This is a genomic window from Nocardioides lijunqiniae (genome assembly GCF_015024225.1).
Lineage (GTDB): Bacteria > Actinomycetota > Actinomycetes > Propionibacteriales > Nocardioidaceae > Nocardioides > Nocardioides lijunqiniae.
On the sequence record NZ_JACJGM010000009.1, the window covers coordinates 1 to 55,108 of the forward strand.

Here is a 55,108-nt window from a genome sequence, read left to right on the forward strand (position 1 = left end):
CGCCACCCGGACCACCGAGCGTGGCGGGACGGCGGACGAGCGCCGCAGCGGCCTCGGCGCCGATCCGGCGCGCACCATCACGTCGTCCTCCGGAGCGGGGGGCGGCAGCGGCGGCGGCGCGGCGGGCGGTGACTGCACGGCGCCGATGTCGCAGCCCGCGCCGGTGTCGCGCACCGCGCCGACCGCGTCCCGGTCGAGCAGGTCCCCCCACGTGACCCAGCGCTCCAGCAGCTGGCCGGACGGCAGCGGCGTGGGAAGCGCGGCGAGGCACGAGCCGCTCGGGATGCGGCCGCGCACGGGGCTGCCGTCGTACGGCGTGAGGACGAATCCCAGCGGGTCGTCCTCGAGCCGCGCGAGCATCGGGCTCGCTCCGCGGACGTCGGTGACGGACTCGAGGCCGCAGCTGTCGTCGGTGACGAAGTTGTGGCCGAGCGAGACGCCGTCGTAGACCCGGCAGCTGCGCCGGGTGGGGATGGTGTCGCCGGTGACCCCCTCGTACGCCGGCGGCCCGATGATCGACCCGAAGCTGCGCAGGGTCCCGGCGGCCGAGACGTCGCCCCCGACCGAGGCGATGTTGCGGGTGAGCGTGGAGGAGATGATCGTCGTGCGGCCGGCCGAGAGGACCCCGCCACCGGCGCCCTCGGAGTAGTTGTCGGTGACCGTGGCGTTGACCAGCGCCACGCTGCCGCGGGCCCAGATCCCGCCGCCGCCGTGGGCCACGGCGAGGTTGCGGGCGACGGTCGAGTTGACCACGAGGACGTCGGCCTCGCCGGCGATCGCCCCGCCGCGGTCGTCGGCGCGGTTGCCGATCACCGTGCTCTCCAGCACCGCGACGTCGCCGTCGACGGTGAAGATGGCACCGCCGGGACCGTCCGCCGCGCTGCCGTCGATGAGCGAGTCGACCACGGTCACGTCGCCGTCACCGTCGGCGTAGAGCGCTCCGCCGTCGCCGTCGGTGGTGTTGCCGTCGATGTGGGAGCCGACCACGAGGATGTCGCCCGTCGAGGCCACGGCACCGCCCGATCCGTCGACCAGGTTGGCGCTGAGGATCGAGTCGTGGACGCGCACGCCGCCCCGGCCGGCGTAGACCGCCCCACCGTCGTCGTTGGCGAGGTTGCCGTTGATGCGGCACCGGTGCACGGTGACCCGGCGCATCGAGAACACCCCGCCTCCCGCCTCCTCGGCGAGGTTCTGCCGGATGACGCAGTCCGACAGCAGCACCTCGCCGCGCGAGGCCAGCGCGGCGCCGGGCCCGTCGGCGCCACCGCGGGTCAGGATCACGTCGCGCAGGTCCAGGTGGCCGGTGCCGTCCTGGCGCAGGACGCGCTTCTCGAAGCACGACTGGCGCAGGCTGCGGCCGTGACCGTCGAGCACCAAGGCGTACGGCGACTCCCGGATCGGGTCGCCGTGGAGGCAGTCGCGCAGCACGATGTCGGCGCCGAGGTCGATGCGCCGTCGCAGCGGGTCGGCCCAGGCCGCGCGCAGCTGGGTCTCGGTCGTCACCCAGCCGGGAGGCACGGCCCCCGCGGACGAGGCGCCGCGCGCGGGCGGGAGGGCGTCGCCGACGCCGGTGGTCAGCGCCGAGGCCTGGCCGGCCAGGAGCAGGGACGCGAGAGCGAGGGTGCTCCACCGGGCGGGGCGTACCGCATCCACGAGTCCTCCTCAGGACTCCGACGGTACGCCGACGAGCCCCTCGCCGAGGGGATTTCGGCACGGCTAGGGGCTCGGACCCCTCTCAGCGGCTCCGCAGCACCCGGACCCGGACCCCGTCGCCGGCCTCCAGGTCACCCTCGGAGCGGTCGTCGGGGAGCGCCTCGAGCATGTCCTCGGGGTCGACCAGCGTGACCTCGTGGCCGTCGAGCACCAGGCGCCGCACCGCCTCGACCAGCATCCGCCGCCCCACGTCGCGCACCTCGTGGACGCGGGTGAGGTCGAGGACGACGGCGGACTCGGTGGGCGGCTCGTCGGCGAGGTAGCGCAGGACGCGCTCCATGCCCACGAAGTTGACCGAGCCCTGGAGCTCGTAGGCCCAGCCGTGCCCGGACCTGTCGCCCGGGAGCTCGGTGCGGCCGCGGACCAGGGAGCGCGCCGGCGGCGGCACCTCCATCAGGTGCATGCCCATGTCGTGGGAGAGGCGCTCGAAGACCTGGACCCCGCGCACGGAGTTGCCGTGCCGGTCGAGCCGCGGCGAGAACGTGGCCATGCCGACCTGCCCGGGCAGGGCGCCGATGAGGCCGCCGGCGACGCCGCTCTTGGCCGGGATCCCGACGCTGGTGAACCAGTCGCCGGCGGCGTCGTACATCCCGCAGGTGGCCATCACCGCCATCACCTGACGGGTCACGTCGTGCGGCACCACCCGCTCGCCGGTGATCGGCTGCACGCCGCCGTTCGCCAGGGTCGCGGCCATGACCGCCAGGTCGCGCACGGTGACGAGCAGCGAGCACTGCCGGGTGTAGCCCTCGACGACCTGCTGGGCGTCCTGCTCGACGATCCCGTGGCTGCGCAGCATGAAGGCGATGGCCCGGTTGCGGTCGGCGGTCTCGAGCTCGGAGGCGAACACCTGCTCGTCGACCTCGAGGTCGCGACCGGCGAAGGCCGAGAAGCCGCGGCGGACCGTCTCGTCGTCGATGAGGGCGTGCACGGTCAGCGCACCGGCGTTGATCATGGGGTTGAGCGGACGCCCGGTCCCCACCTCGAGCGACAGCTCGTTGAACGCGTCGCCGGACGGCTCCACGCCCACCTTCTCCAGCACCCCGTCGATGCCGTGCCGGGCCAGGGCGAGCGCGTAGGCGAAGGGCTTGGAGATGGACTGGATGGAGAACTCCACCGCGTCGTCGCCGACGCCGTAGACCGCCCCGTCGACGGTGGCCAGCGCCAGCGCGAACCGGTCGGGGTCGGCCTGCGCCAGCTCCGGGATGTACGCCGCCAGCTCGCCGCCGGCGTCACCGCCACAGGTGTCGAGGACCTCGGTGAGGTAGTCGGGGATCGGTGAGCGCACCTCAGCGCCTGCGCCCTCGGCCCTGGATGATCACGAAGGCCAGCGCGACGCCCAGGCCGGCGACGAGCGGCCCGATCGTCGCCCACGTGCGCTCCCCCGACATGGAGCTGCCGCCGAGGTAGCCCAGGCCCTGCAGCGTCCACAAGGCGCCGATCGCGACCATGAGGCCGGCTCCCGCCAGGCCCAGCGCCCTCATCGGGCCGCCACCGTCACGAGAGCTCGCGCTTGAGGATCTTGCCGGTCGCGGTCATCGGCAGCGCGTCGACGACCTGCACCTCCCGGGGGTACTTGTAGGCGGCCATCTGCTCCCTGCCCCAGGCCACGAGCTCCTCCTCGCTGACGCCGGCCTCGTCGTGCAGGATGACGACGGCCTTGATCTCCTCGCCGTGCGAGGGGTGCGGGACGCCGATGACCGCGGCCAGCGATACGGCCGGGTGGGTCATCAGGACCTCCTCGATCTCGCGCGGGTAGACGTTGTAGCCGCCCCGGATGATCATGTCCTTGGAGCGGTCGACGATGTAGTACCAGCCGTCGGCGTCGCGGCGGCCCAGGTCGCCGGAGCGGAACCAGCCGTCCTTGATGGCCTCGGCCGTCGCCTCGGGCCGGTTGTAGTAGCCCTTCATGATGTTGTGGCCCTTGATCGCGATCTCGCCGATGGCCTGCTCGGGGTCCTCGCCACCGTCGATCTCGTCCCACGACCCGGGCTCGAGCAGCGTCATCTCGACGCCGGGGATCGGCACGCCGATCGAGCCGGCGCGCACCTCCTCGCCGTACGGCGAGAAGCTCGCGACCGGCGAGGTCTCCGACAGCCCGTAGCCCTCGAGGATCGTCACGCCGAAGCGCTTCTGGAAGTCCTTGTGCACCTCCACCGGGAGCGCCGACCCGCCGGCCGCGGCGATGCGCAGGTTGCGGGCGATCTCCTCGACGTCGACCGAGCCGTCCAGCGCGCCCAGCAGCCCCCAGTACATCGTCGGGACGCCGGCGAAGAACGTCACCTTCTCGGTGATCATCGTCATCAGGGCCGGACCGGCCTCGAAGCGCGGCAGCATCACGACCGTGCCGCCGTAGGCGAAGGCGCCGTTCTGGATGACGGTCTGGCCGAAGGAGTGGAAGAGCGGCAGCACGCACAGGAAGGTGTCGGGGCGCTGCGCGTCGGCGCCGAAGAGGGCCTCGCCCGCGAGCGCGTTGTCGCGCATGTTGCGGTGGCGCAGCTCGGCGCCCTTGGGCTGACCGGTGGTGCCCGAGGTGTAGAGGATCACCGCGGTGTCGTCCTCGTCGGTCGGCACGGTGTCGAACGTCGTCGGCTGGCCGGCGACGGCCTGGCCGAACGTCTCGGCGCCCTCGAGGGGGGAGTCGGCGGCGGGGTCGACCGTGACGACGAAGAAGTGCTCGCAGCCCTCGGCCTGCTGGAAGCCGGCGAAGCCCTCGGCTCCGATCGGCAGGTCGCGGGTGCCCTCGAAGCAGAAGTAGGCCTTCACCTCCGCGTCGGCCAGGTGGTAGGCCACCTCGCGCCCCTTGAGGAGCACGTTGAGCGGCACGACGGTGGCGCCGGCCTTGAGGATGCCGAAGTAGATGATCGTGAGGTGCGGCAGGTTGGCGCAGCTGAGCGCCACCTTGTCGCCGGGCTGGATGCCGCGCGACACGAGCAGGTGGGCCACCTGGTTGGCCGCGCCGTCGACCTGCGCGTAGGTCAGCCGGGTGTCGCCCAGGACGACGGCCTCCCGCTCGGGGTACTGCTCGGTGCTGTGCTCCAGCAGCGTTGCCAGGTTGTACGTCGTCTCCGACACCGGGTCCTCCGTCACGTCGTCGTGGTCAGGCCCAACCTACTGACCGTCCCTGACCTCGTCACGGGAGAGCGCGCCGGGCCACCAGAAGCGTCGCCCCAGCAGCGCGACCAGCGCCGGCACCAGCACGCTGCGCACCAGCAGCGTGTCGAGCAGCACGCCGAACCCGACGATGACGCCGACCTGCGTCAGCACGATCAGCGGCAGCACGCCCAGGACGGTGAACACCGCGGCGAGCAGGATCCCGGCGCTGGTGATGACGCCGCCGGTGACCGCCAGCGCGACCGAGATCGCGCGCTTGGTGTCGTGCTGGGCGGCCTCCTCCTTGGCGCGGGTGGTGAGGAAGATGTTGTAGTCGACGCCGAGGGCCACCAGGAACAGGAAGCTCAGCAGCGGCACGCTGAGGTCGAGCGCCGGGAAGTCGAACCAGTGCGTGAACGCCCACCAGCTGGCCCCCAGGCTCGCCGCGAACGTCGCGACCACGGTGAGCACCAGCACGACCGCGGCGACGATCGAGCGGAGCAGCACCAGCAGCACGAGCAGGACGACGCCCAGGATCATCGGGATGATCAGCGCCTGGTCGCGGTCGGTGGCGGTCTGCGCGTCCAGCGACTGGGCGTCCGGTCCACCGACCAGCGCGTCCGGGTCGACGTCCTTCGCCGCGTCGCGGATCGCCTCGACGGTCGAGAAGGCGCGCTCGGAGCCGGGGTCGGCGCTGAGCACCGCGCTCAGCACCGTGGTGCCCTCGGCGGAGTCCTCGGGCTTCGGCGGCTCCACCCGGTCGACCCCGTCGACGCCGGCGACCGCGCGCCGTACGTCGTCGGCGGCGGCGTCGGGCACCAGGACCGAGGTGGGCTGGGAGGCCCCTGCCGGGAAGTGCTCGGCCAGCACCTCCTGGCCGGTGACCGACTCCGGCGTCGCCCGGAACTGCTCGGTCTGCGACAGGCCCGTCGTGAGCCCGGACAGGGGCAGGGCGAGCACGACCAGGGCCAGGAGGCCGGCGACCGACACCAGGACCGGGCGCCGGGTCACGCCGGCGGCGACCTTCGACCAGAAGCCGGTGCGCGTGGGGTCGTCCTGGCCGACGTGCGGCACGAACGGCCAGAAGAGGCGGCGCCCGAAGAGCGTCATCGCCGCCGGCAGCACGACCAGCGCGTAGAGGACGGCGACCACGATGCCGATGGCGCCGCCGTAGCCGATGTTGCGGCTGCTCGGACTGTCGGCGAAGCCCAGGCAGAGCAGGGCCAGCACGACGGTGCCGGAGCTGGCGAGGATCGCCGGCGCGGCCTGGCTCCAGGCGACCCGCATGGCGTCGTAGCGGCTCTCCTCGCGGCGCAGCTCCTCGCGGTAGCGGGCGATCAGCAGCAGGGCGTAGTTGGTGCCGGCGCCGAAGACGAGCACGGAGGTGATGCCGGTCGACTGCCCGTCCACGCTGAACGGGAAGACTCGGCTGGCGGCGTCGACGGCGGTGGCGGCGACCTGGTCGGCGACCCCGACGACCGACAGCGGCACCAGCCACAGCCAGGGGCTGCGGTAGGTGAGCAGGAGCAGGAGCGCCACGACGCAGGCGGTGGTGATGAGCAGCCGCACGTCGGCGCCGTCGAAGACCTTCGACAGGTCCACGGTGAAGGCGGGCCCGCCGGTGGCCCGGGCGCGCAGCCCGTCGGGCAGGTCAGCCGACGCGGCCTCGCGGATGGCGGTGACGGGCTCCTCGAGCTCGTCCTCGGGGGTGTCGGTGCGCAGCGGCACCCCGACGAAGGCGGCCTCGCCGTCCTCGGCGAAGACCGGGAACGCCTGCTGGCCCTCGGCGGCGAGCGGCTGCAGCTCGGCGACCTTGGCGCCGACGACCTCGCGGTCCTGGGCGGTCAGCTTCTCCCCGTCACGGTCGAAGACCGCGAAGACCGGCGTGAACTCCGAGGTGCCGAGCGACTCCTGGAGCACGCCGGCGCGGGCCGACTCGGCGCTGTCGGGCAGGTTGGCGGCGGCGTTGTCGCTCTCGTCGCCGGTGATGCCCGCGCCCAGCGCGAGGACCGAGAAGACGATCGCGACCAGGACGACGGCGCGGCTCGTCCACCGGCCGATCGGGACCCGCCGACTGGCTTTATTTCCATTGGTGAACATTTCCACCCTCGAAACAGTAGGCTGGCGTCGTGGACGGAGCAAGCCGGGAACCTATGCGTTCACCCGACGCCCTGCGGGTGACGCGGGCGCTGCGCGGGTTCGCCAACGAGTCCGAGCTCTACGTCGGGGCGGCGGGGCGCGAGGCCGAGATGCACCGCACGGACCTCACCGGCCTGGCCGTCGTCATGGACCGCGGCCTGCAGGGCGAGCCGCCGACCCCCGGCCAGATCAGCGCCGCCCTCCAGCTCAGCGCGCCCGCCACGTCCGCGATGCTCGACCGCCTGGAGCGCCTGGGCCACGTCGTGCGCACGCCCCACCCCTCCGACCGGCGCTCGGTCGTCGTGGAGGTCACCGACCACGCGATGCAGGTCGGCGGCGCGATGTTTGGCCGCCTGGCGGCCCACCTCCGTCCGGTCCTGGAGGAGCGCAGCCCCGAGGAGCTCGAGGTCATCGCGTCGTTCCTCGAGGAGGCCGTCACGGCCACCCGCACCGCCCGGGAGTCCCTGGCCGACTAGGCCGACTAGACCGACTGGGAGCGTCGCGCCAGGATCCGGCCGGCCTTGCGCAGGTCCGCCCGCACGGCGAGCGGCGCCAGCACGCCGAGCGCCCGGGCGGCCAGGGCGGCCGGGCCGCGGGCGGCGATCCGCATCGTCGGCTCGACCTCGCAGCCGCCCGGGGCGGGCGCGAACTCCAGGGTCAGCTCCGCCGACCACGACCGCCACGTGCCGCGCTCGGTCCAGCGGTGCGGGCGGTCCAGCTCGGTCGTCTCCATCGCGGGCCGCAGCCCCGGCGTCGTCACGTCGACCCAGCGCTGACCGACCGCGACCGGGCCGCTGACGTCCTCGACGCGGGCCAGGCTCGACTGCCACTGCGACCGGTGGGCGGGGTCGACCAGGTAGTCGAAGGCCACCTCCGGCGGCACGGGCAGGTGCATCAGAAGCGCTCGCCGGTGAGCAGCTCGTAGATCTCGACGTAGCGGGCGCGGGTGCGGTCGACGACCTCGGGCGGCAGCGGCGGCGGCGTGGCGCCGGACGCCTTGTCCCAGCCGGACTCCGGCGAGAGCGCCCAGTTGCGCACGATCTGCTTGTCGTAGGACGGCTGGGTCCGGCCGGGCTGCCAGTCGTCGGCCGGCCAGAAGCGGGAGGAGTCGGGGGTCAGCACCTCGTCGCCGAGGACCATCTCGCCCTCGCTGCCGGCGCCGAACTCGAGCTTGGTGTCGGCCAGGATGATGCCGCGCTCGCGGGCCACGGACTCCGCGCGCGCGTAGACGTCGAGCGTGAGGCGCCGTAGCTCGTCGGCGACGTCGGACCCGACCTCGGCGACCACCGCGGCGAAGGAGACGTTCTCGTCGTGGTCGCCGAGCGCCGCCTTCGTGGCGGGCGTGAAGATCGGCTCGGGCAGGCGGCTGCCGTCCTCGAGGCCGTCGGGCAGCGCGATGCCGCACACCTCGCCGGTGGCGCGGTAGTCGAGCAGTCCGGAGCCGGTGAGGTAGCCGCGCACGACGCACTCGACCGGGTACATGTCCAGGCGCCGGCACACGACCGCGCGCCCGCGCACCGCCTCGGGCACGTCGGTGGAGAGCACGTGGTGGGGCACCCCGAGCTGTCCGAACCACCACAGCGACATGCGGGTGAGGATCTCGCCCTTGTCGGGGATCGTGGTGTCGAGGACGTGGTCGAAGATCGACAGCCGGTCGCTGGCCACCATGAGCAGCTCGCCGGCGTACGGGCCGGAGTCGAGCACGTAGAGGTCGCGCACCTTGCCCGAGTGGAGCGGGGTGGCGCCGGGGATCGCGGGCGCCGCGGGGATGTTGAGGTCGGCCACGGCGTCAGCCTAGTGGCGAGCGCGGCGGGACCGTCCGCGCCGAGGCTTCCGTCGAATCTTAGTCACGTGACATAGTGGTGTTATGACCAGCGTGGTGGGGCCCGACTTCATCGTGATCGGCGCGCCGAAGGCCGGCACGACCGCCCTGCACGCGGCACTGACCCAGCACCCCGAGGTGCGGATGTCGCAGCCCAAGGAGCCCAAGTACTGGCTGTGCGACGACGCGCCGCCGCCGGCCTACCGCGGCCCCGGCGACGCGCACTCCCAGCAGGAGTGGCTGTGGCGGCGCGACGACTACGAGCGGCTGTTCGCCGACGAGGTCCAGGGCGTCGTCCAGGGTGAGAGCACACCGTTCTACCTCTGGCACCGCGCCGCCCACCGCCGGATCGCCGAGGGGCTGCCGGACGTGAAGCTGATCGCGGTCGTGCGCGACCCGATCGACCGGGCCTACTCCAACTGGATGCACCTGTGGTCCGACGGGCTCGAGCCGGTCGCCGACTTCGAGGAGGCGTTCGCGCTGCAGGACCGACGGGTGGCCGACGGATGGGCGCCGTTCTGGCGCTACCGCGACCTCGGCCGGTACGGCGCGCAGCTCGCCCACCTGCACCGCTTCGTCGACCCCGAGCGGGTGCTGGTGCTGCGCTACCGCGCGATCGTGGACGACCCGGCGGCGGCCGTCGACCGCACCTGCCGCTTCCTCGGGATCAGCCCGGGGATGGTCGACTCGATCCCGCGCGACAACTCCCACCCGTTCGTCGAGCCGGGCTGGCGACCGCGGGTGCTGGGCCCGGTCGTGCGCGCCGGCGCCTCCCTGGGGCAGTTCGTGCCGCCGCAGGTGTGGCGCCGCGCGAGCGCTCCGCTGATCTCCCGGCTCGCCGGGTCGGCCGCGGCGCACCGTCCGCTGCTCGCCCCCGAGGCGCGCGAACGGCTGATCCCGCACTTCGCCGAGGACATCGCCCAGCTGGCCGAGGTCACCGGCGAGAGCTTCGACGACTGGCTCTCGACCGCCAGCCGCGGCTCCTTCGCGCAGCGCGCCTCGCAGAGCGGTCAGCGCACGCAGGTCACGAGGTCGTGAGCCCCGTCGGGTCGCGCGGCCTCGACGTAGAAGCGGGTGCGCCCGTCGGGCAGCGGGACCGCCGCGGCGTAGCGGAACGCGCCGTCGCTGTGCGGGGAGGCGATCGGGGCGAGGTCGTCGGGGACCAGGCGGGTGCCGTCCCAGCGGGCCACGCCGGTCTGCTCGTACCAGTTGGAGGCGGCGTCGGCGCGGCCGTCGTACAGCACGGTCAGGGGTGAGCCCGGCAGCACCGCCGCGACCCGGGCGCCGCGCGCGTCCCACTCGCCGGGGCGGCCGGCCAGCACCTCGCCGTGGTCGGTCCACTCGAGCCCGTCGGCGCTCGTGAGCCGGCGACTCGTCATCCGGTCCTCGTGGCCGGCCTCGTCGAGCGGGTGGCAGCACAGCCACATCTCCCAGCCGTCGTCACCGACGGTGACCACCGGGTCCTTGACCGCCGTGTGCTCGTCGCCCGCCAGGACCACCTGCTGGTGGCCCGTCGACAGCTCCTCGACGGTGGGCGCCGTGAGGCTGTCGACCCACCAGTGCTTGGACCCCGGCGTCGCGCACGAGAGGTAGAGGCGCCAGCCGAGGCCGGGCACCGGCACCAGGACGGGGCGCTCGAAGGACTCCGCGCCGAAGGTGTCGCGGTGCACCCGGGTCACCGGATCGAACGTCACGCCGTCGTCGGAGCGGGCCACCACCACGGTCACCCCGCGGCCGTCGGTGAGCGGACGGCGCACCCGCCAGGTGAGCCAGAAGACGCCGTCGACGAGCACCGCGCTGGCGGCGCCGGCCCAGTTGCCGGGGCCCGCGTCGGGCGCGGGGACGACCACCTGGACGTCGTCGTACGACGGGAGCGGCACCAGCGCGGGGAGGGTCATGGACCCGATCATAGTCGAGCATTTCGATCGACTATGCGACGCGGGCCCGTGCGGGCGTCCCGACGGGTCCCCGGGGTCGATGCGTGCCGGCCCGGCGCGGGTGGCACAGTGGGCCCATGCCGGAGTCTGCCGCACAGGTCTACGCCCGCGTCGTCGCCGCCGTCGGACCCGACGGCCGCCTCCCGATGCCTCCGGCGGGCGGCTGGGACAACTTCCCGTGGACCGTCGCCGACGGTGCCGTGGTGCCGCGCGTGCTGCCGCCGCCGTCGGAGGAGGCGCCGCGCCACGGCGAGGGCGACCGGCCCTGCTCGTCGTGCGAGGGCTTCGACCCCGACCACGTGGTGTGGGAGGACGAGCGCTGGGTGCTGACCCACCCCGGCGGGCCCTCCGGGCTGCCGCTGGTCCTGCTGCTGCACACCCGCGAGCACCTCGACTACGGCGACCTCGACGACGACCAGGCCTCCGAGATGGGCCGGATCTCCAACCGGCTGGTGCGGATCATGGAGCACCTGCCCCACGTCGCGCGCGTGCACGCCAACCGCTACGGCGACGGCGCGTCGCACTTCCACCTGTGGTTCTTCGCCCGCACCGTCGGGCTCACCGGCGTGATCGGCTCCACCGCCCTGGAGTGGGACGCGATCCTCCCGCCGGTGCCGGAGGACGTCTGGCGCGCCGACCTGCACACGGTCGCCAGCAAGCTGGCCAACTCGGGTGGCGACGCCCGCGTCTGACGCCGGCCCTGCCCGCGACGCGGAGCAGGAGGAGGTCGCCGACCCGCGGCGCTGGCGCATCCTCGGGGTCTCGCTCGTCGTGGGCTTCATGTCCCTGCTCGACGTGTCGATCGTCAACGTCGCCATCCCCTCCATGCAGGAGGGCCTGGCCACGTCGGCCGGCACGATCCAGTGGGTCGTGTCGGGCTACGCCCTGACCTTCGGGCTGACCCTGGTCGCGGGAGGGCGCCTGGGCGACGCGTTCGGCCGTCGGCGGCTGATGCTCATCGGGCTGGCCGGCTTCATCGTCTCCAGCGCGGCGGTGGGGCTGGCGCCGAACGCCGCCCTGGTCGTCCTCGCCCGCCTCGCGCAGGGGGCGACGGCGGGGCTGCTCACCCCGCAGAACTCCGGGCTGATCCAGCAGCTCTTCCGCGGCCGCGAGCGGGCGCGGGCGTTCGGGATGTTCGGCTTCACCGTGTCGAGCGCCTCCGCGCTCGGGCCGGTCCTGGGTGGGCTGATCATCGCGGCCGCCGGCGAGGACGACGGCTGGCGCTGGCTCTTCCTGATCAACGTGCCCATCGGGCTCGTGGCGATGGTCGCCGTGGCGCGGCTCGTCCCGAGGCGCGAGCCCGGCGCCGCGCGCGACCCGGCCAACCGGATCGACGTACCGGGGGCGCTGCTGCTGGGCGCCACCGTCCTGTGCCTGCTCTACCCCGTCGTCCGGCTCGAGGGGGGCGAGCAGCTGCCGCTGGTGCTCCTCGCCGGCGTCCCGGCGTTCATCTGGGCGTTCGTCGCCTGGGAGCGGCACCTCACCCGCACCGGCCACGCGCCCCTGCTCGACCTCGCCCTGCTGCGCGAGCTGCCCGGCTACGTCAACGGCCTGGCCGTCGGCGCGCTCTACTTCACCGGCTTCACCGGCGTGCTGCTGGTCGTCTCGGTGCACCTGCAGGGCGACCTCGGCTACACGCCGCTGATGGCCGGGCTGCTGCTGATGCCGTTCGCCGTCGGCTCGGCCGTGGCCGCGCCGGTCGCCGGCCGTCTCGTCTCCGACGTCGGGCGCCGGATCACGGTGATCGCGCTGGTCGTGATGATGACCGGGGTGGCGGCCCTCGCGCTGCTGGCGCCGCACGCCGACCCGCTGTGGCCGGTGGCCGTCCCGGCGCTGCTGGTGGCCGGACTCGGCGGCGGTGCGGTCATCTCCCCCAACCTCACGCTGACGCTGACCGACGTACCCCCGCGGATGGGGGGTGCGGCGGGCGGGGCGCTCCAGACCGGGCAGCGCATCGGCTCCGCGATCGGCGCGGCGCTGCTGATGACCGTCTACGAGCTCACGCGCGACTCCGCGTCGAGCACGACCGCGCTCACCGCCGCGCTGGTCACCGCCCTGGTCGTCCTCAGCGTCGCGCTGGCGATGTCCCTGCTGTCGCTGCACCAGGAGCGCCGGCAGTCCCGCTCGACGGGTGCAGCCACCACGCCATCCGACGCGTGACCCACGGCAGCGCGACGTAGGTCATCACCGGCGTCATCACCAGGACCGAGAGCAGCACCCTCAGGGGCAGCACCAGGTCCGGCACCAGCCGGCTCGAGGCGACGTTGACCGCGACGCTCAGCGGGAAGAACACCAGGAAGATCACGCACGCCTGCTTCCACCGGGGCGGTGCGACCGGGGCCGGCGCCCGGTCGTCGCTGACCTCGCGCGTCTCCGGCTCGTCGAACCAGCCCTCGATGCCGGTGCGCTTCTCCACGCGCGACTCGACCACGCCCAGGCCGGCGGCCGAGGAGCGCCACCACTGCCGCTGGGGCGAGTGCTCCCACGCCTGCAGGGACTCGTGGTCGGCGAACCGGTAGAGCATGTGCCAGGTCTCGGAGTCCGGCTGCGGTCGCACCCAGCCGGCGCCGAGGAACCCGGGGAACCGCTCCGCCAGCCTGATCCCCGCCGACAGCCAGCTCACCATCTCCGGCTCGTGACCGGCCTCCAGGTGACGGGTGATGGAGACGGTCACGGGCTCGCTCATGGGCTCCATGCTCCCCTACCCGCGGAGGGGGTGCGCGAGGTGCGCCCGGTGCGGTGTCATGGGTCACGTGACCGCCTCCTTCCTGTCCGCACCACCCGTGACCGCGGCCGTCCAGGCCCTCTACGACGACGACGTCGACGACGTCGGCTACGTCATGAACCTCACCCACCTGTGGGCGCACCAGCCGGAGACGCTCGAGGGCCTGTTCGGGCTGCTGGGCCGGGTCGGCGCCGAGGGCGGGTTCAGCCTGCGCGAGCGCGGGATCCTCGTCGCGGCCACGGCCGCCTCGCTCGGCGACTCCTACTGCGCCCTGGCCTGGGGCTCCCGGCTCGGCAACGAGGCCGACCCGGTCCTCGCCGCCGGCGTGCTCCGCGGCACCGACGAGGGCCTCACCGCAGCCGAGCGCGCGATGGCGGCCTGGGCGCGCGCCGTCGCCACCGATCCCAACGGCACGACCGCCTCCGACGTGCAGGTGCTGCGCGACGCGGGCTTCGACGACGCCCGGATCTTCGCCATGACGACGTTCGTCGCCCTGCGCATCGCTTTCTCGACGGTCAACGACGCGCTCGGCGCCGCGCCTGACGCCGGCCTGAGCCGTACCGCGCCCGCCGAGGTGTGGGACGCGGTGACGTTCGGCCGTCCTGCCGCCGAGGACGACGCACCGGCCTAGGCGGGGCGGGTCAGCAGGCGGTGCCGCGGTCGACGGCGAGGACCGCGCCGGTGACGGACGCGGCCGCGTCGGAGGCGAGGTAGGCCACCGACTCGGCGATGTGCCGGGGCGGCATGAAGCCGTAGCGCCCGCCCGCGGTCTCGCTGAGCAGACCCCAGTCGAGGTCGGCACCGTCGTGCTCGGCCGCCGCGCCCATGGGGAGGTCGGTCTCCACTCCCCCGGGGCACACGGTGTTGACGCGGATGCCGTCCTCGGCCAGCTCGAGCGCCAGCGACTTCATCAGCATGATCACGCCGCCCTTCGACGCGCAGTAGGCCGCCTGGTACGGCTGGGCCCGCAGCCCTGCCACCGACGCGATCGTCACGATGTTGCCGCGGCTCTCGCGCAGCGCGGGCAGCGCGGCCTGGCTCATCAGCATGGGTCCCGTCAGGTTGACGGCGAGGTGCCGCTGCCAGGTCGCGAGGTCCAGCTCCCCGAACCGGCGGAACTGGTCGATCCCCGCCACGTTGACCAGCACGTCGAGGCCACCGAGCTCGGCGACCGCTTCGGCGACGGCGTCGGTCACCGACCCCGCGTCGCCGACGTCGCACGGCCGCACCCCGTCGGCCTCGCGGAGGTCGACCCCGACGACGCGTGCCCCCTCCTCCTCGAGCAGCTCGACCGTCGCCCGCCCGATCCCGCCCGCCGCCCCGGTGACCAGTGCCCGCCTGCCCTCGAACCGTGCCGTCACGTCGCGCTCCGTCCTCGTCGATGACGTCCCCCTCCGAGCCGCCGCGGGCATCCTCGCACCGCTGAGGACTCAGCAGTCGTTGGTTGAGGAGGTTGCGCTGGCAACCGTCTCGACACCAACGCCTCAGGACGACAGCGCCTCCGGCGTCCACGCCACCCATCCGAACGACCCCGCGCCCGCGGGCCGCTCGGACACGTCGTCGTCCGGCTCCGGCCCCTCCTCCAGCGTCAGCCACCACCCGTCGTCACTCCGGTCGTGCTCCGCCCAGACGCCGTCGGACCAGCCGCGCCCCCAGTCGCCAGCTCCGCCCGTGCTGGAGGTCGCGACCCACTCGCCGTCGACCCGACGGAAGTGCTCGAGGTTGATGTCGGCCCCGTCGCCGTTGGCGTCGATCACCGCGGCCCCGCGGTCGCCGAGCGTGCCCACCGCGCGCACGACGGCGTACCGACCGTCCCACCCACCGGCCTCGATCACGGTCCGCGCGTCCAGGTCACTCATCCCACGATCGTCCCAGTCCGGGCGCCGTGACGGCGAGAGGACGGCTTGGTGGTAGCCGGCCTCGACCAGACCCTCCACCGCGGCGTCCATCAAGGCACGCCCCAGACCTCGGCGCCAGGCGCGTGGCAGGACCGCGATGGTGTCCAGCTCTCCGAGCCCGGGGTCGATCGGATCTCGACTCGGACCAACCCCCGCGAAGCCCACGACCCCGACCTCGTCCTCGACGAGCCACCAACGATTCCCGCGTGCGGTCAGGTCCTGTCTCCATCGGAGCACTTGGCTGCGGTTCAGCACGCGCGGTGGTGCCACCCCGGCGAAGGCCTCATTCCACGACGCCACATAGATGCTTGCGACGTGCACCGCGTCCGCGGGAGTGACGCGTCGCATCGAAGAGCGCATCGTCCGAGTGTCGCAACGGGGCGGAACGTGCGCCAGATGGATCGTGCTGGCCGTCAGGTCTCACTCCCGCTTGTGGAAGGAGACCTTGCCGCCCTCGTGGTGGGTGACTCCGTAGCCGGGGTGATGGATCAGCGTGTGGTGGCGGGGGCAGAGCATCGCGCCGCGCTCGACCGAGGTGTCGCCGCCCTGGGACCAGGGGTCGAGGTGGTGGGCGTGGCACCAGGCCGACGGCCGATCGCAACCCAGGGCGATGCAGCCGCCGTCGCGCACGGCCATGGCGATGCGCTGGGCCTTGGTGTGGAAGCGTCGTCTGCGGCCGACGTCGAGGACCTGGGACCTCCCGCCGAGGACGACGGGGATCACGCCGGCCTCGCACGCCATCGTGCGGGCGAGGCTGGGGCTGATGCGGGTGCCGGTGTCGAGCTGCGCGGCCTTGAGCCCACCCATGAGGGTTTCGAGGGTCATGGTGACGACGACGGTGGCGTCCATGCCGGCGGCTTTGGGGAGCTTGTCTACGGGGTAACGGTCGACGTACTCGATGAACGCCAGCCCCATCCCGTGCGGCGTGGATCCCTCGCCACCGGCCTTGGGTGAGGCCAACGCTTGGAGGGGCTTGCGGAGCTTGTCGGCCTCGTGGGTGGGCATCGAGAACCGGCCGTAGGTGGTGCCGTGGCCGTCGTCGTGCATCGTGAACCTGGCCTTGGCTCGGGCCTGGCGCTCCTGGGCCTCGAGCTGCCTGGCTTCTTCTGCTTCGCCGACCTCGGGGGCGACGACGTCGAGGACCTGCTTGCCGAGGACCCGTAGGCGGATGGCGTCGAAGTGCTCGGCCTCGCCGAGGAGGTGGTCACGCGCTTGGGTCCTGATCGCGGTGCCGACGTCGTCGGGCAGCGCGTCGACGGCCTCGACGATCACCTTCGCCTGGTCGGCCAGGACATCACCGCGGCTGAGTGCGTCCTCGACCGGTGGGTGGGCTTCGAGGGCTTTGCCGAGCTTGGTGAGGGCCGCGGCGTCGCGTGAGGTCATGTGCGTCTCGTGGGCCAACCAGGCGGCTGCCGAGGTTGCGCCTTGGGCGGCGCCGACCTCGGTCCGCTCGGCCTGGACGGCGGTCTTGAGGGTGAGTGCGGCGAGGCGGGCGTTGAGGCGGGTCTCCTCTAGCAGCGCCAGTGCTGCTTCCTCTTTCGTCAGGGACCACAGGGGCTGGTCGGCGACGGTGTCGAGCTCGGCGTGAGCGTGTGCCATGGCGACGAGCAGGGGGTGGCTCGGCGGGTGGGTGGCGGGGCTGCTCATGGGACTACTCAAGCAGCCGCCACCGACAGTGGTGCCCTGTCAGGAGGCGGTTGTCCACAGGGTGTGGAGCATGGGTGGCTTTCTTTCTTGGATTTTACTTTCGGTGGTCGGTGGGGTGGTTTCGAGGCTCGCTGCGCTCGCACCTCAACCACCGTGGTCGCCGCCTGCCTCAGCTCACCGGGTCTCGACGGGCGTTCGTCGCTGGCGCTCCTCACTGCTCGACCACCGGAGGGGTGGTCACCGCCTGCCTCAGCTCACCGGGTCTCGACGGGCGCTCGTCGCTGGCGCTCCTCACTGCTCGACCACCGGTGGGGTGGTTTCGAGGCTCGCTGCGCTCGCACCTCCACCACCGTGGGCGACGACCGGAGGTGTGGAGGTCAGACGCCGGGGACGATGCGGAGGTCGCGGACGGCTCCGCCGTCGAGGGCGTCGAGGGCGGCCCGGTAGGCCGGGCTGTCGTGGGCGGCGCGGGCGGCGTCGACGGAGTCGAAGGAGATCAGGACCGAGCGGGTGGTCTCGCCGGCCTCGTAGGTCTGCTCGGGCATGCCGCGGGCCAGGAAGGTGCCGCCGGCGCCCTCGAGGGCGGGGCCGGCGAGCTTCGCGTAGGCGGCGAGCTTGGCCTCGTCGGTGATCTCGCGGTAGAGGCTGATCCAGTAGGCGGTCATGGCTACAGGATCGCGCCCGGCGTGTAGGCGGCTGCGGCCGGGTGGCGCTCGGCGAGCTCGGCGACCCGGCCCACCACCGACCGGGTCTGGCGCACCGCGGCGCCGGTGAACGTGATCGGCTCCGCGACCAGCGACGACAGCTGCTCGGCCGTGAGCCCCAGGCGCGGGTCGGCGGCGAGCCGGGCGAAGACGTCGTTCTCGGCCTGGCCGCGGCGCATGTCGAGCGCGACGCCGACGGCGGCCTCCTTGATCGCCTCGTGCGCGGTCTCGCGGCCGACGCCGTTGCGCACGGCGGCCATCAGCACCTTCGTCGTCGCGAGGAACGGCAGGTAGCGGTCGAGCTCGCGCTGGATGACCGCGGGGAACGCACCGAACTCGTCGAGCACGGTGAGGAAGGTCTGGAACAGCCCGTCGGCGGCGAAGAACGCGTCGGGCAGCGCCACCCGTCGTACGACGGAGCAGGAGACGTCGCCCTCGTTCCACTGGTCACCGGCGAGCTCGCCCACCATCGAGAGGTAGCCGCGGGTCACGACCGCCAGGCCGTTGACGCGCTCGCAGGAGCGGGTGTTCATCTTGTGGGGCATCGCGGACGAGCCGACCTGGCCCTCCTTGAAGCCCTCGGTGACGAGCTCGTTGCCGGCCATCAGCCGGATCGTGGTGGCGAGGTTGGAGGGGCCGGCGACCAGCTGCACCACCGCGGAGAGCACGTCGAAGTCCAGCGAGCGGGGGTAGACCTGGCCGACCGACGTCAGCATCCGGTCGAAGCCGAGGTGCGTGGCGACCCGCTGCTCCAGCTCGTCGAGCCGGGACTCGTCGCCGTCGAGCAGGTCGAGCATGTCCTGGGCGGTGCCCATCGGGCCCTTGATGCCCCGCAGCGGGTAGCGCCGCAGCAGGCCCTCGATGCGCTCCACGCCGATCAGCAGCTCGTCGGCCACGGTGGCGAACCGCTTGCCGAGGGTGGTCGCCTGGGCCGCGACGTTGTGCGAGCGACCGGCCATGACGGTGGTCTCGTGCTCGGAGGCCAGCCGGGCCAGGCGCACGAGCGCGGCGACGGCCCGGTCGCGCAGGATCTCCAGCGACTGCTTGAGCTGCAGCTGCTCGACGTTCTCCGTCAGGTCGCGCGAGGTCATGCCCTTGTGGATGTGCTCGTGCCCGGCGAGCGCCGAGAACTCCTCGATCCGCGCCTTCACGTCGTGACGGGTGATCCGCTCACGAGCGGCGATCGACGCGAGGTCGACCTGGTCGACGACGCTCTCGTAGGCCTCGACGACCCCGTCGGGCACCTCGATCCCGAGGTCGCGCTGCGCGCGCAGCACCGCGATCCACAGCTGCCGCTCGAGCACGATCTTGTGCTCGGGCGACCAGATCGCCGCGAGGTCGGCGCCGGCGTAGCGGGTGGCGAGGACGTTGGGGACGCTCATGCGGGTTCCGTTCCTGGTGCGGCGGACGCGGCGATGTCGGTGCGGTGCTGGGCACCCGGGAAGTCGAGCTCGCCGACCCCGGCGTACGCCGCGTCGCGCGCGGCGGCCACCGAGTCGCCCGTCCCGACGACGGCGAGCACGCGGCCGCCGGCCGTGACCAGGTCGTCGCCGCGCAGGGCGGTGCCGGCCTGGATGACGTGCACGCCCTCGCGGGCCTCCGCGGCGTCGACGCCGGCGATCACGTCGCCGGACGAGGACGACTCGGGGTAGCCGCGGCTCGCCATCACCACGGCCACGGCGGCGCCGGGCCGCCACGTCGGCGCCGGCACGTCGGCCAGCGAGCCGGTGGCGGCGCCGAGCAGCAGGGGCGAGAGCGGGGCGTCCAGCAGCGCGAGCAGCGCCTGGGTCTCCGGGTCGCCGAAGCGCGCGTTGAACTCCACGACGCGCACCCCGCGCGACGTCAGCGCGAGGCCGGCGTAGAGGAGGCCGGTGAACGGCGTGCCGCGGCGGTCCATCTCGTCGACGGTGGGCTTCAGCACGGTCGCGAGCACCTGGGCGACCAGGTCGGCCGGCACCCACGGGAGCGGCGTGTAGGCACCCATCCCGCCGGTGTTGGGGCCCTCGTCGCCGTCGCCGATGCGCTTGAAGTCCTGTGCCGGAAGCAGCGGGTAGACGGTGGTGCCGTCGGTGATCGCGAACAGCGAGACCTCGGGGCCGTCGAGGAACTCCTCGATCACCACGCGCTCGCAGGACGTCGCGTGGGCGAGCGCCTCGGCGTGGTCCATCGTGACGACGACGCCCTTGCCCGCGGCGAGCCCGTCGTCCTTCACGACGTACGGCGGTCCGAGCTCGGTGAGCGCGCGCTCGGCCTCGTCCTCGTCGGTGCACACGAAGGAGCGGGCGGTCGGCACGTGGGCGGCGCTCATGACCTCCTTGGCGAAGGCCTTCGACCCCTCGAGCTGCGCGGCGGCGCCGGTCGGGCCGAACACCGCGATCCCGCGGGCGGTGACGGCGTCCGCGACGCCGGCGACCAGCGGCGCCTCGGGCCCGACGACCACCAGGTCGACGCCCAGGCGCTCGGCGAGGTCGGCGACCTGCCCGCCGTCCATCGCGTCGACGTCGTGCAGCGTCGCGTGGGCGGCCATGCCGGGGTTGCCCGGGGCGGCATGGACCTCGTCGACGCCGGGGTCGAGGTCGAGGGCGCGGACCAACGCGTGCTCACGGCCACCGGTCCCGATCACGAGAGTCTTCACGGGCACCCAGCGTAGTGCCGCCGGGACCAGGCATGATTGCGGCTGCCCCCACTCGGGAAAGAAGCCTGCATGCCCCAGTTCCCCCGCGTCGGCGACCTCTTCGGTCGCTACCGCATCGACGCCCAGATCGGGCAGGGCGGCATGGGTGTCGTCTTCGCCGCGACCGACACCGCCTTCGACCGGCGGGTGGCGCTCAAGGTGGTCTCGGCGGCGCTCGGCGGGTCCGCGGAGTTCCTGGCCCGCTTCGAGCGCGAGGCCTCGCTGCTGGCGCGGCTCAACTCCCCCCACGTCATCGCGATCTTCGACTACGGCGAGCAGGACGGCTGCCCCTACCTCGCGACCCAGTACGTCGGCGGCGGCGACCTCGGCGCCCTGCTGGCCGCCCGCGGCCCGATGCCGCCCCAGCTGGCCTCCTCGGTGTGCGCCCAGGTGGCCGACGCGCTCGGCGACGCCCACCGCGCCGGCGTCGTCCACCGCGACGTGAAGCCCACCAACGTGCTCCTGCGCGACGCCGACACCCGCGACCTGCACGCCTACCTGTGCGATTTCGGCATCGCCCGCAGCGACAGCGAGGGGCTGACCGCGCCCGGCTCGGTGTCCGGCACGTGGAGCTACCTCGCCCCCGAGTGCGGCGCCGGCGCCCCCGGCACCGTCTCCTCCGACGTCTACGCGCTCGGCTGCCTGTTCTGGGCCACGCTGACCGGCTCGCCGCCGTTCCGCGGCAGCGACGTCGAGATCGCGATCGCCCACCAGAACGCCCCGCTGCCGCAGCTGGCCGGCGACGACGCGTTCACCCGCCACGCCAACGCGATCCTCGCCAACACCCTCGCCAAGGACCCCCGCGCCCGCTACGACACCGCCGACGCGCTGCGCGCCGACCTGCTCGCGGCGGCGGGCATCCCGTCGACCGGCATCCGCCCGCTGTCCTCCCCGGCCATCGCCTCGTCGCCCTCCGCCCCGACCGCGCTCCCCTCGGGCGGGCGCGTGTCACTGGGGTCGCTGCCCCGGGCGACGTCCCCGGGGGGCGGACCCCGCCGACGTCGTACGGGCCTCGTCGTCACGCTCTCCTGCCTCGCGGTCCTCGCCGTCACCGGCGGGATCGTCGCCGCCACCCAGCTCGGCGACGACCCCGAGCCCGGGCCGAGCGGCGGCGGCACGACCACGGCCGCCCCCACCAGCGCCGACCCGACTCCCACGGGCCCGACGGAGACTCCGAAGCCCGAGGTCGTCGGGCCGGTCACCGGCGACCAGGACGGCGACGGCCTGGGCGACGTCACCGCCCGGTGGCGGCCGGAGGGCAAGAGCTTCGAGCGGGTCGCCACCTGGCACAGCGACGGCTCCGCGCTGGCCCTGGCCGACCAGCGCCGGGAGCGGACGACGCGGGACTACAGCCGCGAGGAGGTGCTGGGCGACTTCGACGGCGACGACGTCCTCGAGCTGGTCGTCGTCGACACCCCGGCGCAGACCGGTGAGATCACCGTGAAGGGCACGCTCTCGGGCGGCGCCGCGGTGAAGCAGCGGCTGGCGCGGCCGCAGAACAAGCCGTACGTCACCCCGATCGCCGGTGACGCCGACGGCGACGGGCTCGACGACCTGATGCTGGTCTCGTGGGCGCTGCAGAAGCCCATGGCCCTCTCCGTGGCCCGGTCGGACGGCACGCGCTTCGGCAAGCCGGCGTTCGGCGTCGAGGTGCCCTTCGGCTACCAGGACACGTCGGTGGAGGTGGGCGACCTCGACGGCGACGGCCGCGCCGACCTGGCCCTGCTGACGACCCCCGACGTGCCGGCGGGCGACCGGTCACGGTCCACGGTCCGCACCTACCTGTCGCAGGAGGACGGCCGCTTCGTCGAGCGCGGCAAGGCGCGGACCTTCACCAGCGACATCGGTCCGGGCCTGCACGCCATGGACATCGACGGGGACGAGGACACCGAGCTGCTGGTGAGCTCGGACCAGGACTCCTTCATGGAGCTCGTCGTCCTGGACCACCAGCGCGGAGGCATGGGCAAGCCGCGGCCGGCCGGCGTCCTGCCGCAGCCGCCCAGGTCCTACTACGACAGCGAGGTCGTCGTGGGCGACTACGACGGCGACGGTCGCGACGACGTCGCCGGCCTGGGACGGGCCCCGGCGGGCAAGAAGACGGCCCTGCAGGTCGCGCTGTCGTCGGGCAAGCGGCTCGGCGGCGCCAGCGTCTGGGCCACGTGGGACCTCGAGCTGACCGACTACTACGGGCTCAACGCGCTCGGAAGCAGCTTCCCGTGAGCGGCCAGGCGCCGCCGCCGCCCCCTCCGCCCCCGCGCCCGCCGTCGCCGCCGTCGGGTGGTCGACCCCCGCGGGTCGGCGAGCTGGTCGGCCACTACCGCGTCGACAGCGTCCTCGGCGTGGGCGGCATGGGCATGGTCTTCTCCGCCACCGACACGCGGCTGCAGCGCCAGGTGGCGCTCAAGGTGATGCTCGGCCACGTCGGGACGTCGCCGGAGTTCCAGCGGCGCTTCCAGCGCGAGGCCTCCGTCCTGGCCCGGCTCGACTCCCCGCACGTGGTCGCGATCTACGACCACGGCGAGCAGGACGGCTGGCCGTTCATCGTCACCCAGTACGCCGCCGGCGGCGACCTCGGCGCGATGATCCGCAACGGCGGGCCGCTGCCGCCGCCGCTGGCCTTCCGGGTCTGCGCCCAGGTCGCCGACGCCCTGTCGGCCGCGCACTCGGTCGGCGTCGTGCACCGCGACGTCAAGCCGGCCAACGTGCTGCTGCGCGACGAGCGGACCGACCGGGTCCACATCTACCTGTGCGACTTCGGCGTCGCCACCACCGAGGGCGCGGGGCTGACGACGCCCGGCGCGGTCGCCGGCACCTGGAACTACCTGGCCCCCGAGCGCGCCGCGGGCGACCCCGGCACGCCGGCCAGCGACGTCTACTCCGTGGGCTGCCTGCTCTACGAGTGCCTGACCGGCCGGCCGCCGTACACCGGGGCGGACGTGTCGGTCGCGATGGCCCACCTCCAGCAGCCGGTCCCGCAGCTGCCGGGCGAGGACGACCTGACGACGCGGGTCAACCAGGTCCTGGCCGGCGCGCTGGCCAAGGACCCCGCGGAGCGCTACGACTCCGCCCGCGCGCTGCGCGACGCGCTGCGCGAGCTGGGCGGCGGACTGACGCCGTCCACCCCGACCTCGCCGCCGCTGGTGCTGGGGCGACGCCGTCGGCGCCGTCGACTGCTCGTCGCGAGCGGCGTGGCGACCGCCCTCGTGCTCGGCGGCGTGGCGACCGGCGTGCTGCTGACCTCCGGCGGCGACGACCCGACTGCCGACCCGGACCCGGCCCCGACCTCCGGGTCGCCCGCCCCGACGGCGACGGGCACCCCCGTGCCGGAGCCGACGCCCGAGGTGGTGACCGGCGACCTCGACCACGACGGCCTCGGCGACGTCGCGCCCCTGTCCTACGACGGATCCTGGCTGATGCGCTCGAACGGGACGCGGCTCGCCAAGCCCCGTCGCCTGCCCGGCGTGACCCCGCCGGCCGTGACGGGCGACGTCGACGGCGACGGCCGCCTGGACGTCGTGACCATGGACGGCGAGCCGCCCTCGATGGTCGCCCGCACGCGGCTCGCGAGCGGGACCGAGCAGACGTCCCTGGTGCGCAGCGGGGCCGTGGACGACATCCTGGCCGACCACATCCCGTTCGTCGCCGACGTCGACGGCGACGAGCGGCAGGACCTCGGCGTCGTGACCATCGGCGACGGCCGGATCCTGGTCACCGTGGCGCGCGGCCGCGGTGACGGCACCTTCGGCAGCGGCAAGCGCTGGCTGCGCGGCGACGCGCCGCGCGACTCACCCGGCGGCGGCCAGGTCGCGCTCGGCGACCTGACCGGCGACGGCCTGGCGGACCTGGTGTTCGTCGCCGAGGCGGAGACCGAGACCCGGCTGCGGGTGCTGGTGTCGACGGGGTCGGCGTTCGAGGCCCAGCCGCCGAGCCCCGTGCCGTTCGACCTGCGCTACGAGTCCTGGCGGGCCGGCGACTTCGACGGCGACGGCACGGACGAGCTGGCGGTGGTGCAGTCCGGACCCCGGGTCACGGTGTACTCCTGGGAGGACGGGCGCTTCACGACCTCGCCCTGGATCGACGCCCTGTTCGAGGAGGGCTACACGATCCTGGGCGCCGGCGTGACCGACATCGACGGCGACGGCGACGACGACCTGGCCCTCCACGCCTACCAGGAGGGCATCGTCGTGCTCACGTCGTCGACCAACGCCTTCACGATCGCCGACGACCGCCCGACCAAGGTGCCTTCCCGGATGCTGCAGCTCGACCAGCTGGGGCCCATCAGCTACAAGTGAGCCGGCTCAGAGCAGGTCGTGGACGACGATCGTCTGGTCGCGCTTGGGACCGACGCCGATGACCGAGATGCGCGAGCCCGACATCGCCTCGACCGCCTTCACGTAGGCCTGGGCGTTGGCGGGGAGCTCCTCGAACGTGCGGACGTGCGAGATGTCCTCCCACCAGCCCGGGAGCTCCTCGTAGATCGGCACGGCGTGGTGGAAGTCGCTCTGGTTGACCGGCATCTCGTCGTGGCGCACGCCGTTGACGTCGTAGGCCACGCACACCGGAACCTTCTCCAGGCCCGTGAGCACGTCGAGCTTGGTGAGGACGAAGTCCGTGACGCCGTTGACGCGCGCGGCGTAGCGGGCGATGACCGAGTCGTACCAGCCGCAGCGGCGCGGGCGCCCGGTCGTGACGCCGAACTCCGCGCCGACCTTGCTGAGGTGGGCGCCGAAGTCGTCGAACAGCTCGGTGGGGAACGGGCCCTCGCCGACGCGGGTGGTGTAGGCCTTCACGATGCCCACGACACGGTCCAGGCGGCTCGGCGGGATGCCGGAGCCGGTGCACGCGCCGCCGGAGGTCGCCGAGCTGGAGGTCACGAACGGGTAGGTGCCGTGGTCGACGTCGAGCAGCGTCGCCTGGCCGCCCTCGAGCAGCACGGTCTCGCCGCGGTCGAGCGCCTGGTTGAGGAGCAGCCCGGTGTCGCAGACCATCGGGCGCAGCCGCTCGACGTACTCGAGCAGCTCCTCGACGATCGCGTCCACCTCGGGCGCGCGGCGGTTGTAGATCTTGGCGAGGATCTGGCCCTTGAGCTCGAGGGCGCCCTCGACCTTCTGGCGCAGGATGTTCTCGTCGAAGATGTCCTGGACCCGGATGCCGATGCGGTTCATCTTGTCGGCGTACGTCGGTCCGATGCCGCGCCCCGTCGTGCCGAGGCGGCGCGAGCCGAGGAAGCGCTCGGTCACCTTGTCGAGGCTGCGGTTGTAGCTCGCGATCACGTGCGCGTTGGCGCTGACCTTGAGCTTGCTGACGTCGACGCCGCGGGCGGTCAGCGCGTCGAGCTCCTCGAAGAGCACCTCGATGTCGACGACGACGCCGTTGCCGATGACCGGCGTGCAGTTGGGGCTGAGGATGCCGCTGGGCAGCAGGTGCAGGGCGTACTTCTCGTCGCCGATGACCACCGTGTGGCCGGCGTTGTTGCCGCCGTTGAACTTCACGACGTGGTCGACGCGGCTCCCGAGCAGGTCGGTCGCCTTGCCCTTGCCTTCGTCGCCCCACTGGGCACCGATGATGGCGATGGCAGGCATGTGCACTCCTCGTGGTGGAACGACAAAGCCCCGGGCAACAGCGACCGGGGCTCTTGCGGCGTCACGCTACCAAAGCGGACCGTCGGCCGCTCAATCCCGTGGGCTAGTGTCCCTGTGCGATGGACCCTCTTCTGGTGATCACCAACAGCGACGCCGGCACCGCCGACGACGAGTCGCTGGCGGCTGCCCTGGCCGTGCTGCGCGAGCACACGTCCGTGGAGGTCCAGGCGACCTCCAACCCCGGCGAGCTCGACGGGGTCCTGCACCGCGCGGGGTCGCGCCGGATCGTGGTCGCGGGAGGCGACGGCAGCCTGCACGCCGTGGTCGCCGCCCTCCACCGCCGCCACGACCTCGACAAGGCGGTGCTCGGGCTGCTCCCGCTCGGGACCGGCAACGACTTCGCCCGCGGCGTCGGCATCCCCCTCGACATCGAGGAGGCCGCCTCGGTGCTGGTGACCGGCCGGGTCCGGGCGATGGACCTCATCGTCGACGAGGTCGGCCAGGTCGTCGTCAACAGCGTCCACGTGGGCGCCGGCGCCAACGCCAGCCGCCGCGGGCACCGCTGGAAGGGCCGCCTGCACGCCGTGGGCGTCGGCAAGGTCAACCTCGGCAAGCTCGGCTACCCGATCGGCGCGGCCCTCACGGCGTTCAAGCCGCCGGTCCTGCGGCTGCACGTCGAGCTCGACGGCAAGGTCGTCAACGACCTGGACACGCGGGTGCTGATGGTCGCGCTCGGCAACGGCTCGTCGGTGGGCGGCGGCACCGAGCTCACCCCCGAGGCCGACCCCGAGGACGGCCGGATCGACCTGATGATCTCGCGCGCCACCGGACCGATCGCGCGGCTGGGCTTCGCCGCCCGGCTGGGGTTCGGCACCCACGAGCAGGCCGACGACGTCACCGCCCTGCGCGGCCGCGAGGTCTCCGTCAGCGGCGAGCGGTTCTGGATCAGCGCCGACGGCGAGATCTCCGGACCGGAGCGCCACCGCACCTGGCACGTCGAGCCCGCCGCCTACTCGATGGTCCTGCCCGCCGGCTGAGCCCGCCCGACCGGTAGCGTTGCCGCCTGTGGCACGAAGCAAGGGACAGCAGGGCGGCGACCCCGTCGACTGGGTGACGCGCGCCGCCGACGACGCCATCCGGCACGCCGGCGAGGGCAACCGGGTCACCGTGTCCTCGGGCATCAGCCCGTCGGGGCCGGTCCACCTGGGCAACCTGCGCGAGGTCCTGACCGTCCACTTCGTCGCCGACGAGATCGCGCGACGCGGCGTGCCCGTGCGGCACCTGCACGTGTGGGACGACTACGACCGCTTCCGCAAGGTGCCGGCCGGCATCGACGCGTCCTACGCCGAGCACATCGGCCGCCCCCTGTCCGCCGTCCCGGACCCGACGGGTGAGTTCCCCAGCTGGGCCGGGCGCTGGAAGGCGCCGCTGCTCTCCGCGCTGGCCGAGATGGGCGTCGAGCTCGAGCAGGTCAGCCAGACCGAGCGCTACACCTCGGGCTTCTACCGCGACCAGGTCCTGCACGCCGTCTCGCGCCGCGACGACATCGAGGCCGTCATGGCCCGCTACCGCACCAAGGCGCCGGCGGCCGGCGAGGACGCCGCGGCCGCAGGCATCCCGTTCCCCTACAAGCCCTACTGCCGCCAGTGCGGGCGCGACACGACCACCGCGACGGCGTACGACGACGCGACCACGACGCTGTCCTACACCTGCTCCTCGTGCGGCTTCACCGGCAGCACCAACCTGTCCACGGACTTCGAGGGCAAGCTCGTGTGGAAGGTCGACTGGCCGATGCGCTGGGCGCTGGAGAAGGTCGACTTCGAGCCGGCCGGCGACGACCACGCCACCCCGGGCTCGTCGTTCACGGTCGGCAAGGAGCTGGTGGGCGAGATCTTCGGCGCCCCCATGCCGACGTACTTCGGCTACTCGTTCGTCGGCATCGCCGGCATGGCGAAGATGTCGTCCTCGCGCGGCGGCGTGCCCACCGCGGCCGACGCACTGCGGATCCTCGAGGCGCCGATCCTGCGCTGGCTCTACGTGCGCCGCCAACCGCGCCAGGTCTTCACCATCGACTTCGGCCCCGAGGTCGTGCGGCTCTACGACGAGTGGGACGCGCTCGGCCGCAAGGCCGCCGACCCGGCCCGCCGCGACGGCGCCGTGCTCGCCTACGAGCGCGCCTCCGCCACCGTGTCGGCCGGCACCCTGACGACGTCGCCGGTGCCCGTGCCCTTCAAGCTGCTCTCCTCGGTGGCCGACGTGACCGCCGGCTCCGCCGAGCTGATCTCCTCGACCGTCGCCCGCGTCGGCCACCCGCACGAGTCGGTCTCCGACCTCGAGCCGCGGCTGTCGAAGGCGATGACCTGGACGCAGGAGTTCGTGCCGGAGGACGACCGCACCACCGTGCGCTCCTCCCCCGACACCGACCGCCTGGCGGCCCTGACCGAGGACGAGACCCGCTGGCTGGCACAGCTGCTCGACCGGCTGCCCGACTCCTTCGACCTCGACGAGCTGACCGCCCTGATCTACGGCGTGCCCAAGCTCGCCCGCGGCATGGGCGTCGACGACCCGCCCACCGACGAGGTCAAGGCGGACCAGAAGGACTTCTTCCGCCTGCTCTACCAGCTCCTCGTCGCCGCCGACCGCGGCCCCCGCCTCCCCACCCTCTTCGTCGCCCTCGGCCCCGAGCGCGTCCGCACCCTCCTCGGCGCCTGACGCTCGCACGCCGCGACCTCCGGTGGTTGAGGTGCGAGCGCCGCGAGCCTCGAAACCACCCATCCGGTGGTCGAGCAGCGAGGAGCGCCAGCGACGAGCGCCCGTCGAGACCCCTGCACCTCTGGTTGTCTCCTCGGGGCCGGACTGGGGTGCCGCGCGCTTAGCCGGTCGCGTCTCCGCGTCAAGGAGCTTCGCCCGCTTCGCGGCGGCCTGCGGCCGTCCTTGACCCGGAGCCTCTCTCGACCGGCTTGACGGCGCACGGGGCGACACGGGCTCCGCCCGCGCCGCCCGCGCAATGCGCGGCACCCCTCTGGTGGGGTTGGTGTGACTGGTGGTGCGACAACCGACACTCAGCGTCGGCAGTTGGTCACCACACCGGGCCGGCCAAGCGTGGAGACGTCGGCGTCAGGCCCGAACTGCCGACGTAGGTGACCGATAGGCAGGGCCCGGGCTGCTACGCGCGCGGGCCAACCTCAGCCACGCATCGACCGTGTGGTTTCGAGGCTCGCTGGCGCTCGCACCTCAACCACCGAAGGTCGCGCCCCGCCACTCAGCCCAGGAGTGCGTCGTACGCCGCAGGGCTGGAGTCGCGCAGGAACTCCGAGCAGCGCTCCCACTCGTGGGTCTCGCCGATGGCGCGGGCCGAGAGGGCCAGGAGGGCCAGGCTCGTGAGAAAGCCGCGATTGGGCTCGTGCTCCCACGGGACGGGGCCGTGGCCCTTCCAGCCGTTGCGGCGCAGGTTGTCGAGCGAGCGGTGGTAGCCGACGCGGGAGTAGGCGTAGACGGTCACGTCGTCGGCGCCGGACTCGCGGGCCTCGCCGGCGAGGGCGGCCCAGGCGGCGGGCGACTCCGGGTGGCGTCGTACGACGTCAGCAGGCGTGGAGTCCGCCAGCTCCGCAGCGGCCGGGTCGACCGGCAGGTGGGTGGGAGGGGGGCCGGCCATCAGATCCATGTGACTCATGGCCCCAGTGTCCCAGGCCGACGGCTAGCTGACCGACTTGCCTGCGGAGCGGAGGTTCTCGCAGGCCTCGCCGACGCGCGCGGCCATGCCGGCCTCGCCGGCCTTGCCCCAGGCGCGCGGGTCGTAGGCCTTCTTGTTGCCGACCTCCCCGTCGACCTTCAGCACGCCGTCGTAGTTGGCGAACATGTGGGCGGCGACCGGGCGGGTGAAGGCGTACTGGGTGTCGGTGTCGACGTTCATCTTCACGACGCCGTAGTCGACGGCCGCGCCGATCTCCTCGGCCGACGAGCCGGACCCTCCGTGGAAGACCAGGTCGAACGGCTTGCTGCCGGCCTCGAGGCCGAGCTTGGCGGCGACGGCCTCCTGCGCGGTCTTGAGGATCTCGGGGCGCAGCTTGACGTTGCCGGGCTTGTAGACGCCGTGGACGTTGCCGAAGGTCAGCGCCGCCATGTAGCGACCCTGCTCGCCGTTGCCCAGCGCCTCGATCGTCGCCAGCGCGTCCTCGGGGGTCGTGTAGAGCTGGTCGTTGATCTCGTTGGCGACCCCGTCCTCCTCGCCACCGACGACGCCGATCTCGACCTCGAGGATGATGTGGGCGGCGGCGCAGCGGGCGAGCAGGTCGCGCGCGATCTCGAGGTTCTCCTCGAGGGGCACGGCGGAGCCGTCCCACATGTGCGACTGGAAGAGCGGCAGCTCGCCGCGGGCGACGCGCTCGGCGGAGATCTCCACCAGCGGGCGCACGAAGCCGTCGAGCTTGTCCTTGGGGCAGTGGTCGGTGTGCAGCGCGATCTGCACGGGGTAGTTCTTCGCGACCTCGGCGGCGTAGGCGGCGAACGCCACGGAGCCGGTGACCATGTGCTTCACGCTGGGGCCGGAGAGGTACTCCGCGCCGCCGGTCGAGACCTGGATGATGCCGTCGGAGCCCGCGTCGGCGAAGCCCTTCAGGGCCGCGTTGAGCGTCTGCGACGAGGACACGTTGATCGCCGGGAACGCGAACGCGTTGGCCTTGGCCGTGTCGAGCATCTGGGCGTACATCTCAGGAGTCGCGATAGGCATGACGCCAGCGTAGTGGCTACCGGCGGGTCGGCCGAGACCCAACGTCGCCCGTGACAACCGATCCGCCGACCGTCCCGTCTCCCCTGCTGAAGGCAATCGCACACGAGAGGTGGACGCCATGACGTCGAGTCGGCTCCAGGACGAGATCGAGCACTCCTTCGGGGACGGCCCCGCGCCACGCCCGGTCGACGCGCACGTGGCGGCGGGACGACGGGCGCTGCGCCGCCGCCGGGCAGGCGTCGCCTCCCTGGTCGTCGTGGCCGCGGTCGGCGCCGGCTGGGCCGTGACGGGGCCCCAGGACTCCGGGGGCACGAGCGGCGAGGTGGCCACCGACCCCACCGCGACGCCCACGCCGACCCCCATGACGACGCCGGTGCCCGCCGGCGCTCCCTGGACCGACGAGGAGGGCCCGGTCCGCTACCGCGACGGCGTCCTCGAGGTCCGACCGGGCGTGGTCGTGCACGAGCGGATCGACGACCCCTACGCCGACCGGCCGTCGCGCGCCTCTACGGCCCTCGACGTCACCTACCGCGGCGAGCGGCAGTGGGTCATCGCCGAGCTCGTGGGCGCCGGCGACGACGACTTCAGCGTCGGGACCGCCGACCCCAGCAACGGCTGGGCGAGCTTCGCCGACTGGGTGGCCGACCAGGTCGACGCCAACGGGGCCGGCGACGACGGCTGGCCCGTGTCCCTCGAGCAGGACCAGCAGGGCCGCGTCGTCGCGACCCCCGGCACCACCGTGCTGGACCGCACCGACGACCCGCGCCTGGGTGACTCCTTCGCCGCCCCCCGACAGCCGACCGGCGCCGCCCTCGTGGTCGCCGCCGAGGACGGTAAGCGCTACTTCCTGGTCTGGCGGGTGCTCGACGGAGGGCTGAACGTCATCACGACCCCGGCCACCCGCAAGCTGGGCGGCACGTTCGAGGAGATGCTCGACCACGCCCGGGCGCAGTACGCCGGCGGCGAGGGGCTGCTGTGAGCACGTCCTCGCGCGACGACGAGTTCGCCGCGTTCGTCGCGGCTCGCCAGCGTCATCTCCGCCGCATCGCCTACGCGTGCTGCGGCGACTGGCACCGCGCCGACGACCTGCTGCAGACCGCCCTGGTCAAGCTGTACGTCGCCTGGCCGCGGCTGCGCCGCTCCGACAACGCCGAGGCCTACACGCGCCAGATCATCGTGCGTGCCAACGTCGACGAGTCGCGCCGCCCGTGGCGCCGGGAGCGCTCCGGGCTCGACGGCGTGGACGGGGCCGCACCGGAGGGGATGCCGGTCGAGGAGCGGTCGGCGCTCTTCGAGGCGCTCCAGGAGCTGCCGGAGATGCAGCGCAAGGTGGTCGTCCTGCGGCACTGGCTCGGCCTCTCGGTCGGCGAGACCGCCCGCGAGCTGCGGATCTCGGAGGGGACGGTCAAGAGCCACTCCTCCCGGGGCCTGGGCCGGCTCGAGCAGACGCTCACCGAGCGGTAGCCGCACACCCGGGCCGTACCGTCGAGGCATGCGCCGGCACCGCTCGTTGAGGACGACCACCCGCGAGTCCGCGCTGCCCGTCGATCCCGACCGCGCCTGGGCCGTCGTGGCGTCCGGCCGCACCGGCTCGCGCTGGTACGTCGACGCGGCGCCGTTCGTCGTCCGTGGGGGCATCGACCGGCTGGCCGGCGGCGTCGGCCGCCGGTGGCCGCCTCCGGGCACGCCCCTGCTGGCGACCGGCGACCACGCGGGCTTCTGGCGGGTGGCCGAGGCCGACCACGACCGCCGCCGCCTGGAGCTGGTCGCCGAGGTACGCGCACCCGGGACGGTCACCCTCACCACGGAGATCACCGACGCCGGCCGGCTGCGGCAGACCGTCGCCCTCGACCCGGACGGGCTGCTCGGCGCGGCGTACCTGGTCGCCGACCTCGGCGCCCGCGAGCTGGTGTCCGAGCTGACCCACCGCCGGCTCCTCCGCGAGATCGGGCAAACGCCGACGCGGCCCTAAGAGGGCGGGTTAGGGTCGCGCCACCCACCCCTCGGAAGGACCCTCCGTGCTCCGCTCTGCCGTCCGCTCGCTCCTCGTCACCGTGGCCGCCGCCGCCCTCGTCGCCGGCCCCTCGCTGGCCGACGCCGCCCCCGCGCAGCGCGCCGGCGACCCCACCTTCCACCTGCAGCCGGTGGGCAGCTGCCACGCGCTGACGTTCAAGCAGTACGTGGCCGAGTCCGCGCCCGCGACTGCCGTGCCGTGCACCGAGGCGCACACCAGCCGGACCATCGCCTCCTTCACGCTCTCCGGCAAGGTCGACTGGAAGGACGGCGCCGCGCTCTGGGCGAAGGCCGCCAAGCGGTGCCACCCCGCCTTCAGGTCCGCCCTCGGCGGCAACGCCAAGACCCGCAACATGTCGAGCTACATCATCAGCTTCTTCATCCCGACGGCGGCGGAGCGCCGCCAGGGCGCCACCTGGCTCCGCTGCGACATCGCCCTCCCCGGGGGCAAGCAGCTGCAGCCACTCCCCACCGACGGCGGCCGACTGCTGCCCGTCCCGCTGGACGACTCCGTGACCTACTGCCTGTCCCCCAAGAACTTCCGCACGGTCTGCGCGAAGCCGCACACCTACCGCGCCGGCGGGGTGGTGCGTCTGTCCGGGAAGAGGTACCCGGGCGAGAAGCGGATCGCCAGGATCGCCGTCCGTAAGTGTCCCGGGGCCACCGGCGTCAAGAAGACGTACTTCTACCACACCCAGCGTCACAGCTGGAGGTACGCCGACAAGGTGATCATCTGCATGATCAAGACCCGGAGGTGAAGGCCTCCATGCTCCGCACCGCACTCCGCTCGCTCCTCGTCACCGTGGCCGCGGCCGCCCTCGTCGCCGGCCCGTCGCTCGCCGACGCGGCACCCGCTCAGCGTGCTGGCGACCCCACCTTCCACATGCAGCCGGTCGGCAGCTGCCACGCCCTGACGTACAAGCAGCTCATGTCCGAGTCCACTCCCGCGACCGCCGTGCCCTGCACCGAGGCGCACACCAGCCGGACCATCGCCGAGGTCCGACTCACCGGCAAGGTCGACTGGAAGGACGTCGACGCGCTCTGGGCGAAGAAGGGCGCCAAGCGCTGCTTGCCCGCATGGAGGTCCGCGCTCGGCGGAAACGTCAAGACCCGCGGCATGGCGACGTACGTCATCGCGTGGTTCGTCCCGACTGCCGCCGAGCGCCGTCAAGGCGCCGCGTGGATCCGCTGTGACGTCGTGCTCCTCGGCGGGAAGAAGCTCCAGCCGCTGCCCACCGACGGCCGCAGGCTTCTGCCCGTCCCGCTGGACGACTCGGTGGCCTACTGCTTGTCCCCCAAGGGCTTGATGACGGTCTGCGCGAGGGCACACACCTACCGTGCCGTGCGCGTGTTTCCGCTGGCTGGGAAGAGGTACCCGGGCGACAAGCGGATCGACGCGATCGCCGCTCGTAAGTGCCCGAAGGTCACCGGCACCAAGAAGGCGTACTGGAACCACACCACGGCCGAGGGCTGGAAGTACGGCGAGCGGTTGATTCGATGCCTGGCCAAGACCCGCAGGTAGCGCCCTAGCCGCGCCAGGCGTCGTCGCCCGACAGGTCGGCGTACTGGCGCACCCAGGCGTGCATGGCGATCGCCGCCGCGGCGGAGGCGTTGATGGAGCGGGTCGAGCCGAACTGCGCGATCGAGAAGGTCCCGTCGCACGCCTCGCGCGCGGCCGCCGAGAGCCCCGGGCCCTCCTGGCCGAAGAGGAAGCACACCCGCCGCGGCACGTCCATCGTCTCGAGGTGAGCGCTGCCGGGCAGGTTGTCGATGCCGAGCAGGCGCACGTCGCGCTCCCCGAGGTACGCCGCCAGGTCGGCGGCGGTCTCGTGGTGGCGCACGTGCTGGTAGCGGTCGGTGACCATCGCGCCGCGACGGTTCCAGCGGCGGTTGCCCACGATGTGCACCTCGGCGGCCAGGAAGGCGTTGGCCGACCGCACGACGGTGCCGATGTTGAAGTCGTGCTGCCAGTTCTCGATGGCGACGTGGAAGTCGTGCCGCCGCAGGTCGAGGTCGGCGACGATCGCCTCCATGCTCCAGTAGCGGTAGCGGTCGACGACGTTGCGACGGTCGCCCTCGGCCAGCAGCACCGGGTCGTACTCCGCCCCGGTGGGCAGGGGCCCCGCCCACGGTCCGACGCCCACCTCGGCGGGACCGTGCGGCATCGGGTCGTACGGCGCCCGCCGGTCCTCGCTGTCCTCCGCCACGGCGGCGAGACTACCCAGGGCCGACGTGGGCGCCGCCAGGTACCGTTTGTCCGTGATCGCGCTCCTGCTCGACCCCCTGCTGCTGGGCATGGACTGGATGGACCCCAACTGGCTGCTGGAGGAGTTCGGCAGCGCGTTCTACTGGATCAGCCTGCTGATCGTCTTCGTCGAGTGCGGCCTGTTCTTCCCGTTCCTCCCCGGTGACACGCTGCTCTTCGCGCTGGGTCTCTTCATCGCCGGCGAGTCGATGGACATGTTCCCGGGCAGCCCCCTGGTGGAGCTGCTGATCGCCTTCCTGCTCCTGACCACCGCCGCCGTGCTGGGCAACGTCGCCGGCTACGAGATCGGCCGCGCCATCGGGCCGCCGCTCTACAACCGCGAGGGCCGGATCCTCAAGAAGAAGTACTTCGACCAGACCCAGGCCTTCTTCGACAAGCACGGCAACAAGGCCCTGGTCATCGGGCGCTTCGTGCCGTTCGTCCGGACCTACATCACCGTCGTCGCCGGCGTCACCCGCATGGAGCGCCGCCGATTCTTCAAGTGGAGCCTGGTCGGGGCCGTCCTGTGGGTGGCCAGCATCCTCGCGCTCGGCTACTTCCTCGGCTCGGCCTTCCCCGGGCTCGGCGAGAACATCGACAAGGCGATCATCCTGATCCTGGCCTTCTCGGTGCTCCCGGTGATCTACGAGTGGTGGAAGCACCGCCGCCAGGTCGACGAGGCGGTCGACGACGTGTCGGACGACGCGACCGCCGGCAGCTAGCCGCGGGCGGCGTCCAGCGCCGCCTTGGTGAGCACGGCACGCACCTCGAGCCCCACGTCGGCGAGCGGGTTCTCGCCCTCGGGGCTGCGGTCGATCGCGCACACCACGACCTCCACCACGGCGCCGGCCTCGCGCAGCGCTCTCGTCGCGTCGCGCACGGCGCCGCCGGTCGTGATCACGTCCTCGACCAGCGTCACCCGGCGCCCGGCCACGTCGGGGCCCTCGGCCAGCTTGCAGGTGCCGTACTCCTTGGCCTGCTTGCGCACGAACAGCGCGGGCGTCCCGGTGAGGCTGCTGACCAGCGTCGCGATCGGCACGCCGCCGAGCTCGAGCCCGCCCAGGAGCTCGGTGCCCTCGGGCAGCAGCGGCACCATCTGCCGCGCGACCCGGGCCAGGAGCTCGGGCTGGGCCTCGAAGAGGTACTTGTCGAAGTACTCCGACGACACCTGGCCGGAGCGCAGCGTGAACTCGCCGGTCAGCCGGCAGCAGGCGTCGACGTCGGCGGCGAGGGTGGGGTCGGGAGCTGGGTCCGTGGTCACGCGTGAAGGCTAGCGTCCGCCCCCCGTACGCTCGGACGCATGCTCGCGCACCGCCTCGAGGGGATCCCGCCGACCATCTTCTCGCGCATGTCGGCCCTGGCCCTGTCCACCGGCGCGGTCAACCTCGGCCAGGGCTTCCCGGACGTCGACGGGCCGCCCGAGGTCGTCGACCGCGCGGTGGCCGCGCTGCGCGAGGGCGCCAACCAGTACGCCCCCGGCACCGGCATCCCGGCGCTGCGCCAGGCGATCGCCCGGCACCAGCAGCGCCACTACGGCATCGAGCTCGACCCCGACACCGAGGTCGTCGTCACCACCGGCTGCACCGAGGCGGTGGCCGCGGCCCTGCTGGGGCTGGTCGACCCGGGCGACGAGATCGTGGTGCTGGAGCCCTACTACGACTCCTACGTCGCGATGATCCAGATGGCCGGCGGCGTACGGCGCCCGGTCACCCTGCGCGCCCCCGACTTCCGGCTCGACCTCGACGAGCTGCGCGCCGCGGTCACCCCGCGCACGCGCTTCGTGCTCCTCAACACCCCGCACAACCCGACGGGCACGGTGCTGAGCCGCGTCGAGCTCCAGGCCGTGGCCGACCTCGCGATCGAGCACGACCTGGTCGTGATCACCGACGAGGTCTACGAGCACCTGGTCTTCGACGACCACGAGCACGTCCCGATCGCGACCCTGCCGGGCATGGCCGAGCGCACGCTGACGCTGTCGAGTGCGGGCAAGTCCTACTCGTTCACCGGGTGGAAGGTCGGCTGGGCCACGGGGCCGGCCGCGCTCGTGGGCGCGGTGCTAGCCGCCAAGCAGTGGCTGACGTTCACGTCCGGCTCGCCCCTGCAGCCGGCGGTGGCGCTGGCGCTCGACGAGCTGCCGGACGTCCCGCGCGAGCTCGCCGTGGACCTCCAGGGCCGGCGCGACCTGCTCTGCGCCGGGCTCACCGACGCTGGGCTCGACGTCCGGGTGCCGGAGGGCACCTACTTCGCCACCACCGACGTCGCCGCGCTGGGGTGGCCCGACGGGCTGTCGTTCTGCCTGGCCCTGCCCGAGCGAGCCGGGGTGGTGGCGATCCCGGCCCAGGTCTTCTACGACGACCAGGAGGAGGGCCGCCACCGCGTGCGCTGGGCGTTCTGCAAGGAGCCCTCGGTGATCGCCGAGGGCACCCGGCGCCTCAGCGCCGCTGACCTCCGGCCCTGAACCACGCGTTGCCGCGGCCGACGTAGAGCAGCACGATCGCGGCGATGCACATGATCAGGTTCAGCACCGGCAGGATCGCCAGCGCCGTCAGGAGGCAGAGCGGGATGGCGACCGCGGCCGAGATCGTCAGCACGATCCGGGCCCAGGCGGCGCCGCGCATCACGAAGAACGCCAGCACGATCGCCACGAGCGCCCACACGATGCCGATGCCCGCGAAGATGACCGTGAAGGTGCTGATCTGGTCGCGCGTCCAGCCGGACGCGCTCTCCTCGAAGCCCTCGTAGTACTCGTCGACGCCGGCCAGCACGGCCACGAGGAGGAAGCCCAGCGACAGCAGCGCGATCGTGCTGCCCACCCACGTGAGGACGGCCGCGGCGGTCACCGTGCCGGGGCGTCGGCCGCCGTCCTGGGGAGCGTGGGCGAAGGCCGGGTTGTAGGCGCCCTGCTGCGGCTGGCCGTAGGGGTTCTGCGTCGGCTGGCCGTACGGCGGCGGAGGGGGCGCGCCGAAGGGGTTGTTCGGGTCGGTCATGGGGCGAACTCTTCCATCCTGCTGCGGCTCAGGAGAACCAGGCCCGCACCTCGGGCCGGGCCAGCAGCGAGATCGTCACCAGGCACGCGGCCAGCGGCAGCACGAGGACGATGTTCAGCACCGCACCGACCAGGGAGACGGCGCCCGCGATCGCGGCGGACACGATGAGCGCGGTGCGGCCCCAGCGGACGCGGCGGAAGGCCTGCACGGCGAACACCATGGCGGCGCCGCCCCAGACCACCACGATGCCGGTCAGGGCGAACGTCGCCGAGCGGATCTCGGCCTCCGAGAGCCCCTGGGAGCGCAGGTCGGGGTTCTGCTTGTAGAGCTCCTCGAAGACCAGGTCGGGCGCGGCCAGGAGCACGAGCGCGCTCATCGCCAGCAGGAAGATCGCCAGCGAGCAGAACGCCCAGGTGATGATGCAGGCCCAGAGCAGCTGACCGGGCCGGGCGGACGAGCGGGTGGCGACCCGGCCCGTCGGCGTGACGGAGGAGGTCCAGGCGGCGGACGGCGCGGCGCCGAAGCCGGTCATCGGGCGCGGCTCGACGGGCGGCGCGGGCGGGGGCGGGGCCTGGAACATCGACGGGGTGGCGGGACCGGCCGGGCTCTCGCGCTCCACCGGTGCGGCCGCCTTGCCGTCGAACCAGTCGCGGGCCGGCTGGAACCACAGCATCACCGAGGCCGCCGCCACGACGGCCGACATGAAGCCGCCGGCCACCATCCCGCAGACGAACAGCGGTCCCGCCACGACGGCGAGGCCGAGGCGGGCGCTGCGCGAGCGCTTGAGCACGTGGAAGCCGAGGATCGCGGCGGCCGTGGCACAGGCGCCGGCCACCATCGCGAGGACGCGCAGGATCGTCGTGACCCCGTCCATGTCCAGGCCCAGCCCGTCGCCCGGGGGCTCGGACAGGAAGGTCTCGATCGACTTCTGGGTCTCCAGCGAGCCCAGACCGGCCACCCGCTGGAACACCAGGGCGAGGATCAGCGCCGAGCCGCCCATGATCATCCAGGCGGCCAGGGTGACCTGTCGTGGGCGTGGGGGCGCGTCGCTCATGCGCCCCATTCCACCAGTTCCGTGCTCACCCGGCGACGGCGAGGGTCAGCGCCCCGTCGTCCCCGAGGTCCACGGTCACCCGGTCGCCGTCGGTCACCTCGCCGCCGATGAGCATCCGCGCGAGCGGGTCGCCGATGGCGGTCTGGATGAGCCGGCGCAGCGGCCGGGCGCCGTACGCGGGGTCGTAGCCGGTCTCCGCGAGCCACTGACGAGCCGCGGGCGCGACGTCGATCGCGATCCGTCGTACGGCGAGCCGCTGCTCCAGCAGCGCGAGCTGCAGCTCCACGATCCGGCCCAGGTCGTCGCGGGTCAGCGCGTCGAACTGCACGATGTCGTCGAGGCGGTTGAGGAACTCCGGCTTGAAGCTCGAGCGCACCACGGCGAGGACCGACTCGCGCTTCTTCTCCGGGTCCAGCAGCGGGTCGACCAGGTAGTGCGAGCCGAGGTTGCTGGTGAGGATCAGGATCGTGTTGCGGAAGTCGACGGTGCGGCCCTGGCCGTCGGTCAGCCGGCCGTCGTCGAGCACCTGCAGCAGGATGTCGAAGACCTCGGGGTGGGCCTTCTCCACCTCGTCGAGCAGCACCACGGAGTAGGGACGGCGCCGCACGGCCTCGGTGAGCTGACCGCCCTCGTCGTAGCCGACGTAGCCCGGAGGGGCACCGACCAGGCGCGAGACCGAGTGCTTCTCGGAGTACTCGCTCATGTCGATGCGCACGATCGCGCGCTCGTCGTCGAAGAGGAAGTCGGCCAGGGCCTTGGCCAGCTCGGTCTTGCCGGTGCCCGTCGGGCCGAGGAAGAGGAAGGAGCCGGTCGGCCGGTTCGGGTCGGCGATGCCCGCGCGCGATCGGCGTACGGCGTCGCTGACGGCGCGCACGGCCTCGTGCTGGCCGATCAGGCGCTCGCCGACGACGGACTCCATCTCCAGCAGCTTGGCGGTCTCGCCCTGCAGCATCCGGCCGGTCGGGATCCCGGTCCAGGCCTCCACGACCTCGGCGACCTGCTCGGCGCCGACCTCCTCGCCGACCAGCGGCTCGACGTCGGTGCGGTCGACGGCCTCGACCTCGCGGATCTGCTGCTCCAGCGCAGGGATCCGGCCGTAGAGGATCTCGCTGGCCTTCTCGAACTCGCCCTCGCGCTGGAGGCGCTCGCTCTCGATGCGCAGCTGGTCGAGCTGACGGCGCAGCTCGCCCTCGCCCTCGAGGGTGGCCTTCTCCTGCTCCCACCGGGCCTCGAGCCCGCGGAGCTCCTCCTCGCGGTCGGCCAGGTCGGCGCGCAGCCGCTCCAGCCGCTCGGCGGAGGCGGCGTCGCTCTCACGCTGCAGCGCGAACTCCTCCATGCGCAGCCGCTCGACCTGGCGGCGCAGCTGGTCGATCTCCTCCGGGGAGGACTCGATCTCCATCCGCAGCCGCGAGGACGCCTCGTCGATGAGGTCGATGGCCTTGTCGGGCAGCTGGCGCCCGGTGATGTAGCGGTCGCTGAGGGTCGCGGCGGCCACGAGCGCGGCGTCGGTGATCCGGACGCCGTGGTGGGCCTCGTACTTCTCCTGGATGCCGCGCAGGATCTGGATGGTGTCCTCGACGCTGGGCTCGCCCACGAAGACCTGCTGGAAGCGGCGCTCCAGCGCGGGATCCTTCTCGATGCGCTCGCGGTACTCGTCGAGCGTGGTGGCACCGATCATGTGCAGCTCGCCGCGCGCCAGCATCGGCTTGAGCATGTTGCCGGCGTCCATGGCGGAGTCGCCGCCGGCGCCCGCGCCGACGACGGTGTGCAGCTCGTCGATGAACGTGATGACCTGGCCGCCGGCGTCCTTGATCTCCTCCAGGACGGCCTTGAGGCGCTCCTCGAACTCACCGCGGTACTTCGCTCCCGCGACCATCGCGGCCAGGTCCAGGCTGAGCACCCGACGGCCCTTGAGGGAGTCGGGCACGTCGCCCGCCACCACGCGCTGGGCCAGGCCCTCGACGACGGCGGTCTTGCCGACGCCGGGGTCGCCGATGAGCACGGGGTTGTTCTTGGTGCGGCGCGAGAGCACCTGCACGACGCGGCGGATCTCGGCGTCGCGCCCGATGACGGGGTCCAGGCGGCCCTCCTGGGCGGCGGCGGTGAGGTCGACGGAGTACTTGTCCAGCGCCTCGTACGTCGACTCGGCGTCCTGGCTGGTGACGCGGCGGTTGCCGCGGACGGCCGTGAGCCCCTCGCGCAGGCCGGCCTCGGTCAGCCCCGCGTCGGCGAGGACCCGCTGCGCCGGGCTCTCGGTGCCGGCGATCGCGATCAGCAGGTGCTCGGTGGCGACGTACTCGTCCTTCATGGACGAGGCCAGGTCGAGAGCGCCCGCCAGCACCCGGGTCAGGGCGGGCGAGGCGGCGGGCTGCTGGACGGTCGCACCGCTGGCCTTCGGCAGCGCGTCGAGCACGGCGACCGCGCGGGCGGTCAGCGCGGCGGCGTCGACGCCGGCCTTGGTGACCAGGTTGCGGGCGATGCCGTCCTCCTGGCGCAGCAGGGCCACCAGCACGTGGATGGGCTCGGTGGCGGTGTTGCCGGCCGTGGTGGCCGAGAGCTGGGCGGCCTCGATGGCCTCCCGGCTGCGGGTGGTGAACTTGTCGGCGCCGAACTGGCTCATGGGTGCTCCTCCTGCGGTGGCGCTGGTACGTGATGCTGACATAACGTGTGGGAACTTGAGTCTGTTCCACTCAACTCTGGGCAGTTTGATCCCCCGTCGGCCGGGGAAGGAAGCCATCTCCTACCGCCGACGGAAGGCAGCCCCATGTCCAGCAACGTGCCCGGACTGGACGCGAGGATCCAGAAGGTCGTCGAGGCCGCCATCGCGGCCGAGATGTCCGACTTCGGCTACTACGGCACCTGCGCCGACGGCTTCGACGGCTACTCCCGGGCCACGGAGGAGTCGCCGATCACGGACTCCATCCGGGTCACCTATCCCGAGGGCCACGTCTACGCGTTCGGGAACCGCTCGGACCACCTCGAGCCCAACTTCTCGGGCGCCTACGCCCACGTGACCGACCTATACAGCAAGTGGGACGAGGAGATCAAGCAGAACTTCGAGCGGTTCGACGACCTGCCCACCCCCGAGAGCTTCGACTTCAGCATCGAGCGGCTCGGCATCCTCGCCACCGCGCTCGACGGCCGGCGGCGCCTACCTCGACGGCAGCGGTTCCGACGCCCGGACGTCCCTGGGCAACGCCGACCTCGCCGGCTACGTGGCCGCGATCGGCAGCGACCTGTCCGGCTTCCAAGGCGATGCCATCGAGGCGCTGAACGGCTCCTACCTCGCACGCACCTCCACCGTGATCGCCGGGCAGCAGGTCCTCATGGTGGCGCTCGGCATCGTCGTGACCGGGGAGCGGGAGGTCTGGGTCAGGACGCGGGAGGACCTGCTCGAGATCGCCGACTCGGCGGAGGCCGCCTTCCTCGACTACGCCGGCGGGGGCGGTGGCGGGTCGCTGAAGACCACGTTCCTGGTCCTTGGCGCCGTCGCCACCGCGGCGACGGCGTTCACCGGCGCCGGCATGATCGTCACCGCCGCGGCGCTCAACGCCGCCGGCACCTTCCTCCCCGAGACGCCCGCCGAGCCCGAGCTGGAGTTCGCCGGGGGAAGCGTCAGCGAGGTCCACGGCCACCTGCTGATGGCCCTGAGCGACCAGTGCCGCGTGATCGCCGACGTCGAGCGGGCGTTCGCCGACTGCGCGGACGCGGCCGTGGCCTCCAGCGTCGACAACCCCGACTACCACGACTTCGCGACGCCGGGCGATCCCGTGCCCTTCCTCCAGGCGGGCGAGGACGCGGAGTACTTCGGCCCCGGGGAGACCCTGGCCGTCCACGGCCCGGAGCTGCGCGAGGCCGCCGGCAAGGTGGAGGCCGTCTCCCAGGTGCTGCAGCACGTCTGCCAGGACCTGCCAACCCTGTCCTCCTGGAGCTGGGACCGCCACCACGTCGTCGGCTACGGCCGCTACGGCCACCACGGCGAGACCCAGGCCCTGGCGCAGCACCTCGAGGGCCTGCTGCAGGGCTCGGCGACCCGGATGAACGAGGTCGCTGAGAAGATGGTGCTGGTCTCCTACGACTTCGAGGCCACCGAGCAGCAGATCGCCGACGAGCTCCGCCAACGGCTCGCCGAGGTCCCCGACCCCACACCGAACCAGGACGTCGAGTACGGCCACCCCGCCGACGCCGGCTGAGTTCTCCCCCTCCGGAAGGAGCCCCGTGCTCTCGATCACCTACGTCAGCACCGCCGACCGTCTGCTGTCGAAGCCCGAGCTGCTGAGCATGCTCTCCGCGATCCGTCCGCGCAACGAGGAGCTGGGGCTGACCGGGGTGCTGCTCTACCGCGGCGGCAACATCATCCAGACGCTCGAGGGGCCCGACGAGGTCGTCGACACGACGTACTCGAAGATCGAGCGGGACCCCCGTCACCGGGGCGTCCTCCTGCTGCTGCGCGAACCGGTGGAGCAGCGGCTCTTCCCCGACTGGTCCATGGGCTTCCACGAGGTGAGCGTCGCGGACGTGGCCGGGGTGGAGGGCTACACGGAGTTCCTGCGGCGACCCGCCACGGCCTCGCTGGGCGACCAGGCAGCGCCGGCGTACCGGCTGCTCGAGCTCTTCCGCGAGAACATGCGGTAGCCCGAACAGGCTATTCCCCCGGCGGCCGGACACACCGAGACTGCGGCAATGAAGACCACCAAGTCCACCCTCACCGTGCTGCTCGCCGCCGTGCTGCTCGTGCTCGGCTTCGACTACGTGACGTTCGCCGCCACCGGCTCCAGTCTCGTCCTCGGCAAGACCAACACCGCCGGCAAGACGACCCAGGTCACCAACAAGGGGGCCGGCCCCGCGCTCTCGCTCAGGACCAGGCCCAACGCGCCGCCCCTGAAGGTGACCTCGTCGAAGAAGGTCGCCCGGCTGAACGCCGACGCCCTGGACGGGCTGGACGCCAGCCAGCTCGGGACCAAGGTCTACCGCCTGGAGCGCGAGGTGGACGTCACCGGCAGCTACGCGACGGGGTTCACCGGCATCCCGGCCGGCACGTACGCCGTCACCTACAGCGTCACGATGACCGAGGCCGGGGGCACGGCCGCCAACCCCCGTCAGACCGAGTGCTACTTCGACGTGCCCGGGAGCCCCGGGGTGAGCACCAAGCGCGGGTACTCGACGTCGGGCTCCAGCGGCTACTACCCCAACCTCACCGGCACCACCGTGCTGACGAACCCGACGTCGTGGGACTTCTTCTGCTCGGCGACCCCGTCAGTGAGCTGGGACAGCGTCTACTCGCCCCTGGAGATCATCTTCACGAGGATCGACACGGTGCGCCCGGTCGGGACCAAGCCCGCCGCGAGCGGTCCGCCGCTGCGCCAGCGCTAGCGGCCGCGGCGCCAGACGACCACCGACTGGCCGGTGGACGTCTGGCGCAGCACCGGCAGCTTGTTGGCGGGCGCCTGGTCGAGCGAGCGGCCCGTGAGGGCCTGCCGCAACGCGTCGCGGGTGGCGTCGAGCTCGGCCTGCAGCTCCTCGTTGCGGGCCGCGAGCGCCGCGACCCGGTTGTCGAGCTCGAGGATCCGGCGCACCCCCTCGATGCCGATGCCCGAGGAGGTGAGGTCGGCGATCTCGCGCAGCCGCTCGATGTCGCGCGCGGAGTAGCGGCGACCACCCCCGACCGTGCGGCCGGGGGTGATCAGGCCGAGGCGCTCGTAGGTGCGCAGGGTCTGCGGGTGCAGCCCGGTCAGCTCGGCGGCCACGCTGATGACGAACACGGCGGCGTCCGGGCCGGGAGCCGCGAACGGCGGCCCGGACATCACGCGCCCGCCTCGAAGAGGTTGGCGCGCAGGGGTTTGCTCGCCATGGCCTCACGGTAGGCCTGGACGGCCTCGCGCGCGGCCTGGTCGAGCACCGCCGGCACCTGTACCTCGACAGTGGCGAGCAGGTCGCCGTACGTGCCGTCGGCCCGACGCACGCCCTTGCCCCGGACCCGGAAGGTGCGCCCGTTGGGCGTGCCGGCCGGGATCTTGAGTGTCACCGGGGCGCCGCCCAGCGTGGGCACCTTGATGTCCGCACCCAGCGCCGCCTCGTCGAAGGAGACCGGGACGGTGAGGGTGAGGTTGTCGCCCTTGCGGGCGAAGAGCCGGTGCGGGGAGACCTTGACGACCACGAACAGGTCGCCCGCGGGTCCGCCGTTCTCGCCGGCCGAGCCCTTGCCGCGCACCCGGATCCGCTGACCGTCCTTGACCCCCGCGGGGATGCGCGCCTGGATGGAGCGCGCGGACGTGCCGCGGCCGCTGCCGTGGCAGGTCGGGCAGGCCTCGTCGTAGACGAGCTGGCGACCGCCGCAGTGGGGGCAGGTCTCGTTCATGGCGAACGCGCCGCCGGTGGAGACGGTGACGTAGCCGGCGCCGTCGCACTGCGGGCAGATGTGCGGCTTGGTGCCGGGCTTGCCGCCCGTGCCGGAGCACGCGGGGCAGGGCGAGTCGGAGGCGAGCCGCAGCGAGATCGTGACGCCGTCCATGGCGTCGGTGAAGCTGATCGTCGCCGTCGTCTCGACGTCCGCGCCCTTGCTCGGCCGGCGGACCTGCTGCCCGCCGCCGCGACGGCCGCCGCCCCCGAAGAGGTCGCCGAACATGTCGCCGAAGCCGCCCCCGCTGCCGGCACGGTCGCGGAGCAGGTCGTCGAGGTTGAACCCGCCGCCCGCCCCGCCGCCGCCGAAGCCGCCGCGGGCGCCCGAGCCGTAGAGCTCGCGCATCTCGTCGTACTTCGTGCGCTTGTCGGCGTCGCCCACGACGTCGTAGGCCTCGGCGACCGCCTTGAACCTGTCGTGCTTCGCGGTGTCGCCGGGGTTGGAGTCGGGGTGGTTGGCGCGCGCGAGCTTGCGGTAGGCCTTCTTGATCTCGTCGGCCGTCGCGTCCTTCTTGACGCCGAGCACCTGGTAGAAGTCCTTCTGCGCCCAGTCGGCGCGGAAGCCCTCCTTGCCGTCACTCATCGCACACCTCCTTCCCTACTCGTCGGTCGTGGTGCTCGCCGGGTCGACGACCAGCACCTGCGCCGCGCGCACGACGCGGTCGCCGATCTTGTAGCCGGCCTTGGCGATCACCTTGCAGGTCGTCACCGTGACCTCGGGGTCCTCGCCCAGGTGGGAGAGGGCCTCGTGCACGGTGGGGTCGAACGGGTCGCCCGGGGCGCCGAAGCGGGTCAGGCCGAGGCCCGACACGATCCGCTCCAGCTGCTCGGCGACGGCCTTGAAGCCACCGTCGAGCTCGTCGTGCTCGCGGGCCCGGTCGATGGTGTCGAGCACCTCGGTGATCGGGGCCAGCACGGCGTAGGTGGCGTTCTCCCGCAGCAGGTCGCGGTCGCGGTCGACGCGGCGCTTGTAGTTGAGGAACTCGGCCTGCAGCCGCTGCAGGTCGGCGGTCCGCTCGGCCAGCGCCATCTGCGTCACGACGAGCTCGTCCTGCGCGATGACCTCGCCCTCGGCCGGGGCCGAGGAGGAGGCCTCGGTGGGCTCCTCCTCGACCTCGGTCTCGTTGGCCATCTCGGAGGCGGCGTCGCCGAAGGAGTCCTGCGGCTGCTCCTCCACCGGCTCCTCGTCGGGGGTGACATGGGGGTCGGTCACTTGGACTCGCCCTCGGTCGGCTCCTCGTCGACGATCTCGGCGTCGACGACGTCGTCGTCGGCCTCGCCCGTCGAGCCGTCGGACCCACCGGCGGCGGCCTGCTCGGCCTCCGCGGCGGCGTACATGGCCGCACCCATCTTCTGGCTGGACTCACCGAGCTTGGACACCCCGGCCGTCAGCGTCTCGGGGGACGCCTCGGCGTCCTCCAGCAGCGCCTTCAGCGCGTCGAGGTCGGTCTGCACCTCGGTCTTCACGTCCTCGGGGAGCTTCTCGTCGTTGTCGGCGAGGAACTTCTCGGTCGTGTAGACGAGCTGGTCGGCCTGGTTGCGGACCTCGACGGTCTCGCGACGCTTGGCGTCCTCCTCGGCGTACTGCTCGGCCTCCTTGACCATCCGGTCGATCTCGTCCTTCGACAGCGCGGAGCCGCCGGAGATCGTCATCGACTGCTCCTTGCCGGAGGCGGTGTCCTTGGCGTGCACCTGGACGATGCCGTTGGCGTCGATGTCGAAGGTGACCTCGATCTTCGGGATGCCGCGCGGGGCGGGCGGGAGACCGGTGAGCTCGAAGTTGCCGAGGGGCTGGTTCTGCGCCCACATCTGGCGCTCGCCCTGGGCGACCTTGATCTCGACCGACGGCTGGTTGTCGTCGGCGGTGGTGAAGATCTCCGAGCGCTTGGTCGGGATCGTGGTGTTGCGCTCGATCAGCGTGGTCATCACGCCGCCCTTGGTCTCGATGCCGAGCGAGAGCGGGGTGACGTCGAGGAGCAGGACGTCCTTGACCTCGCCCTTGAGCACGCCGGCCTGCAGCGCGGCGCCCACGGCGACGACCTCGTCGGGGTTGACGCCCTTGTTGGGCTGCTTGCCGCCGAGGAGCTCGGTGACCAGCTCGGTGACGGCGGGCATCCGGGTGGAGCCACCGACGAGCACGACGTGGTCGATCTTGTCGATCGCGACGCCGCCGTCCTTGAGGACGTTCTGGAACGGCGCCTTGGTGCGGTCGAGCAGGTCCGCGGTGAGCTTCTGGAACTCGCTGCGCGTCAGCCGCTCCTCGAAGTGCAGCGGGCCGGACTCGCCGTGGGTGATGTAGGGCAGGTGGACCGTGGTCTCGCTCGAGGACGACAGCTCGATCTTGGCCTTCTCGGCGGCCTCCTGGAGGCGCTGCTTGGCGATCTTGTCGGCCGCGAGGTCGACGCCGTTGTTGTCCTTGAACTTCTTGACCATCCACTCGACGACGCGGTTGTCCCAGTCGTCGCCACCGAGGTGGTTGTCACCGGAGGTCGCCTTGACCTCGACGACGCCCTCGCCGATCTCGAGCAGGGACACGTCGAACGTGCCGCCACCGAGGTCGAAGACCAGGATCGTCTGGTCGTCGCCCTTGTCGAGGCCGTAGGCCAGGGCGGCCGCGGTGGGCTCGTTGACGATGCGGCTGACGTTGAGGCCCGCGATCTCGCCGGCCTCCTTGGTCGCCTGACGCTGGGCGTCGGAGAAGTACGCCGGGACGGTGATGACCGCGTCGGTCACGGTCTCGCCGAGGTAGGCCTCGGCGTCGCGCTTGAGCTTCTGCAGCACGAAGGCGCTGATCTGCTGGGGGGTGAAGTCCTTGTCGTCGATCTTCTGCTTCCAGTCGGTGCCCATGTGGCGCTTGACCGAGCGGATGGTGCGGTCCACGTTGGTGACCGCCTGACGCTTCGCGACCTCGCCGACCAGCACCTCGCCGGACTTCGCGAACGCGACGACCGAGGGAGTGGTGCGGGCACCTTCGGCGTTGGCGATGACGGTGGGCTCGCCACCCTCGAGGACCGCGACGACGCTGTTCGTCGTACCGAGGTCGATGCCGACAGCACGTGCCATGAGTTGTTACCTCCATGATTCGGCCCGGGGGGCCTGGGTTGAAGACTGTGGGTCTCAGTCTGGCAAAGAACTTGAGTCGACTCAACTCAACTTCCGTCTATGGGTGTCAACGGGCGCCCCCGGGTGCTTGTTCCCGCTCCGGGGAGATGTTTTCGTGGCCGGGTGCCGACCCCCGCCGAGATCGTCCGCCACCACCACGGCTCCCCTCCCCCGGGCGCGGACCCGTGGGTGCCGCCGCACCGGCCGACGCCGTACGAGGTCGAGGTGGTCGACCACGACCCCGCCTGGCCGGCGCTCTTCGACCGGGTCGAGGCCCTGGTGCACGGCGCGCTCGGGGCGGGCGTGGTCGAGCTGCACCACGTCGGCTCGACCTCGGTGCCGGGCCTGGCGGCCACGCCGGTGATCGACGTCGACCTCGTCGTCGCCGATCCCGCCGACGAGGTCTCCTACCTGCCGGCCCTCGTCGCGGCCGGGTTCGTCCACACGATCCGCGAGCCGTGGTGGCACGAGCACCGGATGCTGCTCCTCGCCTCACCCCGGGCGTGCCTCCACGTCTTCGGACCCGACTGCCCCGAGGTGGTGCGGCACCGGATGTTCCACGACTGGCTCGTGGCCCACCCCGACGACCGCGACCGCTACGCCGCCGCCAAGCACGAGGCCGCCCTTCTCACCGGCAGCGCCGACGGGCAGGGCGTGGACTACCACCGCCACAAGTCGGCGACCGTGCGCGCGATCTACGAGCGGATGTTCCGCGCGCACGGGCTCATCACGTGAGCGCCGCGCTCCCGTCGACCGACGAGGCGGTGGCGGCGTCCGTCGCGGTCGCGAAAGCCGTTGGCCTGCCCGTGGGACGTCCCGAAGTCATCGCCGAGAACTACAGCGTTCGCGTTCGGCTGCACCCGCACCCCGTCGTCAGCCGGGTGGTCACCGCGGGACAGGACCTGCGACCTCATCCGCGTCCCTGGCTGGAGCGGGAGGTCCGCCTGGGGCGGTTCCTCGCGTCGCGGAACGCCGACGTGGTGGCTCCGTGGATCGACCCCGGTCCCCACACGGTCGACGGGGATCGACGTGTCGCTCTGGGAATGGGTCGAGCACACTCCCTCGACCATCTCGGGGCCCGACTTCGGAGTGATGCTGGGCGGCCTTCACGCGATCCTGGCCACGTACGAGGCGCCCCTGCCGACTCTGGTCGGCCCTCTGACCGACATCGCCACCGCCCTCGAGCGTTCAGATGATCCTGTGCTGCACCGAGCCGCCGAGGAACTCGTTCCCCTGGCTCTGACCTGGCCCCGTCGCCCGCTCCACGGTGATGCCCACACGGGCAACGTGCTGATGACGCCCGCCGGCCCCCGGTGGACGGACTTCGAGGACGTGTGTGTCGGTCCGGTCGAGTGGGACCTGGCCTCGCTGACGCTGACCGACGAGGCGATCAACGCCTACCCAGGCGCGCTGGACGAGGGCCGCTTGGAGGACTGCCGGGACCTGCGGCGCCTCCAGGTGCTGGCCAGCTTGCTGGTGGGCGACTTCGACGCCGCCAACCTTCGCAGCACGCTGGCCACGAAGCTGGAGCGACGGACGCCTCGCCGCTAGGCCGTGTAGGTGAACGGCCCGCCGGGTGGGTCCTCGCCCACCCGGCCGTTGACGGGGGGCTCGGGATAGGTCATGGCAGCACCGTAGGACGGCGTGCCGACGGTCAGCCGGTGTCGAACGTGTCGGTGAGGTCGAGGGTGCCGGTGCGGCTGGTGACGAAGACCTGGCCGTGGGGCTCGCGCCACAGGTGGATGCCCGGCGCGAGTGGTAGGTAGGTCCAGCCGGCGTGGGTCTTCAACCGGTGGTGATGTCGGCAGAGGGGCGCCAGGTTGCACTCGCAGGTGGGGCCGCCGGCGGCGTGGGCGACGACGTGGTCGAGGTCGCAGCCGCGGGCGCGTCGGGTGCAGTGGGGGAACACGCAGGTCCGGTCGCGCAGCCGCACCTTCTCGGCGGTGGTGGGCGACGGGGCGTACGTCGTGGTGCCGTCGTGGCGCTCACAGGGGGTGTCGGGGTGGGTGTTGAGGTCGATGACGGGTCGCACGGTGACGAAGCGGTCGGTGCGGGCACACCAGGAGCGGAACGTCTCCTCGAGCCAGGTGCGGCCGGTCTCGTCGACCGCCGTCGGGTCGCAGCCGGCCAGGCCCTGGTCGGTGAGGTGGACGTAGGCCACGACCTCCTTGGTGGGGACCGGCGGCTCCTCGCCGTTGATGAGCGCCAGGGCGCGGGCGGGATCGGCGAGGATCCCGATCGCGATCGATCGCCGCACGTCGAGGGAGTCGGTGGAGCCGTCGCGCTTCAGCGCGGCCGCGATCAGGGACAGGGCGCGGTCGTAGTCCTTGAGGTCGGCCCAGTCGGCGCGCAGGGTCATGTCGCCGACGCCCGTGTGGTTGAGGGACTCCTCGTGCAGCGTCGCGTGACGGGCGTCCAGGGCCTCGAGCTGATCGAGCTCGCGCTGCTCGGGGTAGAGCAGGGTCATCGCCCGGTCCACGAGGTGGTCGAGGGTGACCGTCCCGGCCTGCTCGGCGACGGGCGCGACCTCCTGGTCGACGTAGGTGGTCACGTCCTGGGGCTTGCCGAGGACCGCCTGGGCGACGCGGCGGGCCCGCCACACGGGGACCTGTCCGGCGAGGACGCGGGCGTGGGTGCGCGGGAGGCGGTGGGCCAGGACCAGGGCGTCGCGCAGGAACGCCCGCCCGGCGGTGGTGGACATGCCGTTGGCCGCGGCGAACGCGGCCGGCGCGTCCCACCGGATGGTGGGGATCCCGAACCACTCGTGGTCCTCGACGGGCAGCTCGTCGGACGGGCTGCCGTCGTCGTAAGCCGTCGCGCGGGGCGCGTGCCAGGTCTCGTCGCCGGGCGTCTCGGGATGGGCATGGGCCCACGCGACAGCGAGGCGGAGCAGGTCGACCTCGGCGTCGTTGGCGCGGCCGCGTGCCTCGCGGACCGCGGCCAGCATCTCGTGGGGCGTCGCATCCTCGACCGGGAGGTCACCGGGTCGGTCGGGGTGCGTGATGGACATGGTCCATACTAACCGAACGTCTGTTCGATGGTCAAGACCCGGCGCCAGCCCTGTGGAGTGGTTTCGGGGCTCGCTTCGCTCGCACCTCAACCACCGGGGTCAGCGTCGAGGCACACTGGCAGGCATGCGACGGGTGGTGGCGGCGGTGGCGGGGTTGGTGCTGCTCTCCGCGTGCACGGCGGACGACGAGCCGGAGGCGTCGCCGTCGCCGGCACCGAGCGCCAGGTCGTCGGCGCCCGCACCAAGCACGACGCCCACGCCGTCACCGCGGGTGCGGCCGGACGACGTCCGGGTGCGTACGGCGGTCGAGGCCGTGCAGCACCTGGCGGGCGAGATCGGGCCGCGGCCGGGCACCAGCCGCGCCTACTTCCGGGCGGCGGCGTGGGTGGAGGACGAGCTCACCGGGCACGGGTGGCAGGTCGAGCGGCAGCGCTTTGCGACGCCCGCCGGCTACTCGTGGAACGGACCCGTCGAGGCCGGGCCGTCGGTCAACCTGGTCGCGACGAGGGGCACGCTGCGACGCGGCCGGCCGTGGCTCCTCGTCGGCGCGCACCTGGACACGGTGGTGGCGGCGCCCGGCGCGGAGGACAACGCGTCGGGGGTCGGGGTCCTGCTCGCGGTCGCCGAGGCCCTGGACGGACGGCGCAGCCGGCTGCCGGTCGTGCTGGTGGCGTTCGGCTCCGAGGAGCCGCGCGGCCCGGGCGACGACGACCACCACTTCGGCTCGCGCGCGTACGTCGCCTCGCTGACGGAGCCGCAGCGGCGCAGCCTCGCGGGGATGGTCTCGCTCGACCGGGTCGGCGTGGGCGACGTGCTTCCGGTGGGCACGCCGGCGGAGCCCAACGCGCTGACCGACGAGCTGGTGGCGGCCGCCAGGAGGGCGGGGGTCGAGACGGTCCTCGACCCGTTCCAGCGGTCCAGCGACCACTGGTCCTTCGTCCGCGACGGCCTGCCCGGCGCACGCCTCGGCAGCACGCCGTACGCCGCCTACCACGACGAGACCGACACCCCCGAGGTCGTGCAGCGCGCACAGCTCGAGCGCACCGCGCGCACGGTGCTGGCCTGGGTGGGCGCCGTCAGCCCTTGATGGCTGGTGAGGTGACGGACGCGTTGGGCAGGCCGGAGTACTTGGCCCACGCCTTGGTCGTGTATCGCTTCCCCTTGAGGCGCGTCGAGGTCGCAGACCAACCGCGCCAGCTTCCGGGCCGGATGGTGGCGCCGTTGTCGCCTCGGATCTTGCCCGCTGAGTGGCCGTTGATGTAGGCAGCACCGAACGACGTCACGCGAATGTCCTCGACGCCGACGTTCCTGACCCGGAAGTGGTGGTGGATGAGGCCCTTGACCGGGCTGTGAGAGGTGCACGCCTTGACCGCGATGGCGCCACGGACCTTCCAGCCCGAGCACTTCTGCGCTGCCTCTGCCCCCGGCGTCACGACGACGGTGAGTCCGAGGACGAGGACGATGACTGTCAAGAACCTGCGCATGGTGCCTCCCGGAGTGCATGGTCATATCTCAGGACTGGGTACTGCTCGCACACCCTAGGCGTGCACGTCGCGGCTCGACCACCCCCGAGATCCAGCCCGCCTCGCTCAGCGCGAGGCGCGCCAGAGGCCGAGCGCGATGTCGACCAGGCCCACCCGGGGCAGGTCCGCGACCTCGTCGAGCGGGATCCAGCGCGCCTCGTCGGTGGTGCCGTCGAGCTCGCGGGTGAGCTCGCCGCCGACCACGCGCGCCTCGTAGACGACGCGGACCGCCTTCATGGGCCGAGACGTCGCGATGTGCCGCCGCGAGGGCGGGATGACGTAGGAGTCGACGCCGAGCAGGCGGCCCAGCTCCACCTCGTAGCCCGTCTCCTCGAGCAGCTCGCGCACGGCCCCCTCGGCGGCCTGCTCCTCGAGGTCGACCCCGCCCCCGGGCATCGTCCACTGGGGCTCGGCCGCCTCGTTCCACAGGGCGAGGAGCACCCGGTCCTGGTCGTCCACCACGACGGCGTACGCCGCGAGCCGGGTGTCGTAGTCGGTGAATTCCACCGGACCATCATGGAATACCGCCCCACCGCGACGGGTAACTACCTGGCATGACCGTTCCGACCATCACGCTCAACGACCAGACCACCATCCCCCAGCTGGGCTTCGGCGTCTTCATGGTGCCGCCCGAGGAGACCGCGGCGACGGTCGCGACGGCGCTCGAGGTCGGCTACCGCCACCTCGACACGGCTCAGATGTATGGCAACGAGGAGGGCGTGGGCCAAGCCATCGCCGCCTCGAGCATCGCCCGCGAGGAGCTCTACGTCACGACGAAGCTCAACAACACCAACCACCGCCCCGAGGACGTCCGCCGCAGCTTCGACGAGTCCTTCGAGCGCCTCGGCCTCGAGTACGTCGACCTGTTCCTCATCCACTGGCCGCTGCCGACCCGCTACGACGGCGACTTCGTCTCCACGTGGAAGGCCATGATCGAGCTCAAGGAGGACGGGCGGCTGCGCTCCGTGGGCGTCTCGAACTTCCACGCCGAGCACCTCGACCCGATCATCGAGGCGACCGGCGTCCTGCCGGTCGTCAACCAGATCGAGGCCCACCCCTACCTCGTCAACGACGAGGTGCGCGCGGCGTCGCACGAGCGCGGCATCACCGTCGAGGCCTGGGCGCCGATCGCCAAGGGCAAGGTCGTGGACGACGAGGTCATCCAGGGCATCGCGGAGCGCCACGGCAAGACGCCGTCGCAGGTGACCCTGCGCTGGCACATCGAGCGCGGCGACGTGGTGTTCCCCAAGTCGATGCGCGAGGAGCGCATGCGCGAGAACTTCGACATCTTCGACTTCCAGCTCTCCCCGGACGAGGTGGAGGCCATCCGCCGCCTCGACCAGGGCGAGGAGGGCCGGACCGGCCCCAACCCGGAGACCATGGACTGGATCCCCAGCTGACGCAGCGGGGCTGAGGCTCAGGCGCGACCGGTCAGTCGGTCGGCCAGGGCCTCGGCCCGGTCGTCGGTGAGTCCGCCGACGACCTGCAGGCGCCCGTCGGTGACCTGCTGCTGCACCGTCGGGGCCGCTAGCACCTCGCCGTCGAGCACGAGGGCCACCTGCCGCGCGCCGGGCGCACCCGCGGTGAGGTCCGCGAACGCGGCCGCCGCCTCGTCGTCCAGCACCACCTCGACGTAGGGGCCGGCGCCGTCGTCGGCCTCGGCGGTGGCCGACTCGATCCCGCCGACCGCCGCAGCGGGCTCCAGGCTGTACTTCGTGCCGCCGGCGTCGCAGGCCGCCAAGGGGTCCTCCGGCGCCGCCGCCGGGGGCGGAGCGGCGCAGTCGAGATCGCGGAACTGCTGCAGCACCAGCGAGTCGGGCGCCGGCTCGCGGCTGGTCGCGAGCACCACCCGCAGCTCGACGGGCACCGCCGCCTCGCTCGTCCCGGGCTCGTCGGCCGGGCCCGCCTGATCCTCGGCGCAGCCGGCGAGCGCCGCGAGGAGCACGCCCACGGCGAGGCCGGAGGACAGCCGTCGGGCGCTCATGCCGGCGATCGTCTCACGCGTCCAGCGCGCGGCCCCAGGCCTCCAGCAGCCGGGCGAGCTCGCGGCGGTCCGGCTCGTCGAGCAGCGAGACGAGGCGGCGCTCGTTGGCCATGTGCCGCTCGAAGGTCCCG

55 protein-coding genes and 1 pseudogene (1 of these 56 cut by a window edge) are annotated in these 55,108 nt (G+C 72.7%); 23 read left to right on the forward strand and 33 right to left on the reverse strand.

Features of this window, described 5'->3' with window-relative positions; genetic code table 11:
• The 5 genes from IRQ30_RS07635 to IRQ30_RS07655 form a co-directional block, all read right to left on the reverse strand.
• On the reverse strand, nt 1-1,653 hold a 1,653-nt coding region (locus tag IRQ30_RS07635), incomplete at its 3' end, for a hypothetical protein (protein WP_193612355.1).
• A gap of 82 nt (nt 1,654-1,735) precedes the next feature.
• Entirely contained in the window at nt 1,736-2,998 is a 1,263-nt protein-coding gene (locus IRQ30_RS07640) for a glutaminase (RefSeq protein ID WP_193612356.1), read from the reverse strand.
• 1 nt (nt 2,999) lies between these two features.
• Nucleotides 3,000-3,194 carry a hypothetical protein gene (locus IRQ30_RS07645; protein WP_193612357.1) on the reverse strand — a complete coding sequence of 65 codons (195 nt, stop codon included), beginning with the start codon at nt 3,192-3,194 and terminating at the stop codon, nt 3,000-3,002.
• 13 nt (nt 3,195-3,207) lie between these two features.
• Nucleotides 3,208-4,800 carry a long-chain-fatty-acid--CoA ligase gene (locus IRQ30_RS07650; protein ID WP_338089611.1) on the reverse strand — a complete coding sequence of 531 codons (1,593 nt, stop codon included), beginning with the start codon at nt 4,798-4,800 and terminating at the stop codon, nt 3,208-3,210.
• A 21-nt stretch (nt 4,801-4,821) separates the two neighbouring features.
• Nucleotides 4,822-6,903 carry an MMPL family transporter gene (locus IRQ30_RS07655; RefSeq protein WP_193612481.1) on the reverse strand — a complete coding sequence of 694 codons (2,082 nt, stop codon included), beginning with the start codon at nt 6,901-6,903 and terminating at the stop codon, nt 4,822-4,824.
• 53 nt (nt 6,904-6,956) lie between these two features.
• Between IRQ30_RS07655 and IRQ30_RS07660 the strand changes: the two genes are divergently transcribed.
• Entirely contained in the window at nt 6,957-7,418 is a 462-nt protein-coding gene (locus IRQ30_RS07660; RefSeq protein ID WP_193612358.1) for a MarR family winged helix-turn-helix transcriptional regulator, read from the forward strand.
• A 5-nt stretch (nt 7,419-7,423) separates the two neighbouring features.
• Here the strand turns inward: IRQ30_RS07660 and IRQ30_RS07665 are convergent, their stop codons facing one another.
• Both IRQ30_RS07665 and IRQ30_RS07670 read right to left on the reverse strand, forming a co-directional pair.
• The gene (locus IRQ30_RS07665; RefSeq protein ID WP_193612359.1) at nt 7,424-7,837 is read right to left on the reverse strand and encodes an SRPBCC family protein; all 414 of its coding nucleotides are present in this window, start codon (nt 7,835-7,837) and stop codon (nt 7,424-7,426) included.
• Nucleotides 7,837-8,727 (reverse strand): phosphoribosylaminoimidazolesuccinocarboxamide synthase, encoded by an 891-nt coding sequence (locus IRQ30_RS07670; protein ID WP_193612360.1) that lies wholly within the window; start codon nt 8,725-8,727, stop codon nt 7,837-7,839. Before IRQ30_RS07670 ends, IRQ30_RS07665 begins: the two co-directional genes overlap by 1 nt.
• Before the next feature lie 82 nt (nt 8,728-8,809).
• Here IRQ30_RS07670 and IRQ30_RS07675 point away from each other — a divergent pair, with 82 nt between their 5' ends.
• Nucleotides 8,810-9,802 carry a sulfotransferase family protein gene (locus tag IRQ30_RS07675; protein ID WP_193612361.1) on the forward strand — a complete coding sequence of 331 codons (993 nt, stop codon included), beginning with the start codon at nt 8,810-8,812 and terminating at the stop codon, nt 9,800-9,802.
• On the opposite strand, the gene IRQ30_RS07680 is transcribed toward IRQ30_RS07675, so the two are convergent.
• Nucleotides 9,775-10,662, reverse strand: coding sequence for a glycoside hydrolase family protein (locus tag IRQ30_RS07680; RefSeq protein ID WP_193612362.1), 888 nt, complete (start codon nt 10,660-10,662; stop codon nt 9,775-9,777). The genes IRQ30_RS07675 and IRQ30_RS07680 overlap by 28 nt on opposite strands.
• Before the next feature lie 116 nt (nt 10,663-10,778).
• On the opposite strand from IRQ30_RS07680, the gene IRQ30_RS07685 reads away from it, so the two are divergent.
• Together IRQ30_RS07685 and IRQ30_RS07690 are read left to right on the forward strand one after the other, a co-directional pair.
• Complete coding sequence (locus tag IRQ30_RS07685; RefSeq protein WP_193612363.1) at nt 10,779-11,393, forward strand: hypothetical protein; 615 nt, start codon at nt 10,779-10,781, stop codon at nt 11,391-11,393.
• Nucleotides 11,374-12,861 carry an MFS transporter gene (locus IRQ30_RS07690; RefSeq protein ID WP_338089612.1) on the forward strand — a complete coding sequence of 496 codons (1,488 nt, stop codon included), beginning with the start codon at nt 11,374-11,376 and terminating at the stop codon, nt 12,859-12,861. The genes IRQ30_RS07685 and IRQ30_RS07690 overlap by 20 nt, the downstream gene beginning before the upstream one ends.
• Here IRQ30_RS07690 and IRQ30_RS07695 read toward each other — a convergent pair.
• A complete protein-coding gene (locus tag IRQ30_RS07695; protein WP_193612364.1) occupies nt 12,767-13,387 on the reverse strand; it encodes an antibiotic biosynthesis monooxygenase in 621 nt (206 codons plus the stop codon). The genes IRQ30_RS07690 and IRQ30_RS07695 overlap by 95 nt on opposite strands.
• A gap of 67 nt (nt 13,388-13,454) precedes the next feature.
• Here IRQ30_RS07695 and IRQ30_RS07700 point away from each other — a divergent pair, with 67 nt between their 5' ends.
• Nucleotides 13,455-14,057 (forward strand): carboxymuconolactone decarboxylase family protein, encoded by a 603-nt coding sequence (locus tag IRQ30_RS07700; RefSeq protein ID WP_338089613.1) that lies wholly within the window; start codon nt 13,455-13,457, stop codon nt 14,055-14,057.
• 10 nt (nt 14,058-14,067) lie between these two features.
• Here the strand turns inward: IRQ30_RS07700 and IRQ30_RS07705 are convergent, their stop codons facing one another.
• The 7 genes and pseudogenes from IRQ30_RS07705 to purD all read right to left on the reverse strand — a co-directional run bounded on the left by IRQ30_RS07705 (nt 14,068) and on the right by purD (nt 20,310).
• Nucleotides 14,068-14,787: an SDR family oxidoreductase gene (locus IRQ30_RS07705; protein ID WP_338089614.1), complete on the reverse strand. Its 720-nt coding sequence runs from the start codon at nt 14,785-14,787 to the stop codon at nt 14,068-14,070.
• 123 nt (nt 14,788-14,910) lie between these two features.
• Nucleotides 14,911-15,285 carry a hypothetical protein gene (locus tag IRQ30_RS23290; protein WP_227467249.1) on the reverse strand — a complete coding sequence of 125 codons (375 nt, stop codon included), beginning with the start codon at nt 15,283-15,285 and terminating at the stop codon, nt 14,911-14,913.
• A gap of 57 nt (nt 15,286-15,342) precedes the next feature.
• Nucleotides 15,343-15,684 (reverse strand): annotated as a pseudogene (locus IRQ30_RS24355) (N-acetyltransferase family protein); the annotation flags it as partial.
• A 60-nt stretch (nt 15,685-15,744) separates the two neighbouring features.
• The gene (locus IRQ30_RS07715; protein ID WP_193612368.1) at nt 15,745-16,971 is read right to left on the reverse strand and encodes an HNH endonuclease signature motif containing protein; all 1,227 of its coding nucleotides are present in this window, start codon (nt 16,969-16,971) and stop codon (nt 15,745-15,747) included.
• A gap of 377 nt (nt 16,972-17,348) precedes the next feature.
• Nucleotides 17,349-17,636 carry a DUF1330 domain-containing protein gene (locus IRQ30_RS07720; protein WP_193612369.1) on the reverse strand — a complete coding sequence of 96 codons (288 nt, stop codon included), beginning with the start codon at nt 17,634-17,636 and terminating at the stop codon, nt 17,349-17,351.
• A 2-nt stretch (nt 17,637-17,638) separates the two neighbouring features.
• Nucleotides 17,639-19,057: an adenylosuccinate lyase gene (gene purB / locus IRQ30_RS07725; protein WP_193612370.1), complete on the reverse strand. Its 1,419-nt coding sequence runs from the start codon at nt 19,055-19,057 to the stop codon at nt 17,639-17,641.
• On the reverse strand, nt 19,054-20,310 hold the full coding sequence (gene purD / locus IRQ30_RS07730; protein ID WP_193612371.1) for a phosphoribosylamine--glycine ligase: 1,257 nt from the start codon (nt 20,308-20,310) through the stop codon (nt 19,054-19,056). The genes purB and purD overlap by 4 nt, the downstream gene beginning before the upstream one ends.
• Nucleotides 20,311-20,379: 69 nt before the next feature.
• Between purD and IRQ30_RS07735 the strand changes: the two genes are divergently transcribed.
• Both IRQ30_RS07735 and IRQ30_RS07740 read left to right on the forward strand, forming a co-directional pair.
• Nucleotides 20,380-22,569, forward strand: a complete 2,190-nt coding sequence (locus IRQ30_RS07735; RefSeq protein ID WP_193612372.1) for a protein kinase domain-containing protein — start codon at nt 20,380-20,382, stop codon at nt 22,567-22,569.
• Nucleotides 22,566-24,641: a protein kinase domain-containing protein gene (locus IRQ30_RS07740; protein WP_193612373.1), complete on the forward strand. Its 2,076-nt coding sequence runs from the start codon at nt 22,566-22,568 to the stop codon at nt 24,639-24,641. The genes IRQ30_RS07735 and IRQ30_RS07740 overlap by 4 nt, the downstream gene beginning before the upstream one ends.
• Nucleotides 24,642-24,647: 6 nt before the next feature.
• On the opposite strand, the gene IRQ30_RS07745 is transcribed toward IRQ30_RS07740, so the two are convergent.
• The gene (locus IRQ30_RS07745) at nt 24,648-25,931 is read right to left on the reverse strand and encodes an adenylosuccinate synthase (RefSeq protein ID WP_193608554.1); all 1,284 of its coding nucleotides are present in this window, start codon (nt 25,929-25,931) and stop codon (nt 24,648-24,650) included.
• A gap of 119 nt (nt 25,932-26,050) precedes the next feature.
• Between IRQ30_RS07745 and IRQ30_RS07750 the strand changes: the two genes are divergently transcribed.
• On the forward strand, nt 26,051-26,968 hold the full coding sequence (locus tag IRQ30_RS07750) for a diacylglycerol/lipid kinase family protein (RefSeq protein WP_227467197.1): 918 nt from the start codon (nt 26,051-26,053) through the stop codon (nt 26,966-26,968).
• Nucleotides 26,969-26,996: 28 nt separating this feature from the next.
• A complete protein-coding gene (lysS, locus tag IRQ30_RS07755; protein ID WP_193612374.1) occupies nt 26,997-28,643 on the forward strand; it encodes a lysine--tRNA ligase in 1,647 nt (548 codons plus the stop codon).
• Nucleotides 28,644-29,193: 550 nt separating this feature from the next.
• On the opposite strand, the gene IRQ30_RS07760 is transcribed toward lysS, so the two are convergent.
• On the reverse strand, nt 29,194-29,604 hold the full coding sequence (locus tag IRQ30_RS07760) for a DUF3151 domain-containing protein (protein ID WP_193612375.1): 411 nt from the start codon (nt 29,602-29,604) through the stop codon (nt 29,194-29,196).
• Between the two features lie 24 nt (nt 29,605-29,628).
• Nucleotides 29,629-30,660, reverse strand: a complete 1,032-nt coding sequence (gene fbaA / locus IRQ30_RS07765; protein WP_193612376.1) for a class II fructose-bisphosphate aldolase — start codon at nt 30,658-30,660, stop codon at nt 29,629-29,631.
• Nucleotides 30,661-30,778: 118 nt separating this feature from the next.
• Between fbaA and IRQ30_RS07770 the strand changes: the two genes are divergently transcribed.
• The 5 genes from IRQ30_RS07770 to IRQ30_RS07790 are packed head-to-tail and all read left to right on the forward strand — an operon-like array spanning nt 30,779 to nt 34,195.
• Nucleotides 30,779-31,639, forward strand: a complete 861-nt coding sequence (locus IRQ30_RS07770; protein ID WP_193612377.1) for a hypothetical protein — start codon at nt 30,779-30,781, stop codon at nt 31,637-31,639.
• Entirely contained in the window at nt 31,636-32,124 is a 489-nt protein-coding gene (locus IRQ30_RS07775; protein ID WP_193612378.1) for a SigE family RNA polymerase sigma factor, read from the forward strand. The genes IRQ30_RS07770 and IRQ30_RS07775 overlap by 4 nt, the downstream gene beginning before the upstream one ends.
• Nucleotides 32,125-32,152: 28 nt before the next feature.
• Nucleotides 32,153-32,632, forward strand: coding sequence for a DUF2867 domain-containing protein (locus IRQ30_RS07780; RefSeq protein ID WP_193612379.1), 480 nt, complete (start codon nt 32,153-32,155; stop codon nt 32,630-32,632).
• Between the two features lie 46 nt (nt 32,633-32,678).
• A complete protein-coding gene (locus tag IRQ30_RS07785) occupies nt 32,679-33,431 on the forward strand; it encodes a septum formation family protein (RefSeq protein ID WP_193612380.1) in 753 nt (250 codons plus the stop codon).
• Between the two features lie 8 nt (nt 33,432-33,439).
• Nucleotides 33,440-34,195 carry a septum formation family protein gene (locus IRQ30_RS07790; RefSeq protein WP_193612381.1) on the forward strand — a complete coding sequence of 252 codons (756 nt, stop codon included), beginning with the start codon at nt 33,440-33,442 and terminating at the stop codon, nt 34,193-34,195.
• A gap of 4 nt (nt 34,196-34,199) precedes the next feature.
• Here the strand turns inward: IRQ30_RS07790 and IRQ30_RS07795 are convergent, their stop codons facing one another.
• On the reverse strand, nt 34,200-34,838 hold the full coding sequence (locus IRQ30_RS07795) for a TrmH family RNA methyltransferase (protein ID WP_193612484.1): 639 nt from the start codon (nt 34,836-34,838) through the stop codon (nt 34,200-34,202).
• A gap of 94 nt (nt 34,839-34,932) precedes the next feature.
• Here IRQ30_RS07795 and IRQ30_RS07800 point away from each other — a divergent pair, with 94 nt between their 5' ends.
• A complete protein-coding gene (locus tag IRQ30_RS07800; protein WP_338089615.1) occupies nt 34,933-35,640 on the forward strand; it encodes a DedA family protein in 708 nt (235 codons plus the stop codon).
• On the opposite strand, the gene pyrE is transcribed toward IRQ30_RS07800, so the two are convergent.
• The gene (gene pyrE, locus IRQ30_RS07805) at nt 35,637-36,179 is read right to left on the reverse strand and encodes an orotate phosphoribosyltransferase (RefSeq protein WP_193608563.1); all 543 of its coding nucleotides are present in this window, start codon (nt 36,177-36,179) and stop codon (nt 35,637-35,639) included. The two genes, IRQ30_RS07800 and pyrE, sit on opposite strands and share 4 nt — an antisense overlap.
• 39 nt (nt 36,180-36,218) lie before the next feature.
• On the opposite strand from pyrE, the gene IRQ30_RS07810 reads away from it, so the two are divergent.
• Nucleotides 36,219-37,376 (forward strand): pyridoxal phosphate-dependent aminotransferase, encoded by a 1,158-nt coding sequence (locus IRQ30_RS07810; protein WP_193612382.1) that lies wholly within the window; start codon nt 36,219-36,221, stop codon nt 37,374-37,376.
• Here IRQ30_RS07810 and IRQ30_RS07815 read toward each other — a convergent pair.
• From IRQ30_RS07815 to clpB, 3 genes are read right to left on the reverse strand one after another with little or no spacing between them, the layout of a single operon-like run.
• Complete coding sequence (locus IRQ30_RS07815; RefSeq protein WP_193608565.1) at nt 37,351-37,905, reverse strand: hypothetical protein; 555 nt, start codon at nt 37,903-37,905, stop codon at nt 37,351-37,353. The genes IRQ30_RS07810 and IRQ30_RS07815 overlap by 26 nt on opposite strands.
• A 28-nt stretch (nt 37,906-37,933) precedes the next feature.
• Nucleotides 37,934-38,959, reverse strand: coding sequence for a hypothetical protein (locus tag IRQ30_RS07820; protein WP_193612383.1), 1,026 nt, complete (start codon nt 38,957-38,959; stop codon nt 37,934-37,936).
• Between the two features lie 25 nt (nt 38,960-38,984).
• On the reverse strand, nt 38,985-41,579 hold the full coding sequence (gene clpB, locus IRQ30_RS07825; protein WP_193612384.1) for an ATP-dependent chaperone ClpB: 2,595 nt from the start codon (nt 41,577-41,579) through the stop codon (nt 38,985-38,987).
• Between the two features lie 595 nt (nt 41,580-42,174).
• On the opposite strand from clpB, the gene IRQ30_RS24150 reads away from it, so the two are divergent.
• From IRQ30_RS24150 to IRQ30_RS07840, 3 genes are read left to right on the forward strand one after another with little or no spacing between them, the layout of a single operon-like run.
• On the forward strand, nt 42,175-43,152 hold the full coding sequence (locus IRQ30_RS24150; RefSeq protein WP_193612385.1) for a hypothetical protein: 978 nt from the start codon (nt 42,175-42,177) through the stop codon (nt 43,150-43,152).
• Between the two features lie 25 nt (nt 43,153-43,177).
• Nucleotides 43,178-43,594, forward strand: coding sequence for a BLUF domain-containing protein (locus tag IRQ30_RS07835; protein WP_193612386.1), 417 nt, complete (start codon nt 43,178-43,180; stop codon nt 43,592-43,594).
• 48 nt (nt 43,595-43,642) lie between these two features.
• Entirely contained in the window at nt 43,643-44,332 is a 690-nt protein-coding gene (locus IRQ30_RS07840; protein WP_193612387.1) for a hypothetical protein, read from the forward strand.
• On the opposite strand, the gene IRQ30_RS07845 is transcribed toward IRQ30_RS07840, so the two are convergent.
• The 4 genes from IRQ30_RS07845 to dnaK are packed head-to-tail and all read right to left on the reverse strand — an operon-like array spanning nt 44,329 to nt 48,421.
• On the reverse strand, nt 44,329-44,763 hold the full coding sequence (locus IRQ30_RS07845; protein WP_193608571.1) for a heat shock protein transcriptional repressor HspR: 435 nt from the start codon (nt 44,761-44,763) through the stop codon (nt 44,329-44,331). The two genes, IRQ30_RS07840 and IRQ30_RS07845, sit on opposite strands and share 4 nt — an antisense overlap.
• A complete protein-coding gene (dnaJ, locus tag IRQ30_RS07850; RefSeq protein WP_193608572.1) occupies nt 44,763-45,941 on the reverse strand; it encodes a molecular chaperone DnaJ in 1,179 nt (392 codons plus the stop codon). The genes IRQ30_RS07845 and dnaJ overlap by 1 nt, the downstream gene beginning before the upstream one ends.
• 15 nt (nt 45,942-45,956) lie before the next feature.
• Complete coding sequence (gene grpE, locus IRQ30_RS07855; RefSeq protein ID WP_338089616.1) at nt 45,957-46,571, reverse strand: nucleotide exchange factor GrpE; 615 nt, start codon at nt 46,569-46,571, stop codon at nt 45,957-45,959.
• A complete protein-coding gene (dnaK, locus tag IRQ30_RS07860; protein WP_193612388.1) occupies nt 46,568-48,421 on the reverse strand; it encodes a molecular chaperone DnaK in 1,854 nt (617 codons plus the stop codon). The genes grpE and dnaK overlap by 4 nt, the downstream gene beginning before the upstream one ends.
• 162 nt (nt 48,422-48,583) lie before the next feature.
• Here dnaK and IRQ30_RS07865 point away from each other — a divergent pair, with 162 nt between their 5' ends.
• Nucleotides 48,584-49,195, forward strand: a complete 612-nt coding sequence (locus IRQ30_RS07865; RefSeq protein WP_193612389.1) for a GrpB family protein — start codon at nt 48,584-48,586, stop codon at nt 49,193-49,195.
• Between the two features lie 294 nt (nt 49,196-49,489).
• Nucleotides 49,490-50,011, forward strand: coding sequence for a phosphotransferase (locus tag IRQ30_RS23775; RefSeq protein ID WP_193612390.1), 522 nt, complete (start codon nt 49,490-49,492; stop codon nt 50,009-50,011).
• A gap of 103 nt (nt 50,012-50,114) precedes the next feature.
• Here IRQ30_RS23775 and IRQ30_RS07875 read toward each other — a convergent pair whose 3' ends face one another.
• Nucleotides 50,115-51,470 (reverse strand): HNH endonuclease signature motif containing protein, encoded by a 1,356-nt coding sequence (locus tag IRQ30_RS07875; RefSeq protein WP_193612391.1) that lies wholly within the window; start codon nt 51,468-51,470, stop codon nt 50,115-50,117.
• Between the two features lie 124 nt (nt 51,471-51,594).
• Between IRQ30_RS07875 and IRQ30_RS07880 the strand changes: the two genes are divergently transcribed.
• A complete protein-coding gene (locus IRQ30_RS07880; RefSeq protein ID WP_193612392.1) occupies nt 51,595-52,557 on the forward strand; it encodes a M28 family metallopeptidase in 963 nt (320 codons plus the stop codon).
• On the opposite strand, the gene IRQ30_RS07885 is transcribed toward IRQ30_RS07880, so the two are convergent.
• Together IRQ30_RS07885 and IRQ30_RS07890 are read right to left on the reverse strand one after the other, a co-directional pair.
• Nucleotides 52,547-52,942: a hypothetical protein gene (locus tag IRQ30_RS07885; protein WP_193612393.1), complete on the reverse strand. Its 396-nt coding sequence runs from the start codon at nt 52,940-52,942 to the stop codon at nt 52,547-52,549. The two genes, IRQ30_RS07880 and IRQ30_RS07885, sit on opposite strands and share 11 nt — an antisense overlap.
• A 117-nt stretch (nt 52,943-53,059) precedes the next feature.
• Complete coding sequence (locus IRQ30_RS07890) at nt 53,060-53,500, reverse strand: NUDIX domain-containing protein (RefSeq protein WP_193612394.1); 441 nt, start codon at nt 53,498-53,500, stop codon at nt 53,060-53,062.
• Between the two features lie 47 nt (nt 53,501-53,547).
• Here IRQ30_RS07890 and IRQ30_RS07895 point away from each other — a divergent pair, with 47 nt between their 5' ends.
• The gene (locus tag IRQ30_RS07895) at nt 53,548-54,393 is read left to right on the forward strand and encodes an aldo/keto reductase (RefSeq protein ID WP_193612395.1); all 846 of its coding nucleotides are present in this window, start codon (nt 53,548-53,550) and stop codon (nt 54,391-54,393) included.
• Nucleotides 54,394-54,410: 17 nt separating this feature from the next.
• Here the strand turns inward: IRQ30_RS07895 and IRQ30_RS07900 are convergent, their stop codons facing one another.
• Nucleotides 54,411-54,977, reverse strand: a complete 567-nt coding sequence (locus IRQ30_RS07900; RefSeq protein WP_193612396.1) for a SecDF P1 head subdomain-containing protein — start codon at nt 54,975-54,977, stop codon at nt 54,411-54,413.
• Between the two features lie 13 nt (nt 54,978-54,990).
• Nucleotides 54,991-55,108, reverse strand: the final stretch of a protein-coding gene (locus tag IRQ30_RS07905) for a MarR family winged helix-turn-helix transcriptional regulator (RefSeq protein ID WP_193612397.1). The gene runs 389 nt beyond the window's last position; the window shows 118 of its 507 coding nt (coding positions 390-507); its start codon lies off the right edge, out of view; its stop codon occupies nt 54,991-54,993.

Bases quoted from the DNA above. Each gene is read 5' to 3' on its own strand.
- IRQ30_RS07840 (WP_193612387.1), top strand. From the start codon at position 43,643: ATGAAGACCACCAAGTCCACCCTCACCGTGCTGCTCGCCGCCGTGCTG.
- purB (WP_193612370.1), bottom strand. From the start codon at position 19,057: ATGAGCGTCCCCAACGTCCTCGCCACCCGCTACGCCGGCGCCGACCTC.
- IRQ30_RS07770 (WP_193612377.1), top strand. From the start codon at position 30,779: ATGACGTCGAGTCGGCTCCAGGACGAGATCGAGCACTCCTTCGGGGAC.
- IRQ30_RS07790 (WP_193612381.1), top strand. From the start codon at position 33,440: ATGCTCCGCACCGCACTCCGCTCGCTCCTCGTCACCGTGGCCGCGGCC.
- IRQ30_RS07880 (WP_193612392.1), top strand. From the start codon at position 51,595: ATGCGACGGGTGGTGGCGGCGGTGGCGGGGTTGGTGCTGCTCTCCGCG.
- IRQ30_RS07645 (WP_193612357.1), bottom strand. From the start codon at position 3,194: ATGAGGGCGCTGGGCCTGGCGGGAGCCGGCCTCATGGTCGCGATCGGC.
- fbaA (WP_193612376.1), bottom strand. From the start codon at position 30,660: ATGCCTATCGCGACTCCTGAGATGTACGCCCAGATGCTCGACACGGCC.
- IRQ30_RS07900 (WP_193612396.1), bottom strand. From the start codon at position 54,977: ATGAGCGCCCGACGGCTGTCCTCCGGCCTCGCCGTGGGCGTGCTCCTC.
- IRQ30_RS07745 (WP_193608554.1), bottom strand. From the start codon at position 25,931: ATGCCTGCCATCGCCATCATCGGTGCCCAGTGGGGCGACGAAGGCAAG.
- IRQ30_RS07845 (WP_193608571.1), bottom strand. From the start codon at position 44,763: ATGTCCGGGCCGCCGTTCGCGGCTCCCGGCCCGGACGCCGCCGTGTTC.
- IRQ30_RS07810 (WP_193612382.1), top strand. From the start codon at position 36,219: ATGCTCGCGCACCGCCTCGAGGGGATCCCGCCGACCATCTTCTCGCGC.
- IRQ30_RS07760 (WP_193612375.1), bottom strand. From the start codon at position 29,604: ATGAGTCACATGGATCTGATGGCCGGCCCCCCTCCCACCCACCTGCCG.
- IRQ30_RS07685 (WP_193612363.1), top strand. From the start codon at position 10,779: ATGCCGGAGTCTGCCGCACAGGTCTACGCCCGCGTCGTCGCCGCCGTC.
- IRQ30_RS07720 (WP_193612369.1), bottom strand. From the start codon at position 17,636: ATGACCGCCTACTGGATCAGCCTCTACCGCGAGATCACCGACGAGGCC.
- clpB (WP_193612384.1), bottom strand. From the start codon at position 41,579: ATGAGCCAGTTCGGCGCCGACAAGTTCACCACCCGCAGCCGGGAGGCC.
- dnaJ (WP_193608572.1), bottom strand. From the start codon at position 45,941: ATGAGTGACGGCAAGGAGGGCTTCCGCGCCGACTGGGCGCAGAAGGAC.
- IRQ30_RS07665 (WP_193612359.1), bottom strand. From the start codon at position 7,837: ATGCACCTGCCCGTGCCGCCGGAGGTGGCCTTCGACTACCTGGTCGAC.
- IRQ30_RS07875 (WP_193612391.1), bottom strand. From the start codon at position 51,470: ATGTCCATCACGCACCCCGACCGACCCGGTGACCTCCCGGTCGAGGAT.
- IRQ30_RS07715 (WP_193612368.1), bottom strand. From the start codon at position 16,971: ATGAGCAGCCCCGCCACCCACCCGCCGAGCCACCCCCTGCTCGTCGCC.
- IRQ30_RS07820 (WP_193612383.1), bottom strand. From the start codon at position 38,959: ATGAGCGACGCGCCCCCACGCCCACGACAGGTCACCCTGGCCGCCTGG.
- IRQ30_RS07655 (WP_193612481.1), bottom strand. From the start codon at position 6,903: ATGTTCACCAATGGAAATAAAGCCAGTCGGCGGGTCCCGATCGGCCGG.
- IRQ30_RS07660 (WP_193612358.1), top strand. From the start codon at position 6,957: ATGCGTTCACCCGACGCCCTGCGGGTGACGCGGGCGCTGCGCGGGTTC.
- IRQ30_RS07680 (WP_193612362.1), bottom strand. From the start codon at position 10,662: ATGACCCTCCCCGCGCTGGTGCCGCTCCCGTCGTACGACGACGTCCAG.
- dnaK (WP_193612388.1), bottom strand. From the start codon at position 48,421: ATGGCACGTGCTGTCGGCATCGACCTCGGTACGACGAACAGCGTCGTC.
- IRQ30_RS07675 (WP_193612361.1), top strand. From the start codon at position 8,810: ATGACCAGCGTGGTGGGGCCCGACTTCATCGTGATCGGCGCGCCGAAG.
- IRQ30_RS07895 (WP_193612395.1), top strand. From the start codon at position 53,548: ATGACCGTTCCGACCATCACGCTCAACGACCAGACCACCATCCCCCAG.
- IRQ30_RS07795 (WP_193612484.1), bottom strand. From the start codon at position 34,838: ATGCCGCACGGTCCCGCCGAGGTGGGCGTCGGACCGTGGGCGGGGCCC.
- IRQ30_RS07815 (WP_193608565.1), bottom strand. From the start codon at position 37,905: ATGACCGACCCGAACAACCCCTTCGGCGCGCCCCCTCCGCCGCCGTAC.
- IRQ30_RS07750 (WP_227467197.1), top strand. From the start codon at position 26,051: ATGGACCCTCTTCTGGTGATCACCAACAGCGACGCCGGCACCGCCGAC.
- IRQ30_RS07695 (WP_193612364.1), bottom strand. From the start codon at position 13,387: ATGAGCGAGCCCGTGACCGTCTCCATCACCCGTCACCTGGAGGCCGGT.
- IRQ30_RS07735 (WP_193612372.1), top strand. From the start codon at position 20,380: ATGCCCCAGTTCCCCCGCGTCGGCGACCTCTTCGGTCGCTACCGCATC.
- IRQ30_RS07780 (WP_193612379.1), top strand. From the start codon at position 32,153: ATGCGCCGGCACCGCTCGTTGAGGACGACCACCCGCGAGTCCGCGCTG.
- IRQ30_RS23290 (WP_227467249.1), bottom strand. From the start codon at position 15,285: ATGAGTGACCTGGACGCGCGGACCGTGATCGAGGCCGGTGGGTGGGAC.